This is a genomic window from Pseudomonas sp. NFPP02, from assembly GCF_900119355.1.
GTDB classification, from domain to species: Bacteria; Pseudomonadota; Gammaproteobacteria; order Pseudomonadales; family Pseudomonadaceae; genus Aquipseudomonas; species Aquipseudomonas paracarnis.
In genome coordinates, this window is record NZ_FPJI01000001.1 from 617,679 (window position 1) to 674,308 (window position 56,630).

Here is a 56,630-nt window from a genome sequence, read left to right on the forward strand (position 1 = left end):
CCAGAAATCTCAAACCCTGACAGACGTGTTGGGCTACGTACCGGGAATCTTCGCCCCACCGTTCGCGGCGGGCGATGGCTTGGCAGGCGATCTGTTTTTCATTCGCGGTTTCAACGCCACGGATTACGGCTACGGCCTGCTGCGAGATGGCCTGCGGGTGCAAGGCAATCGATACGACACCACCAGTGAACCCTACGGCCTGGAACGGGTCGAGATTTTCCGCGGCCCGTCTTCCCTGCTCTACGGTGAAAACGCACCCGGTGGTTTGGTTAATCTGGTAAGTAAACACCCGACTGCAACCCCGCAAGGCGAGGTGCAGGTGAGTTATGGTTCGAACAATCGACGCCAGTTGGGTGTGGATATCTCGGGCCCGCTCAACGACAGTGACAATATTCTGGGCCGGGTGGTGATACTGGGGCGTAAATCCGACACACAGACCGATCACGTCCCGGACGATCGTCTGTATATCGCGCCATCCCTGACCCTGAACTTCGACGACTACAACACCCTGACGCTGCTGGCCAACTACCAGAAAGACCATACCAACCTGGAACTTGGCCTACCCGCCGCCGGTACGCTGCTTACAAATCCCAACGGGAAGCTGTCCAAACACACCCTGCTGGGCAATCCGGACTGGAACACATTTGAACGCGAAGCGTGGAGCACCGGCTATGAGTTCAGCCACAGCTTCAATGATGACTGGCAGTTCCGTCAGAACTCGCGCTATATGCAGTCACGCATCAACCGGCACGAAACCTGGCCTGGATCATTGAATAACGGTGGCTTCGGCACCCGGCTGAACATGAACGCCTATGACCGCTACAACAAATCGATGGTCTATTCCCTGGATAACCAGCTCGAAGGCAAGTTCCAGTTGGGCAGTGTGGAAAACACAGTGCTATTGGGCGCCAGCTATGACCGAACCTCGTTCAATCAAGACTGGGATGCGGGTTTCGCCGGCACCATCGATGTGTATAACCCGGTGTACCTGCGCGACCCGCTCACTCCCCTGGCAGTGCAAAACACTTTGCTTGAACAGCAGATGAAAGGGGTTTATGCCCAGATCCAAAGCAAATACGACCATTGGCTCTTTCTGCTCGGAGGCCGCCAGGATTGGGTCGACAGCAATTACCGAGACAAGGTCAAGCCATCGAGCAATATCAACTCACAGGATCGTAAATTCACTTACCAGGGCGGGGTGATGTACCAGTTCGACAACGGCCTTACGCCGTATGTCAGCTATTCCACCGCGTTTGTCCCCGTGCAGCAGATCTCCAACGCCGGCTCGCCGTTGAAACCGATCACCAGCAGCCAATATGAAGTGGGCGTTAAGTACGAACCGATCGGCTGGGATACGGCGATGACCGTGTCGGTGTATGACCTGCGCAAGCAGGACGATACCTACCTCGATGCCACCACCAACAGCTATCGCCAAGTCGGTGAAAGTCGCGCCAAGGGCGTGGAAGTCGAGGTCAACAGCAACATCAGCTCCAACTTCAACGTGACGGCGGCCTATACCTACACTGACGCCCGGATAACCAAGGATTCGGCCACTTCGCTGGTAGAAGGCCGTCAGATGACAGGCGTGCCGCGTAACCAGGCTTCGGTGTGGGGCAAATATCGCTTTCTCGACGGCCAACTCAAGGGTTTCTCCCTGGGCGGCGGGGTGCGCTATTTCGACAGTACCTTTTCCTACACCCCGCCTACGCTCTACGGGAAGCTGGACGCAGGAAGCGTCACCTTGGTGGATGCGGCACTGGGTTATCAGATCAACCCACACTGGTCGGTGGACCTGAACGCCAAGAACCTGTTCGACAAGGAATATGTATCCGGTTGCAACGATGCGGGGCGTTGCTATTGGGGTGACAGCCGTACCTTGCTCGGTACGGTGTCTTACAACTGGTAGACGAGGTGGATAACTCGGCTATTTGCCAATGCAAAAGCTGGAGAAAATCCGCCCCAGCAAATCATCCGAGCTGAAAGCGCCGGTGATTTCACCCAGCAGCTGCTGCGCCTGACGCAAATCTTCAGCCAGCAGCTCCCCAGCCCCCGCCAAGGTCAGCTGGGCCCGCCCGTGCTCCAGGGCCGCGCTGGCATGACGCAGCGCTTCCAGGTGCCTGCGCCGCGCACTGAAGCTGCTTTCCGAGGTCTGTTCGTAGCCCATGCATGCTTTAAGGTGCTCGCGCAGCAATTCCAGACCCTCGCCGGCCGATTTCGCGCTCAAGCTGATAGTGACGTGGCCATCTTCACTGGTTTCCAGGGCGATGGCTTCACCCGTAAGGTCGGCCTTGTTACGAATCAAGGTGACTTTGGCCGGGTCTGGCCGTTGTTCAAGAAATTCCGGCCACAAGGCAAAAGGATCCACAGCTTCAGGTGCAGTGGCATCCACCACCAGCAACACACGATCGGCTTCGCTGATCGCCTTGAGCGCACGTTCCACGCCGATCTTTTCCACCTGGTCGTCGGTATCGCGCAGACCTGCGGTGTCGACCACGTGCAGCGGCATACCGTCGATGTGGATATGTTCACGCAAGATATCCCGGGTAGTGCCGGCGATCTCGGTGACGATGGCCGCCTCGCGCCCTGCCAGAGCATTGAGTAGGCTGGATTTGCCGGCATTGGGCCGGCCGGCAATCACCACCGTCATACCATCGCGCAGCAAGGCGCCCTGCCCGGCTTCGCGCAGCACTGTGGATAACTCATCGCGGACTTTATCCAGCATCGCCAATACATGGCCATCCGCCAGGAAGTCTATTTCTTCTTCCGGAAAATCAATCGCGGCTTCGACGTAGATGCGCAGGCTGATCAGTTGCTCGGTCAAGTTATGCACACGCAGGGAAAAAGCCCCCTGCAATGAACGCAATGCGTTACGTGCAGCCTGTGCAGAACTGGCTTCGATCAAATCGGCGATGGCTTCGGCCTGGGCCAGGTCGAGCTTATCGTTCAAGAATGCGCGTTCGCTGAATTCCCCTGGTCTGGCCAGGCGGCAACCCAATTGCAAGCAGCGCTGCAGCAGCATGTCCAACACCACAGGACCACCGTGCCCTTGTAGTTCGAGGACATCTTCACCAGTGAACGAGTTTGGCCCTGGAAAATAGATGGCCAGCCCCTCGTCCAATACGCTGTGGTCGGCATCCAGGAACTGACCGTAATGGGCATAACGGGGTTTCAGCTCCCGGCCGCTGATAGCCTTGGCTGCCACGCCCGCCAATGGCCCGGAAATTCGAACGATGCCGACACCGCCCCGACCTTGAGCGGTAGCGACAGCAGCAATGGTTTCACGAGGAGCGCTCATCAGCGGGTTCCAGAACAAAAGTGACGGAAAGCAAAACGCCCCACTAGGGGGCGTCTTGAGTGGTTATCCACAGAGTAAATTACGCCTCGGCTTTTTTGGTAGCCGCTTCGATTTTACGTGTGATGTACCACTGTTGAGAGATCGACAACACGTTGTTGACCACCCAGTACAGTACCAAGCCAGCAGGGAACCACAGGAAGAAGAAGGTGAAGATGATTGGCATCATTTTCATTACCTTGGCCTGCATCGGATCCGGCGGGGTTGGGTTCAGACGCTGCTGGATAAACATGGTCGCGCCCATGATGATCGGCAGGATAAAGAACGGGTCTTTGATCGACAGGTCAGTTATCCACAGCATGAACGGCGCCTGGCGCATTTCAACGCTTTCCAGCAATACCCAGTAAAGCGACAGGAACACCGGCATCTGTACCAGAATCGGCAAGCATCCACCCAGCGGGTTGATCTTCTCTTTCTTGTACAACTCCATCATAGCCTGCGACATTTTCTGCCGGTCATCACCATGTTGTTCTTTCAGCGCGGCCAGTTTCGGGGCCACGGCACGCATACGCGCCATCGACTTGTAGCTGGCTGCCGACAGAGGGAAGAAAAGCCCTTTGATCAGCATGGTCAGGAAGATGATCGACCAGCCCCAGTTACCCACGATGCTGTGGATATGTTGCAACAGCCAGAAGATCGGCTGGGCAATGAACCACAGGAAGCCGTAGTCCACAGTCAATTCCAGGCCTGGGGACAACTCTTTCAGTACCGCCTGGCTTTTAGGACCGGCGTACAGGGTAGCGCTGGTTTCAGCCTTGGCACCTGGAGCAACGGTCAACGCCGGGCCAGTGAAGCCAATGATGTAATTGCCCTGGCTGTCCTTGCGGGTTTGAACCAGGTTCGCGTCACCCTTGTTCGGAATCCAGGCGGTCACGAAATAGTGCTGCAGCCACGCTACCCAGCCACCTTGGACGGTTTCTTTCAGCGTGCCCTTGTCGATATCTTTCATCGACACTTTTTTGTACGGCTCGTTACTTGTCCACAGGGCGGCGCCCAGGTAAGTGGCGGTGCCGGTGGCGGTGCTGGAAGACGGATCGGAGCTGGCGTCACGCTTGAGCTGGGCAAACAGGTTGCCACTCCAGGCTTTGTCGCTGGTGTTGTCGATCAGGTAAGTGACCTTCAAATCGTACAAACCGCGGGTAAAGCTGAAACGCTTGATGTAGTTGACACCGTCGAGGCTGAATTTCAGGTCGACGTTCAACTGGTTCTGGCCGTCTGCCAGTTGATAAGTCTTTTGTTCGGTCGAATAAACCGGACGACCGGTAGCACGTGCATCCGGACCATTGGTACCAGTCAGGCCGCTTTGTGCCAGATAAGTACGTTCACCGCCGTTATCGAACAGTTGGAACGGCACATCCGGATGGTCTTGGCGACGTGGATACAGCGGCAGCTTCAGCTGTGCGATATCACCACCCTGTGGGTCGATAGCCAACTCGAGCACATCCGTTTTCACGTGGATGAGGTCTTTGTTGGTGACCACTGGCGTTTCTAACGGGGCACTTGTCTCGCCATTCGCGCTGGGTACATCGGCACTCGCGGACGCATTGTTACCCAGCGGGGTGTCCGGAATAGCCGGCGCAGCCTGATTGGTAGCAACATTCTGAGTCGGCAGGGCAGCCTGACCGTAGTCCTGGTTCCATTTAAGGACCATGACATAGGACACGATTGCCAGGGCGACGATCAGGATTGTGCGTTTAATATCCATGATTACTCGGCCATCGAAGAAGAACGGGAGGTAGGGATAGGTGGAACCGGGTCATAACCACCGGGATTCCACGGATGACAGCGACCTAAACGACGAAAGGTCAGCCAGCCACCGCGCAGAAGACCATGATTTTCTATGGCCTCTAACGCGTAGCAGGAACAACTGGGGTAGAAACGACAGTGACTGGCCATCAGAGGACTAATGGCATAGCGATAAAACTGGATCGGAACGATTGCCAGTTTACGCATCAAGGCTGTCTACCCCTACAGTTTCGGTGCTGACTGCTGGTGCTGGCTTGTGGGTACGCGCCAAACGTTTCCAGAGCTTGCCGAAATGCTGAATCAATTCGGGGTTTTCTACATCACCCAAGCCTTTGCGCGCGACGATAACAATATCCCAACCAACCAGAGTGTCCTGGTGGAGGCGAAACGATTCGCGCATCAGACGCTTGAGGCGATTGCGCTCAACGGAGAGCTTTACGCTCTTCTTGCCGATCACCAACCCGAGACGGGGGTGATCAAGATCGTTGTTACGCGCAAGGAGCAGGAGATTTTTCCCCGGAACCTTGCCGGTGGGGGAGTCAAAGACTGCCTTGAAATGCCGGGGGGTTAGCAGACGCTTTTCCCGACTGAAGTCCTGACTCACCACCAGTACCGGATTATCAAACTGCCAGACGCGCACGACCTTTGGCGCGGCGACGCGACAGGACAGCACGGCCGTTCTTGGTAGCCATGCGAGCACGGAAGCCGTGAGTACGGGCGCGTTTGATGGTGCTTGGTTGGAAAGTACGTTTCATGGCGTTGTTACCTGGTTCGTCCACAACGGGCCGGAATGGCCCCCGTTTTAAGAGACCGGCGATTCTAGAGAAAGCAAGCCTCTAGGTCAATTTCCAACCAGCTTTTCCTTTAATTAGATGTCGACGGGGTCCTGGCGCCCTTCTGCCCGTTTGGCTTCCATCCGGCAGGCGATAGATATAAAAATAAAGAAGGAAGTTATTTAAAGCTTTTCTGTAAAGCTTATAAAAGCTAGGAGCGCGATCATCTGTGGATAACTGCTTTTAGCCCTTGTTCCACGTGGTGTACAGAGAATGACAACACGGGGGAGAAGCGGTGCTCTGCCTGTGCTGCGCTATCGGATAAGCTGTGTGTGGAACGGGTAGTTATCCACAGGCCAGTTACCCACAGACTTTTGACCCCACTTGTGCAACGAGCTCAGGTGGGTTTATCCACAGAGCTTATGCACAGACCACTGGTCGCCTTTTTAGCGGTTAAAGCATTGATTTTGGGTGGCCTGTGAGCAACCTACATGTGGATAAGTGGACGGCTGGCCGCTACAATGGCGGCTGTTTTTGCCTCACCGGCTTTCAACTTAGGGGATATCCGTGTCAGTGGAACTTTGGCAGCAGTGCGTGGAGCTTTTGCGCGATGAGCTGCCTGCCCAGCAATTCAACACCTGGATCCGTCCGCTACAGGTCGAAGCCGAAGGCGACGAGTTGCGTGTCTATGCGCCCAATCGTTTTGTCCTCGACTGGGTCAACGAGAAGTACCTGGGCCGCGTTCTCGAATTGCTCGATGAACATGGCAACGGTCTGGCGCCTGCTCTCTCCTTATTAATAGGCAGCAAGCGCAGCTCGGCTCCCCGCGCCGCGCCGAATGCGCCATTGGCCGCCGCTGCGTCGCAAGCCCAGGCCGCAGTGGCGCCTGTCGCCGCAGCACCTGCACCGACATCTGCGCCGTCCAAGCCGTCTTCGCGCAAAAATGCGCCAGAGAATGAGGAGCCGTCCCGCGACAGCTTCGACCCGATGGCTGGTGCCAGCTCCCAACAGGCGCCTGTGCGCTCCGAGCAACGTACTGTGCAGGTAGAAGGCGCGCTCAAGCACACCAGTTACCTGAACCGCACCTTTACCTTCGAGAACTTTGTCGAAGGCAAGTCCAACCAACTGGCCCGAGCGGCCGCCTGGCAGGTCGCCGATAATCCCAAGCATGGTTACAACCCGCTCTTCCTTTATGGCGGCGTGGGCTTGGGTAAGACGCACTTGATGCACGCCGTCGGTAACCACCTATTAAAGAAGAACCCGAATGCCAAGGTGGTTTACCTGCATTCGGAGCGCTTCGTGGCCGACATGGTCAAGGCCTTGCAGCTCAACGCAATCAACGAGTTCAAACGTTTCTACCGCTCCGTTGATGCCCTGTTGATCGATGACATTCAGTTCTTCGCCCGCAAGGAACGTTCCCAAGAGGAGTTCTTCCACACCTTCAACGCCCTGCTCGAAGGTGGCCAGCAGGTCATCTTGACCAGTGACCGTTATCCGAAGGAAATCGAAGGCCTGGAAGAACGTCTGAAGTCGCGTTTCGGCTGGGGCCTGACGGTTGCAGTCGAGCCACCGGAGCTGGAAACCCGTGTTGCCATCCTGATGAAGAAGGCCGACCAGGCTAAAGTCGATCTGCCGCACGATGCTGCGTTCTTCATCGCCCAACGCATCCGTTCCAACGTGCGTGAGCTGGAAGGCGCGCTCAAGCGGGTCATCGCTCACTCGCACTTCATGGGCCGCGATATCACCATCGAGCTGATTCGCGAGTCCTTGAAAGACTTGTTGGCCTTGCAGGACAAGCTGGTGAGTGTGGATAACATCCAGCGCACCGTGGCCGAGTACTACAAGATCAAGATTTCCGACCTGCTGTCCAAGCGCCGTTCGCGCTCGGTCGCACGTCCACGCCAGGTTGCCATGGCCCTCTCCAAGGAGTTGACCAACCACAGCCTGCCGGAAATCGGTGATGTGTTCGGCGGACGCGACCACACCACGGTCTTGCACGCATGCCGCAAGATCAATGAACTTAAGGAATCCGACGCGGATATTCGCGAGGACTACAAGAACCTGCTGCGTACACTGACTACGTGATGACACCAGCGCAGCTTATTAAGGCAAGGGACTAGACCATGCATTTCACCATTCAACGCGAAGCCCTGTTGAAACCCCTGCAACTGGTCGCAGGCGTCGTCGAGCGCCGACAGACCTTGCCGGTGCTTTCCAACGTATTACTGGTGGTCGAGGGGCAGCAGTTGTCCTTGACCGGTACCGACCTGGAAGTCGAACTGGTGGGTCGCGTCCAGCTCGAAGAGCCCGCCGAACCGGGCGAGATCACCGTGCCGGCGCGCAAGCTGATGGATATCTGCAAAAGCCTGCCCAACGATGCGCTGATCGACATCAAGGTGGATGAGCAGAAGTTGGTGGTCAAGGCAGGCCGTAGCCGTTTCACCCTGTCGACCTTGCCGGCCAATGACTTTCCAACCGTAGAAGAAGGCCCGGGCTCGCTGACGTGCAGCCTGGAGCAAAGCAAGCTGCGTCGTTTGATCGAGCGCACCAGCTTCGCTATGGCTCAGCAGGACGTGCGTTACTACCTCAACGGTATGCTGCTGGAAGTATCGGAAGGCATCATCCGCGCCGTGGCCACCGACGGCCACCGTCTGGCAATGTGCTCGATGCGTGCCGATATCGGTCAGCCGGATCGTCACCAGGTGATTGTTCCACGCAAAGGTATCCTTGAACTGGCGCGTTTGCTCACCGAGCCGGACGGCAACGTCAGCATCGTGTTGGGCCAGCACCACATTCGTGCCACCACCGGCGAGTTCACCTTCACCTCCAAGCTGGTCGACGGCAAGTTCCCGGACTACGAGCGTGTGTTGCCTAAAGGTGGCGACAAGCTGGTGGTCGGTGATCGTCAGGCCCTGCGTGAAGCCTTCAGCCGTACTGCGATTCTTTCCAACGAAAAGTACCGTGGTATTCGCCTGCAACTGGCCAACGGCCAACTGAAAATCCAGGCCAACAACCCGGAACAGGAAGAGGCGGAAGAAGAAGTGGGTGTCGACTACAACGGCGCATCGCTGGAAATCGGCTTTAACGTGAGCTACCTGTTGGACGTGCTGGGTGTCATGACCACCGAACAGGTTCGTCTGATCCTGTCGGACTCCAACAGCAGCGCCCTGGTGCAAGAATCTGACAACGACGACTCGGCTTACGTTGTCATGCCGATGCGCCTGTAATCATGCTCAGCAGAAGCTAGATGTCCCTTAGTCGCGTCTCGGTCACCGCGGTGCGCAATCTGCACCCGGTGACCTTCTCCCCTTCCCCCCGCATCAACATCCTCCATGGCGCCAACGGCAGTGGTAAAACCAGCGTGCTGGAAGCCATCCACCTGCTGGGGCTTGCGCGTTCCTTCCGCAGTGCCCGTTTGTTACCCGTGATTCAGTACGAACAATTGGCCTGTACCGTATTTGGCCAAGTGGAACTGGCTGAGGGCGGACATAGCAGCCTGGGGATATCGCGTGATCGCGGTGGCGAATTTCAGATCCGAATCGACGGGCAAAATGCGCGCAGCGCAGCGCAACTGGCCGAGATCCTGCCGTTGCAACTGATCAACCCCGACAGCTTTCGATTGTTGGAGGGGGCCCCGAAAATCCGTCGGCAGTTTCTCGACTGGGGCGTGTTCCACGTGGAACCACGCTTCATGGCCACTTGGCAGCGCCTGCAGAAGGCCCTGCGGCAGCGGAACTCATGGCTGCGGCATGGTACACTTGACGCCGCTTCGCAAGCAGCCTGGGACCGTGAACTGTGCCTGGCCAGCGACGAAATAGATGAATACCGCCGCGCCTATATCAAAGCCTTGAAACCAGTCTTTGAGCAGACCTTGAGCGAGTTATTGGATCTCGAGGGGCTGACGCTGAGTTATTACCGGGGTTGGGACAAAGAGCGTGAGCTGAATGCAGTGCTCGCAACGTCCTTGCAACGGGATCAGCAAATCGGACACACCCAGGCCGGCCCCCAGCGCGCTGATTTGCGCCTTAGATTAGGTGCACACAATGCTGCGGATATATTGTCCCGCGGCCAGCAGAAGTTGGTGGTCTGTGCGTTGCGTATCGCGCAAGGCCATTTGGTTAGCCAAGCTCGACGCGGTCAGTGTATTTATTTGGTGGATGACTTGCCGTCTGAGCTCGACGAGCAGCACCGCCGCTCGCTATGCCGCTTGTTGGAAGACTTACGCTGCCAGGTGTTTATCACCTGTGTAGACCACGAATTATTGAGGGAAGGCTGGCAGACGGAAACGCCAGTCGCTTTGTTCCACGTGGAACAAGGCCGTATCACCCAGACCCACGACCATCGGGAGTGAAGGCATGAGCGAAGAAAACACGTACGACTCGACCAGCATTAAAGTGCTGAAAGGTTTGGATGCCGTACGCAAACGTCCCGGTATGTACATTGGCGACACCGATGATGGTAGCGGTCTGCACCACATGGTGTTCGAGGTGGTCGATAACTCCATCGACGAAGCTCTGGCCGGTCACTGCGACGACATCAGCATTATCATCCACCCGGATGAATCCATCACCGTGCGTGACAACGGTCGTGGCATCCCGGTAGACGTGCACAAAGAAGAAGGCGTTTCGGCGGCAGAGGTCATCATGACCGTGCTCCACGCTGGCGGTAAGTTCGACGACAACTCCTATAAAGTATCCGGTGGTTTGCACGGTGTAGGTGTGTCGGTAGTGAACGCCCTGTCCGAAGAACTGATCCTCACTGTCCGCCGTAGCGGCAAGATTTGGGAGCAGACCTACGTCCACGGCGTACCACAGGAACCGATGAAAATTGTCGGCGACAGTGAAACCACCGGTACCCAGATCCACTTCAAGCCATCGGAAGAAACCTTCAAGAACATCCACTTTAGCTGGGACATCCTGGCCAAGCGGATTCGTGAACTGTCTTTCCTTAACTCCGGTGTCGGCATCGTCCTCAAGGATGAGCGCAGCGGCAAGGAAGAGCTGTTCAAGTACGAGGGCGGCCTGCGTGCGTTCGTTGAATACCTGAACACCAACAAGACCGCGGTCAACCAAGTGTTCCACTTCAACATTCAGCGCGAAGACGGCATCGGCGTGGAAATCGCCCTGCAGTGGAACGACAGCTTCAACGAGAACCTGTTGTGCTTCACCAACAACATTCCACAACGCGATGGCGGTACTCACTTGGTGGGTTTCCGTTCCGCGCTGACGCGTAACCTGAACACCTACATCGAAGCGGAAGGCTTGGCGAAGAAACATAAAGTCGCCACCACCGGTGACGATGCCCGTGAAGGCCTGACGGCGATTATCTCGGTCAAGGTACCGGATCCGAAGTTCAGCTCCCAGACCAAAGACAAGCTGGTGTCTTCCGAAGTGAAGACCGCGGTTGAACAGGAAATGGGCAAGTACTTCTCCGACTTCCTGTTGGAAAACCCGAACGAAGCCAAGCTGGTCGTCGGCAAGATGATCGATGCTGCCCGCGCTCGTGAAGCCGCGCGTAAGGCCCGTGAGATGACCCGCCGTAAAGGTGCGCTGGATATCGCCGGCCTGCCAGGCAAACTGGCTGACTGCCAAGAGAAAGACCCTGCCCTCTCCGAACTGTATCTGGTGGAAGGTGACTCTGCTGGCGGTTCCGCCAAGCAGGGGCGTAACCGTCGCACCCAGGCCATCCTGCCGTTGAAGGGCAAGATCCTCAACGTTGAGAAGGCCCGCTTCGACAAGATGATTTCTTCCCAGGAAGTCGGCACCTTGATCACGGCATTGGGCTGCGGTATTGGCCGCGATGAGTACAACATCGACAAGCTGCGTTACCACAACATCATCATCATGACCGATGCTGACGTCGACGGTTCGCACATCCGTACCCTGCTGCTGACCTTCTTCTTCCGTCAGTTGCCGGAGCTGATCGAGCGTGGCTATATCTACATCGCCCAGCCGCCGTTGTACAAAGTGAAAAAGGGCAAGCAAGAGCAATACATCAAAGACGACGACGCCATGGAAGAGTACATGACGCAATCGGCCCTTGAAGATGCGAGCCTGCACCTGAATGACGAAGCGCCGGGCATCTCGGGTGAGTCGCTGGAGCGCCTGGTCAACGACTTCCGTATGGTCATGAAGACGCTCAAGCGTTTGTCGCGCCTGTACCCTCAGGAGCTGACCGAGCACTTCATCTACCTGCCAGCCGTGAGCCTGGAGCAGTTGGGCGATCACGCCGCCATGCAAGATTGGCTGGCCCAGTACGAAGTGCGCCTGCGTACGGTGGAGAAGTCCGGCCTGGTATACAAAGCCAGCCTGCGTGAAGACCGTGAACGTAACGTATGGCTGCCAGAGGTCGAACTGATCTCCCACGGCCTGTCCAACTACGTCACCTTCAACCGCGACTTCTTCGGCAGCAACGACTACAAGACCGTAGTCACCCTCGGCGCTCAACTGAGCACCCTGCTGGACGACGGTGCTTACATTCAGCGTGGCGAACGCAAGAAGCAGGTCAAGGAGTTCAAGGAAGCCTTGGACTGGTTGATGGCGGAAAGCACCAAGCGTCATACCATCCAGCGCTATAAAGGTCTGGGCGAGATGAACCCTGATCAGCTGTGGGAAACCACCATGGACCCTGCTCAGCGTCGCATGCTGCGTGTGACCATCGAAGACGCCATTGGCGCAGACCAGATCTTCAACACCCTGATGGGTGATGCGGTCGAGCCTCGTCGTGACTTCATTGAGAGCAATGCCTTGGCGGTGTCTAACCTGGACTTCTGATCAGGCACATCAGCTAAAAACAAAAGGCCAACGCTTAGCGTTGGCCTTTTTTATTGGTCTGTAGACTCGAATTCTTAAATGCTCCACGTGGAACATCGGCGTACTCAATTTTGCGCGGCGGGTGTCACACTCTCCAACCGATACCCGTACCCATAGATCGTCAACAGCTGCCAACCGCGATCAGCTGTCAGCCCTAGCTTGTTACGCAGGCGGTAGATATGCGTGTCCAACGGCCGCGACGACACCATTTCTTCGTGGCTCCAGAACCGCTCATACAGGTACTCGCGAGACAACGGTCGGGCCAGGTTGGCAAATAGACAACTTGCCAAACGGTATTCTCGTTCTGTGAGGTTGATGGGTTTGCCCGCTCGGGTGACGGTCAGTTCGGCATCGTCGAACGTCAGATCGTTAAAGCTCTGCACTTCCTGGGTAGCCGACTTTTGCAAACCGTGGCGCCGCAGCACGGCGCTGACTCGGGCTTTGAGTTCGTTGGGCCGAAACGGCTTGCTGACATAATCATCCGCCCCGCTATTCAACGCCGTTACGATGTCACTCTCGGCATCGCGACTGGTGAGCATGATCACGGCAGGGGGCGATTCCATGTGCTCGCGAGTCCAGCGCAATAACGCGATCCCGGAGATGTCCGGCAGTTGCCAGTCAAGAATCAGCAGGTCAAAGGTTTCCCGGCGTAGCTGGCGCAGCAGGTCTTCACCACGTTCGAAAAAATGCAGCGACCAAGGCTGTTCAGTCGGGCCGGGAATCTGTCGCAGTGTCTGTTCCACCCGTCGCAACTCCGCGGGTTCGTCATCCAGTATTGCGACACGCATGGGTGGGGTCCTTCCTACAAAAAACGAGAGCTTGGATAGGGGCACATGCTGTACAAATGCCGGCCTCTGAATCTGAATAATTATGGGCGGATTTTACGGTGCTCGTATCTCTCGATACGCTGAAAGCGCCGTAAACGCCACCCACTACGTCCTCAAAGAAAGATACCGGCTCCAGTCGGTCAGGAAAAGGGTCGGTGCCGATCGCCTCGCTGGTGCGTAATGCCTGCTTGAATGTGCGGTATCGTTCATTGCGCGGCCGCGGGAACTCCTCCAATGAGACCCAAATAAGCTTCACTGGTTTCAGAACACCGTATGCACTTCATCGCAACCCCATGGAGAGGGATCCTGGGCTTATGAAATCTTTACTCAATGACCATCGACTCCTTGGCACCCTTTTGGCGGTAGCCCTGTGAACCTATGGCGCAAAGCCGAGAAACGCCAACCTACCCAGGCGCAGCTTTTGTTTCATGGGTTGGTTCGTGAATGGCTGTTGATCGGTTTGGTGCTCCTGCCCTTCACCGCGTACTTATCCTTGAGTGCGGGGCTGGCACTCAACAATCCGCTCTATGACAGCCTGCGCCGCCTGACGCCGTTACCGGCAGATCCACGGATCGTTCTGGTGACCATTGATACGCCCAGCCTGGAAGCACTAGGCCCGTGGCCCTGGCCGCGCAGCGTGCATGCCGAGCTGATTGAACGCCTGAACGCCGCACAGCCAGCGGGCATTTTGTTTGACGTGATCTTCAGTGAGCCCGGCGACAATAATGACGACCAACAACTGGCCGATGCCGTCTGCAAAGCCGGCAATGTATTGCTGCCCATCGCCGGGGACAGCAGCGTCAGCCCCAGGGCCCAGGTAACGCCGTTGTCGCCACTGCTCAAGTGCGCCAAGGGCGTCGGGCACATCAACGTCGAAGCGGATAACGACGGAGTGGTGCGCAGCGTGTATCTACGTGAAGGCCCTCCGGGAAGCACACTTCCTCAGTTGGCGTGGCTGGCATTCGCCATGAGCGAGCACGCCGAGACGATGCCGGGCCTGCCGCAAGAGCCTACTGGAGGTCACTGGCACCAGGAACATGAAATCCGTGTGCCGTTCACTTCGGAACCAGACCATTTTCCCAGTGTGTCCTACGTCAGCGTATTGCGCGGCGAGGTACCTCCCGAGTCGCTGCGTGGTCGCCTGGTTCTGATCGGCGCCTCAGCCTATGGCATGGCCGATCGTTTCGTGACGCCCCTCTCTTCCACCGTAGGTACTACAGCGGGCGTTGAGATCCAGGCGCACGTACTGAATGGTTTATTGCAGGGCCGCAGCATCGTCGATTTGCCCGGCTGGCTGGCGGCGTTGCTGGCAACGTCCCTGGTGGCCCTGCTGTTGGGCCTTCTGCTTGTGCGCCCACGCTACGCCCTGTGGATGACCTTGGCAGGCATGGCCGTGGCTTTGCTGGGCTCATGGGCGTTATTGCGCCTGGGCCACTGGTGGAGCCCCGCAGCGTGTCTGATCGGTTTGTTGCTGAGTTACCTGATCTGGAATTGGCGACGTCTGAGCGTGATCCTCGCCTACTTTGGCTGGGAACTGGCACGCCTGGATAACGAGCCCAAGGTGCTTCCGGAACGTCGTCGCGCGCCCGCCAGTAAGGGCGATGTGCTGCAAGGGCGGATCTTTGCCCTTGAACAAGCCGTCAGCCGTACCCGCGATACGCGGCGCTTTATGGCTGATGGCTTGGAGTGCCTGCCGGTAGCGACCCTGATTACCGATCCCCAGGGCAGTATCCTGTTGGCCAACCGCGTGGCCCGTGAAGTATTCGGCAATGACCTGGTCGGCGAAAACCTCGTCGAACAGCTCGCCGATCTGGGTTATCCCCCGCTGCATAATGGTGTACGCCCTGCCCTCTCGGCGCTGGAGCTGGTCGAGTTTCGCGATATCCACCAACGCAGTTTGCGCATGGAACTGGCCCCTTTGCTGCCTGCCGAAGGGGATTTCGCCCTCGGCTGGTTGTTGAGCCTGACGGACCTGAGCAAGGAGCGTGAAGCCCAGCAGCATCGCGAGACCATGCTGCGTTTCCTTTCCCACGACCTGCGTGCGCCGCATTCAGCGATCCTCGCCCTGCTGGACGTGCACAACGGGGAGTCCCCGGTGTTTACTCAGATCGAACAGCAGGTACGGCGAGCCTTGAGTCTGACCGAATCCTTTGTGCAATTGGCCAAGGCTGAAGCGGACGGTTACCAGTTCCAGCCCACCCTGTTTGCCATGCTGGTGATGGACGCCTTTGATCAAGTGGCGGTGATTGCTCAGTTGAAGGGCATCCATTTGCTCCATGACCTGGATGAGGCGGATGAAGCCATGGTCTATGCCGACCAATCGCTGCTCACCCGGGCATTGTTCAATGTGCTGGAGAATGCGATCAAATACTCCCCATCTGGCACCACCGTCAGGTTAAGGCATGGCAGTGCGCAAGGCTGGTTGGAATGCGGGATAAGTGATCAGGGGCCGGGGATTGCGCCGAAGGATCTACCGGAGTTGTTCAACCAATACCGACGTTTCGATTCGGCCCAGGGCAGTGAAGGTCTTGGGTTGGGCCTGACTATGGTCAAGGCGGTAGTAGAACGGCATGGAGGGCGGATCGTGTGCGAAAGTGAGCTAGGCAAGGGCTCGACGTTTATCCTGCTGCTGCCGCTATTGGAGGACTGAAAAAGCGGCTTTTTTGCTGTGCATAAAAAACCGGTCACAAGGACCGGTTTTTTATGAAGAAAAAACTTATGCACGTTTTTCTGAATTTTATGAGCTTCAGAAATATGTAAGAAAATCAGCTTGTTATGAAGCAAAAAAGCCAATTCGCCAACAAAGCGTACACAGGTTATCCACAGATGCTCAAACGGCCGGCGTCTCCACCACCACCGGTTCCGGAGGCAGGGAGCCAATGGCCCGTTGCTGCGCCTCATTCCACGCCGCAGCGCGGTCGTTCAGGGCGGCGATGGCACGTGGTCCTTCGCCTTCTGCATACATCGGTTCGCCGATCACTACGGTGATAGTGCCTGGGCGTTTAGCCCAGCCAGTCTTGGGCCAGAACTTGCCAGCGTTATGCGCAATCGGCAGCACAGGCAGGTTGGCGTTGACCGCCAGGGCGGTACCACCGCGTGAGAACTTGCCCACTGTACCGTAGGGGACCCGCGTGCCCTCAGGGAAGATCAGCACCCAGACGCCGTCCTTGAGCAACTCATCGCCCTTCTTGGCGACATGCTTGAGCGCAGCCTTGGGGTTGTCCCGGTCGATGGCGATCGGACGCAACATGGCCATGGCCCAGCCGAAGAATGGCACATACAGCAACTCGCGCTTGAGCACCTGGCTCAACGGCGAGAAATACGCAGAGAGGAAGAACGTCTCCCAAGTGCTCTGGTGGTTCGAGAGAATCACGCACGGCTGATCAGGAACGTTTTCAGCGCCCTTGACCTCGAAACGAATATTCAGGAACACCTTGCTCAGCCACAAAGCGCAGCGGCACCAGTAGACATTGATAAAGCGATAGCGCGCCTTGAAGGGCAGGAAGGGTGCAATAAAAAAGCTCAGGGTGCACCAGAGAAACGAACTGGTGCCCAGCAGCAGGTAAAAGAAAAAGGTTCTGATGGCCTGCAAGATCGACATGGCGGCATTTACCGTTGCGGGACACGGCCCGCCTGTTAAAAGCGCACTCCCGAACAGTCCTTGGTCAGGAAGTCGAGGGCGGCTAGTTGTTGATAAGTTCTGCGGCAACGGCCGCCAGATCGTCAAAAATCAAGGTGCCTACCGGCAGGTTTTTAGCCTGGGTCTTTTCGCCTTTTCCGGTTTTAACCAAAACTGGCTGAGAGTCGACGGCTTTGGCCGCCTCCAGGTCACCGAGGCTGTCCCCGACGAACCATATCCCAGCCAAGGGCACCTTGTAATGTTCTGCAATAATTTTCAACATGCCAGGCTTGGGCTTGCGGCAATCGCAGCCTTCGTCCGGCCCGTGGGGGCAGTAGACCACCAGCCCTACCTCACCGCCCTGTTCGGCCACTAGCGTGCGCAACCGCGCGTGCATGGCGTCCAGGGTGGCGATGTCGTAGTAACCGCGGGCGATGCCGGACTGGTTGGTGGCGATGGCCACTGTCCAGCCGGCTTTGCTCAACTGCGCGATGGCCTCGATCGAACCGGGCAGCGGGATCCACTCCTCCACCGACTTGATGTAAGCGTCGGAGTCGTAGTTGATCACCCCGTCCCGATCGAGAATCAGCAGTTTCAACATGGTCAGCCCAGTACGGAGATGTCGGCGATATTGATGAACAAACCACGCAGGCGCGCGAGCATCGCGTAGCGGTTTTTGCGCACGCCGGCATCGTCGGCATTGATCATCACCGCTTCGAAGAACGCGTCTACCGGTTCACGCAGAGACGCCAGGCGCGCCAACGCTTGCGCGTAGTCACGCTCGGCGATCAGCGGCTTCACGGCGTTCTCTGCCTTGGCGATGGCCGAGTTCAGCGAGAACTCCTTGGCGTCGGCAAACAGGCCAGGGTCGACTTCGGCATTGCCGAGGTTATCGGCCTTGCTCAGCAGGTTCGACACGCGCTTGTTCACGGCGGCCAGGGCATCGGCTTCCGGCAGCTTGCGGAACGCTTGCACGGCTTGTACACGCTGGTCGAAGTCCAGTGCCGAACCCGGTTGCAGGGCACGTACCGACAGGTAGACGGAAACGTCCACGCCTTCGTCTTCGTAACGCGCACGCAGGCGGTCGAACACGAACTCCAGCACTTGCTCGGCCAGGCCGGCTTGCTTGACCTTGGTGCCGAACTGGCCGACGGCGAATACCACGGCCTGGGTCAGGTCGAGGTCCAGCTTCTTGTCGATCAGGATACGCAGCACGCCCAATGCCGCACGGCGCAGGGCATACGGGTCTTTGCTGCCGGTGGGCAGCATGCCGATACCGAAGATACCCACCAGCGTATCGAGCTTGTCGGCAATCGCCACAGCCGCACCCGTCAGGGTGGTCGGCAGTTCTGCACCGGCACCGCGTGGCATGTACTGCTCGTTCAGGGCCAGGGCGACATCATCCGGCTCGCCGTCATTGAGGGCGTAGTAGTAACCGGCAACACCTTGCATCTCAGGGAACTCGCCGACCATTTCGGTGGCCAGATCGCACTTGGACAGCAAGCCGGCACGCGCAGCCCATGCGGCATCACCGCCAATACGTGGGGCAATGTAGGCCGCCAGCTTGGACACACGCACGGCCTTGTCGTAGACGCTGCCGAGTTTTTCCTGGAACACCACGTTTTGCAGGCGCAGGTTGAAGTCTTCCAGCTTCTGCTTCTTGTCTTGCTTGAAGAAGAACTCGGCGTCGGTCAGGCGCGGGCGCACGACTTTTTCGTTACCGGCGATGATCTGCTGCGGGTCTTTGCTTTCGATGTTGGCGACGGTGATAAAACGCGGCAACAACTTACCGTCCACATCCAGCAGGCAGAAGTATTTCTGGTTGTCCTGCATGGTGGTGATCAAGGCTTCTTGCGGCACATCGAGGAAACGCTCTTCGAACGAGCACACCAGCGGCACCGGCCATTCCACCAGGGCGGTCACTTCGTCCAGCAGGCTTGGCGGCACGATGGCGGTGCCTTCCTGCAGGCGGGCCAATTCTTCGGTGCGCTTGCTGATCAGCTCGCGACGCTCATTGGCGTCGGCCAGCACATAAGCAGCGCGCAGGTCGTTGAGGTAGTTGGCCGGCGAAGTGATACGCACGCTTTCTGGATGATGGAAGCGGTGACCACGGGACTCACGACCGGCCTTCTGGGCGAGGATGGTGCAATCGATGACCTGGTCACCGAGCAGCATCACCAGCCATTGGGTCGGACGCACGAACTCTTCCTTGCGCGCACCCCAGCGCATGCGCTTGGGGATAGGCAGGTCGTTCAGGGAGTCTTCAACGATGGTCGGCAACAGGCTGGCGGTCGGCTTGCCGGTGATGACCTGGCTGAAACGCAGTTTCGGGCCACTTTGGTCGATCTCGCTCAGCTCTACGCCACACTTCTTGGCAAAGCCAAGGGCGGCCTGGGTCGGGTTGCCGTCGGCATCGAAAGCTGCCTGACGCGGTGGGCCGTCCAGGTTGATGTTGCGGTCCGGCTGCTGGGTTTCCAGCGCGGTCAGCAGCACAGCCAGACGGCGCGGCGCGGCGTAGACTTTTTTGGCTTCAAACTTCAGGCCGGCAGTCTGCAGGCCTTTTTCGATACCGGCCAGGAACGCATCGGCCAGGGTATTGAGTGCCTTGGGTGGCAGCTCTTCGGTGCCCAGTTCAACCAGGAAATCTTGAGCACTCATTGTGCAGCCTCCAGCTTAGCCAACACTTCATCACGCAAATCCGGGGTTGCCATCGGGAAGCCCAGCTTGGCGCGAGCCAGCAGGTAGGCTTGGGCGACGGAACGCGCCAGGGTGCGCACACGCAGGATGTATTGCTGGCGCGCAGTAACCGAAATAGCACGGCGGGCATCCAGCAGGTTGAAGGTATGGGACGCCTTCAACACCATTTCATAGCTTGGCAACGGCAGCGGCTGGTCGAGTTCGATCAGGCGCTTGGCTTCGCTTTCATAGAAGTCGAACAGTTCGAACAGCTTGTCGACGTTGGCGTGTTCGAAGTTGTAGGTGGACTGCTCCACCTCGTTCTGATGGAACACATCGCCGTAGGTCACCTTGCCGAACGGGCCGTCAGCCCATACCAGGTCGTAGACCGAGTCCACGCCTTGCAGGTACATGGCCAGGCGCTCAAGGCCATAGGTGATCTCGCCAGTGACCGGGTAGCACTCGATGCCGCCGGCTTGCTGGAAATAGGTGAACTGCGTCACTTCCATGCCATTGAGCCAGACTTCCCAGCCCAGGCCCCAGGCGCCCAGGGTTGGCGATTCCCAGTTGTCTTCGACGAAACGAATGTCGTGCACCAGTGGGTCCAGGCCCACATGCTTGAGCGAGCCCAGGTACAGCTCCTGGAAGTTGTCCGGGTTGGGCTTCAATACCACCTGGAACTGGTAGTAGTGCTGCAGACGGTTCGGGTTTTCGCCGTAGCGGCCGTCAGTCGGGCGGCGACTGGGCTGCACATAAGCGGCGTTCCAGGTTTCCGGGCCGATGGCCCGCAGGAATGTAGCGGTGTGGAAAGTGCCGGCGCCTACTTCCATATCGTAGGGCTGAAGTACCACACAACCTTGCTCGGCCCAGTATTGCTGGAGGGCGAGGATCAAGTCTTGGAAGGTACGCACGGCTGGCGTAGGCTGGCTCACGAAATTCACCTGTTACTTGGGCTGCGATTTAAAGAGCGGGAGTATACCCGATTCGGCCCCGCCACCACTCCCTGGAGCCTTATGCCACGCTGCTTTTGGTGTTCTGAAGATCCGCTGTACATGGCTTATCACGATCAAGAGTGGGGAACGCCGCTGCGCGATGCGCAGGGTTTGTTCGAGTTGCTTTTGCTCGAAGGGTTCCAGGCAGGCCTGTCCTGGATCACCGTTTTACGCAAACGCGAGCATTATCGAAAGGTGTTGTTCGGCTTTGACGCGCAGCGTCTGGCGCAATTGAGCGATGAAGAAATCGAGGTGCTGATGCAGGACCCGGGCATCGTGCGCAATCGCTTGAAGCTCAACGCTACCCGGCGCAACGCCGCGGCCTGGCTGGCGCTGGAAGACCCGGTGGGGTTGCTGTGGTCGTTTGTCGGCGGCAAACCCAAGGTCAATCACTTCAAGGATCGCAGCGACGTCCCGGCGATCACGCCCGAAGCCGAAGCCATGAGCAAAGCCTTGAAAAAGGCCGGCTTCACTTTCGTCGGGCCGACCATCTGCTACGCCTTCATGCAGGCCTCGGGCATGGTCATGGACCACACCCAGGACTGCGACCGTTACGCGGACTTGGTCAACGCCGGTTAGAATGCCGGCTTTGCGCACCACACACGATCAGGAGTGACCTGTGGAAAAGTTTAAAGGCGCCTTGCTGGTAGGCGCTCTTCGGTTGTTTGCCCTGCTGCCCTGGCGCGCTGTACAAGCCGTCGGCACAGGGATCGGCTGGATCATGTGGAAAACCCCCAACCGTTCCCGCGATACGGTGCGGATCAACCTCTCCAAATGCTTCCCGGACATGGACCCGGCAGAGCGCGAGCGCCTGGTGGGCCGCAGCCTGATGGACATCGGCAAGTCCCTCACCGAAAGCGCCTGCGCGTGGATCTGGCCGGCGCAGCGCTCCATCGACCTGGTCCGCGAAGTCGAGGGCCTGGAAGTGCTGCACGAGGCCCTGGCTTCTGGCAAAGGCGTGGTGGGCATCACCAGCCACCTGGGCAACTGGGAAGTGTTGAACCACTTCTACTGCAGCCAGTGCAAACCGATCATTTTCTATCGCCCGCCCAAGCTCAAGGCCGTGGACGAGTTGCTGCGCAAGCAGCGCGTGCAGTTGGGCAACCGCGTGGCGGCTTCCACCAAGGAAGGCATTCTCAGTGTGATCAAGGAAGTGCGCAAAGGCGGCCAGGTGGGTATTCCTGCCGACCCGGAGCCGGCTGAGTCCGCCGGGATCTTCGTACCGTTTTTTGCCACCCAGGCGCTCACCAGTAAATTCGTGCCGAACATGCTCGCGGGCCACAAGGCCGTTGGCGTATTCCTGCACGCCCTGCGCCTGCCGGACGGCTCGGGCTACAAGGTGATCCTGGAAGCGGCGCCGGAGGACATGTACAGCACCGATACCGCGACGTCCTGTGCGGCGATGAGCAAGGTAGTTGAGCGCTATGTAGGTGCTTACCCAAGCCAGTACATGTGGAGCATGAAGCGCTTCAAGAAACGCCCGCCGGGTGAGGCGCGGTGGTATTGATTCACTACTGACTTAAATTCGCTGCGAAACCAATGTGGGAGCGGGCAAGCCCTAATGCCTGTAGGAGCGAGCTTGCTCGCGAAAAACTTCAGCGATAACGCGTGTTTCCTGAATAAACGCGGCGCCTATTGGTTTTTCGCGAGCACGCTCGCTCCTACAGGTAGTAGGCAAGCCCCCTTCCAATCAAGCCTGGCGGTCGAGTTTCTTCAGGAACACTGCCATCTCTTTTTCGGCCTGCTTGTCGCCGTGGGCCTGGGCCGCTTCAATGCCTTTTTCCCACGCCTGTCGTGCTGAGGCACTGTCACCCTGAGCCTGGTGCGCCTTGCCCAACAACTTCCACGCCGCCGAATACTTCGGATCGAACTCGACGCATCGCTGCAAATGCTCGGCCGCCTTTGCGTTGTCCTTCAGGTCCAGATAACCCTTGCCCAGGCCAAAGCGCAGCAATGAATTATCCACACCCTTGGCGAGCATTTTTTCCAGGGATTCGAGCATGGCTGTGCATCCTTTAGCTACATAGCGGTTTCGATATCGTCATCGCGGGCAAGCCCGCTCCCACACTTGGAGCGCGATCACATGTGGGAGCGGGCTTGCCCGCGATGGCGGCGGCAGGCTCACACAATTTTTTAATCAGAAAAAACTCAGCCCCACGTGGAACAGCTTCTCAACATCGCGAATATATTTTTTATCCACAAGGAACAAAATCACGTGGTCTCCGGTGGCGATCACCGTATCGTCATGGGCAATGATCACTTCTTCATCGCGAATGATCGCGCCAATGGTGGTACCGGGCGGCAGGCCGATATCGCGGATCGCCTTGCCAATCACTTTGCTGGACTTGGAGTCACCGTGGGCAATCGCCTCGATGGCTTCCGCTGCGCCACGGCGCAACGAGTGCACGCTGACAATGTCGCCACGGCGCACGTGGGCGAGCAAGGTACCGATGGTCGCCAACTGCGGGCTGATGGCAATGTCGATATCGCCGCCCTGGATCAGGTCCACATAGGCCGGGTTGTTGATGATGGTCATCACCTTCTTCGCCCCCAGCCGCTTGGCCAGCAAGGACGACATGATATTGGCTTCGTCATCGTTGGTCAGGGCCAGGAAGATATCCGCGTCGGCGATGTTCTCTTCCATCAGGAGATCACGGTCCGAGGCGCTGCCTTGCAGTACGACAGTGCTGTCGAGGGTGTCGGACAAATGCCGACACCGCGTCGGGCTCATCTCGATGATCTTCACCTGATAGCGGCTTTCGATGGCTTCGGCCAAACGCTCGCCAATCTGCCCACCGCCGGCGATGACGATGCGTTTGTAGCTCTCGTCGAGCCTGCGCATTTCGCTCATGACCGCACGAATGTTCGCCTTGGCGGCGATGAAAAACACTTCGTCGTCAGCCTCGATCACCGTGTCGCCCTGGGGCAGGATCGGCCGGTCACGGCGGAAAATCGCGGCGACGCGGGTTTCCACGTTTGGCATGTGCTCACGCAGCTGGCGCAGTTGCTGGCCCACCAACGGCCCGCCGTAATAGGCCTTCACTGCCACCAGTTGCGCTTTGCTTTCGGCGAAGTCGATGACTTGCAACGCACCTGGAATTTCGATCAGGCGCTTGATGTAGTGGGTCACCACCTGTTCCGGGCTGATCAGTACGTCCACCGGAATGGCGTCGTTGTCGAACAACCCGGCGCGGGTCAGGTAAGCCGCTTCCCGCACCCGAGCGATCTTGGTCGGGGTATGGAACAGGGTGTGGGCGACCTGGCAGGCGACCATGTTGGTCTCGTCGCTGTTGGTCACAGCCACCAGCATGTCGGCATCGTCGGCACCGGCCTGACGCAGCACCGTCGGAAACGACGCGCGACCTTGCACCGTACGAATGTCCAGGCGGTCGCCCAGGTTGCGCAGGCGCTCGGCATCGGTGTCGACCACGGTGATGTCGTTGGCTTCACCGGCCAAATGTTCGGCCAGCGTGCCACCAACCTGCCCTGCTCCAAGGATGATGATTTTCATCCGGTCACTCCCTTAAAACCATTCAGCCGCGCGCGGCAGCGATCTTGATCAGTTTGGCGTAGTAGAAGCCATCGTGCCCGCCTTCCTGCGCGAGCAGTTGGCGACCGTGGGGCTGCTTGATACCGGCGCTAGTGGCGAGGTCCAGTTCGCGCGCGCCGCTGGTGCGGGCGAGGAAAGCTTGGATGACCTCGGTATTTTCGGTGGGCAGCGTGGAGCAGGTGGCGTAAAGCAGGATGCCGCCGACTTCCAGGGTTGGCCACAGCGCGTCGAGCAGTTCGCCTTGCAACACCGCCAGGGCGGCGATGTCGTCGGGCTGGCGGGTCAGCTTGATGTCCGGATGACGTCGGATCACGCCGGTGGCGGAGCAAGGAGCGTCCAGCAGGATGCGCTGGAATGGCTTGCCGTCCCACCAGGTGGCGGTGTCGCGGCCGTCGGCGGCGATCAGGTCGGCGTTGAGGCCCAGGCGTGCAAGGTTTTCCCGCACGCGCACCAGGCGCTTGGCCTCAAGGTCCACAGCCACCACACCGGCCAGGTCTTTTTCAACCTCAAGGATGTGACACGTCTTACCGCCTGGCGCGCAGCAGGCGTCGAGTACGCGCTGGCCTGGGGCCAAATCGAGCAGATCGGCAGCCAATTGCGCGGCCTCGTCCTGCACGCTGATCCAGCCTTCGGCAAAGCCCGGCAGGCTGCGTACATCGGCGGCGACTTCCAGCACGATACCGTCCGTGCTGTACACGCACGGGGTGGCGTTGATGGCCGCGTCGGCTAGTAATTGCAGGTATGCATCCCGGCTGTGGTGGCGACGGTTGACCCGCAGGATCATCGGCGGGTGCGCGTTGTTGGCCGCGCAGATAGCCTCCCATTGCTCGGGCCAAAAGGCCTTCAGGGATTTTTGCAGCCAGCGCGGGTGGGCGGTGCGCACCACCGGATCATGTTCCAGCTCGGCCAACAGCGTTTCGCTTTCACGCTGGGCGCGGCGCAGCACGGCATTGAGCAGGGCCTTGGCCCAGGGCTTTTTCAGCTTGTCGGCGCAACCGACGGTTTCACCGATAGCGGCGTGGGCCGGCACGCGGGTGTAGAGCAACTGGTAGAGGCCCACCAGCAACAGCGCCTCGACATCCGCGTCCGCCGCTTTGAACGGTTTTTGCAGCAGCTTGGCGGCCAACGCAGACAACCGTGGCTGCCAACGGGCGGTGCCAAAGGCCAGGTCCTGGGTAAACCCGCGGTCGCGGTCTTCAACCTTATCCAACTGCGTCGGCAGAGAACTGTTCAGCGAAGCCTTGCCATTGAGCACAGCGGCGAGAGCCTTGGCGGCGGCCAGACGTGGGTTCATTGATTGACCACTCCAAGCGTGGTGCCCAGGGCGAATTTCTCACGACGACTGTTGAACAGATCGCTGAAGTTCAGCGCCTTGCCGCCGGGCAATTGCAGACGCGTCAGGCACAGCGCCTGTTCACCGCAAGCCACCAACAGGCCGTCTTTGCTGGCGCCGATGATCTCACCGGGAGCGCCTACGCCATCGGCCAGGGTCGCGGCCAACACTTTCAAGGCTTCGCCGTTCAGGGTGCTGTGGCAGATCGGCCATGGGTTGAAGGCACGTACCAGGCGCTCCAGTTCCACGGCTGGGCGGCTCCAGTCGATGCGCGCTTCGTCCTTGTTCAGCTTGTGGGCGTAGGTGGCCAGGCTGTCGTCTTGGATTTCACCTTGCAGGGTGCCGGCAGCCAGGCCAGCGATGGCCTGGATCACGGCGGGCGGCCCCAGCTCAGCCAGGCGGTCGTGCAGGCTGCCGCCGGTGTCTTGGGCGGAGATCGGGGTGGTGACTTTGAGCAGCATCGGCCCGGTATCCAGGCCGGCTTCCATGCGCATCACGGTCACGCCGCTCTCCTGATCGCCCGCTTCAACGGCGCGCTGAATCGGCGCCGCACCGCGCCAGCGTGGCAGCAGTGAAGCATGACTGTTGATGCAACCCAGGCGCGGTATATCCAGCACAGCCTGAGGCAGGATCAAACCGTAAGCCACCACCACCAGCAGGTCCGGCTTCAGCGCGGCCAGTTCGGCCTGGGCGTCGGCGTTACGCAGGGTCGGCGGCTGCAGCACGGGAATGTTGTGCTCCAGTGCTAATTGCTTGACTGGGCTCGGCATCAGTTTTTGCCCCCGACCGGCCGGGCGATCCGGTTGGGTGTACACCGCGACGATGTCATAAGGGCTGGCAAGCAGCGCCTTGAGGTGTTCGGCGGCAAATTCAGGAGTGCCGGCAAAAACAATGCGCAATGGCTCGGTCATGGGAGTTCTCGGTTAAAAACAGTCACAAAAGAAAAAGGCTTGCCGCAGCAAGCCTTTGGAAGAAGGGCATCAGGCTTGCTGGCGATGCTTTTTTTCCAGCTTCTTCTTGATGCGGTCACGCTTGAGCGTGGACAGGTAATCGACAAACAGCTTGCCGTTGAGGTGGTCGCATTCATGCTGGATACACACCGCCAGCAGGCCTTCGGCAACCAGTTCGAAAGGCTTGCCGTCACGGTCCAGCGCCTTGATCTTCACACGCAGCGGGCGTTCCACATTCTCGTAGAACTCCGGCACCGACAGGCAGCCTTCCTGGTATTCGCCCATCTCTTCGGTCAGCGGTTCGAACTCAGGGTTGATGTACACCCGAGGTTCGCTGCGATCTTCCGACAGGTCCATGACCACGACACGCAGATGCACGTTGACCTGGGTAGCGGCGAGGCCGATGCCCGGGGCTTCATACATTGTTTCAAACATGTCATCGACCAACTGACGAACCTTGTCGTCCACTACGGCCACCGGCTTGGCGATCGTGCGCAGGCGCGAGTCGGGAAATTCGAGGATGTTCAAAATAGCCATAAGCGTAATTGCTGCACATGTGAGGAAGAGACAAATCGGCGGTGGGATGGACCCATACGGCCGGTGTGAAACGCTCGGAAGCCGCGAAGGCCATGGCATTTCACGCGAACGCACATAATAAAGGAGATTCACCCCATGAGGAAATCGCTACTCGTCTTGCTGCTGTGGGCCCCGTTCGCCACGGCGTTGATTGCGCAACCCACTGAGCGCCTGGATCAGGCAGCGCAACAGGCCATCCAGCATTTTTTACTGCACAACCGTATTTTTGACTCGCCCGAGGACCTGGATAACGCGCCTTATATTATTGCGGCGCAAGGCGGGCGCGTGCTGGGTGCCAACGACGAGCGTGTGCATGCGCGCGGGCGTCTGGACCCGGCCCAGCCGAGCTACGGGATCTTTCGCCGAGGCAAGGCCTACACCGACCCCGTTACCCAGGAGTTACTCGGCATCAATGCCGACGACATCGGCACTGCGCGCTTTGTGCTTGCCGACAGCCTCACCACCCTCGCAGTGCAACGGGTGACCCAGGAAATCCGCCCAGGCGACCGCTTGTTGCGCGCCGAGCCTCCCGTTGCTTTGGCGAACCTGGAGCCGTGCAAACCTGCACCCTTGATTACAGGGCATATCATCGACATCCCCAAGGGCGTCACGCAGATTGGCGTGCTCGACGCTGTGACCCTGAACAAGGGCCGCCGCGATGGCCTGGTGGAGGGCCAACTGCTGACGGTGATCAAGGCTGGCGCCACCGTGCGAGACGCCCTCACCGGCACGCCCACGCCACTCCCGGATGAGCGAGCCGGCACCCTTCTGGTGTTTCGTACCTATGAAAAGCTCAGCTATGCCCTGGTGCTCAGTGCTTCACGGTCGCTAGCCGTGCAAGACCGTTTCGAGACGGCTGATCAAGCGCAATAAATAGCCTGCTAAATAAGTTACCAACAGAGTTATCCACAGCTTGTTCCGGTCAAGGATGATCATATGAATCCGATAAACAGTAGCGATATTTCCCCGGCAGAGCTGGAAGCCCGGCTACGCTTGCACAGGCTGCCAGAACTGGGGCCCAAGCGTTTTCACGTATTGATCGAAGCCTTTGGTTGCGCTTCCAAGGCCCTGAGTGCTCCCGCCAGCGCCTGGCATTCCCTCGGTTTGCCCGCCGTCAGTGCCGAGGCCCGACGTAGCCCCAAAGTCCGTGACGGTGCCAGTGAAGCGTTGGCCTGGCTGGGGCGCCCGGCCCAGCATTTGCTGATGTGGGACCAACCTGATTACCCGGCGTTGCTCGCGCAGATCGACGGTGCGCCGCCGTTGTTATTCGTGGCGGGCGACCCCGGTATTCTGGAAAAACCACAGTTGGCCATGGTGGGAAGTCGGCGTGCCTCTCGCCCGGGCATGGACACGGCAGCGGCCTTTTCCCGTAGCCTGGCGAGCGCCGGTTTTGTCATCACCAGTGGGCTGGCGGTGGGCATTGACGGCGCGGCGCACCAGGCGGCATTGGACGTAGGCGGCCATACCATCGGCGTGCTCGGCACTGGCCTGGAAAATTTTTATCCACAGCGCCATCGCAGGCTCGCCGCGGCGATGATTGCCCAAGGCAGCGCCGTGGTTTCCGAATTTCCGCTGGATGCAGCGCCCCAGGCCGGCAATTTCCCACGGCGCAACCGGATTATCAGCGGGCTGTCGTTAGGCGTGCTGGTGGTGGAGGCCAGTATGGCCAGCGGCTCGCTGATCACCGCACGCCTGGCGGCGGAGCAAGGGCGCGAGGTGTACGCGATTCCGGGTTCCATCCACCACCCCGCCGCCAAGGGCTGTCATCAGCTGATCCGTGATGGCGCGGTGCTTGTGGAAACCATCGAGCACATTCTTGAAAGCCTGCGCGGTTGGCAGCGGTTGTCCCATGCTGCGCCGGTGCCCGTGATCCATCCGTTGGTGGCGCTGCTGCACGCGGCACCGCATAGCAGCGAAGCCTTGGCGATTGCCAGCGGTCGGCCGTTGTCCCAAGTACTGGCCACCCTGACGGAACTGGAGTTGGAGGGCCAAGTGATTTGCGAAAGCGGGCGCTGGCTGGCGCGGTGCCCGCTTTTGTAGTGGCCCGTTTTTGGCGCTAGGTTTTGTAACGAAGATCGGTAAACTGCCCAGAGCTTTAGTCCGGAGAGTAAACAATGGTCAACAGGTGGCGTGTGCTGGAAGCCGCACGGGAAATTCGCGCAGGCGCAGTGATCGCCTATCCGACCGAAGCGGTTTGGGGCCTGGGCTGCGACCCGTGGAACGAAGAAGCAGTGGATCGACTGTTGGCGATCAAGAACCGCTCGGTCGACAAAGGCCTGATCCTGGTGGCGGATAATATTCGTCAGTTCGACTTTCTGTTTGAAGATTTCCCGCAAACGTGGATCGAACGCATGGCCAGCACTTGGCCAGGGCCGAATACCTGGCTGGTGCCCCATCAAGACTTGCTGCCTGAATGGGTCACGGGTGTGCATGACACCGTAGCGCTGCGGGTCAGTGATCATCCGTTGGTGAGAGATTTGTGCGCCCAGGTCGGCCCGTTGATTTCCACCTCGGCCAACCCTCAGGGCCGCCCGGCGGCCCGCACGCGGCTTCGCGTAGAGCAGTATTTTCGCGGGCAAGTGGACTTGGTGTTGGGCGGCGCCCTGGGTGGGCGCAAGAACCCGAGCCTGATTCGGGACCTGGTGACGGGTGATGTGGTGCGCCCCTCGTAAGGTGCAGCTCGTTCCCACGCTCTGCGTGGGAACGCCGCATTGGACGCTCTGCGTCCGCTTGTGACGCAGAGCGTCACGGTATGCATTCCCACGCAGAGCGTGGGAACGATCTTAAGGCAGCAGAATGGTTGAGCCAGTCGTGCGCCGCGCCGACAACTCCGTCTGCGCTTTGGCCGCCTCCGCCAGCGGGTAGCGCTGGTTGATATCAATGCGCACCTTGCCGCTCTTGATCATCGAAAACAGATCGTCCGCCATCGCCTGCAAGTTTGCCGCACTGTTGGCGTAGGTCGCCAACGTTGGCCGGGTTACGTACAGCGAACCCTTCGCCGACAGAATCCCCAGGTTCACCCCATCCACCGCACCCGACGCATTGCCGAAGCTCACCACCAAACCCCGTGGCGCCACGCTGTCCAGTGAGGTCAGCCAGGTGTCCTTGCCGACGCCGTCGTACACCACCGGGCACTTCTTGCCGTCAGTCAATTCCAGTACGCGTTGTGCGACATCTTCCTTGCTGTAGTCGATGGTTTCCCAGGCGCCGAGGGATTTGGCCAGGGCGGCCTTTTCCGGCGAGCTGACCGTGCCGATCAACTTCACCCCCAGGGCCTTGGCCCATTGGCAGGCCAGGGAACCCACGCCACCCGCAGCGGCGTGGAACAAAATGGTTTCACCGCCTTTGAGCTCATAGGTCTGGCGCAACAGGTATTGCACGGTCAGGCCTTTGAGCATGGCGCCGGCGGCCTGTTCAAAGCTGATCTCATCCGGCAAGTGCACCAGGTTGGCCGCAGGCAACACATGCAGCTCGCTGTAGGCACCCAGCGGGCCGCTGCCGTAGGCCACGCGGTCGCCAACTTTGAATTGGCTGACTTCACTGCCCACCGCGTCCACCACGCCAGCGCCTTCCGCACCCAGGCCCGATGGCAGCGCTGGCGGCGCGTAGAGGCCACTGCGGAAGTAGGTGTCGATGAAGTTCAGGCCGATGGCCTCGTTGCGCACCCGAACCTGCTGTGGGCCAGGCTCCGCTGGCGTGTAGTCCACATATTCAAGTACTTCGGGGCCGCCATGGGCGCTGAACTGGATACGTTTGGCCATCTGCACTTCTCCTTGGGTTCGAATCTGCGTAGCCCCCTATCGGACTCCTAAGCTTGATCCTCGTCAACTGCTGCGCACCTAAGTGCAGTGGCATGTAGGCGCAGTGGTATCCTGTGCGCCCATTTGCCGCCGACGCCCCATGGGCCTCGCGTAGCTTTGCCCGATTCAAGGTGATGCCATGACTACCCGCACCGAGGCCGTTAAAGCCTACCTGCTTGACCTGCAAGACCGCATTTGCAGCGCCCTGGAAACCTTCGAGACGGACACTCGCTTTATCGAAGACGCCTGGACCCGGCCAGCCGGCGGTGGCGGTCGTACCCGTGTGATGGAAAACGGTTCGGTGATCGAAAAAGGCGGTGTCAACTTTTCCCACGTGTTTGGCAGCGGTCTGCCACCGTCTGCCAGTGCCCATCGCCCTGAACTGGCGGGCCGTGGGTTTGAGGCCCTGGGTGTGTCGCTGGTGATCCATCCGCATAACCCGCATGTACCGACTTCCCACGCCAATGTGCGGTTTTTCATCGCTGAAAAAGAAGGCGAAGAACCGGTGTGGTGGTTCGGTGGTGGCTTCGATCTCACCCCGTATTACGGCAATGAAGAAGACTGCATTCATTGGCACCGCGTGGCCGAGAAGGCCTGTGCACCGTTTGGCCCGGACGTGTACTCACGCTACAAGGCCTGGTGTGACACCTACTTCCACATCAAGCACCGCAACGAGCCCCGTGGCATCGGTGGCCTGTTCTTCGATGACTTGAACGAGTGGGGCTTTGACACCTGCTTCGCCTTCATCCGCGCCATCGGCGATGCCTACATCGATGCCTACCTGCCGATTGTGCAGCGTCGCAAGGCCATGGCGTACACCGAGCAACAACGCCAGTTCCAGGAGTTCCGCCGGGGCCGCTACGTTGAGTTCAACCTGGTCTATGACCGTGGCACCCTGTTCGGCCTGCAATCGGGCGGGCGTACGGAGTCGATCCTGATGTCGCTGCCACCTCAGGTACGCTGGAGCTACGACTGGAAGGCCGAAGCCGGCAGCGAAGAGGCGCGCCTCACCGACTACTTCCTGCAAGACCGTGACTGGCTCGGCGTTGCCGCGCCCAAGGCGGCGGTGTGATGGACCGTTATGTTGTGTTCGGCAATCCCATCGGCCATAGCAAATCGCCGCTGATTCATCGTCTGTTCGCTGCCCAGACCGGCGAACAACTGCACTACAGCACGATGCTCGCGCCGTTGGAGGACTTCACCGCCTGTGCCCGTGAGTTCTTCCAACACGGCCGTGGCGCCAACGTGACCGTGCCGTTCAAGGAAGAGGCCTATCGCTTGGCCAATACCCTGACCGAACGGGCGCAGCGCGCCGGCGCCGTAAACACTTTGAGCAAATTGGCTGACGGCACGTTGTTGGGCGACAACACCGACGGCGCGGGCCTGGTGCGCGACTTGACGGTCAATGCCGGGCTGAGCCTGCAAGGCAAACGCATCCTGTTGTTGGGCGCCGGTGGCGCGGTACGCGGTGCGCTGGAGCCGTTGCTGGCGCAGCAACCCTCGTCGTTGATCATCGCCAACCGCACCGTGGAAAAGGCCGAGCGACTGGCTGAGCTGTTCGATGACCTGGGCCCGGTGTCTGCCAGTGGTTTCGACTGGTTGCGGGAGCCGGTGGATGTGATCATCAATGCCACGTCGGCCAGCCTGTCAGGCGATGTACCGCCGATTGCCGGCAGCCTGATCGAGCCGGGCAAGACCTTCTGCTACGACATGATGTACGCCAAGGAACCCACCGCATTCTGCCGCTGGGCGAGCGAGCAAGGCGCGGCGGTGGCGATGGATGGCTTGGGCATGCTGGTGGAACAAGCGGCGGAAGCCTTCTTGCTGTGGCGCGGTGTGCGTCCGGATTCAGCGCCCGTACTGGCCGAACTGCGCCGGCAATTGGCCTGATCCCACACGCTGATGTGGGCACACTTAATGTGGGAGCTGGCTTGCCTGCGATAGTAATAGGTCAGTTACCCATGTGCTGGCTGATCCACCGCTATCGCAGGCAAGCCAGCTCCCACAGTTGATCGGGTTTAAGCTTCGAAATGGAGGGGGCAGTTATCCGGCCCCTCCAGCTTCATCAATTCCTCGACCACCTGCGGCCTGGCCCCACGCAACGTCAAGCTACGGCCCAACCCCGCCAACCGCCGCGCCTCCTGGTGCAGCATCTCCACCCCGGAATAGTCGATAAAGTTGATCTGCTGCGCCTCGATCACCACCCGCTCACCCTGCAGACGTTGCAGGCGCACTTGCAGGTAATGGCTGGCGCCAAAGAAGATCGAGCCGCCCACCCGCAACACATCCGCTTCACCGTCGCGCCAGTGTTGCACCCGTGGCTGCGAGGTGCGCTTGAGGTAGAAAAACAGCGACGCCAGTACCCCGGCATAGATCGCCGTTTGCAGCTCCAACAACAAGGTGGCGACACAGGTCAGGCTCATCACCACAAATTCGGCGCGGCTGACCCGGAACAGCGCACGAATGCCGCGGTGGTCCACCAGGCCCCAGCAGATCAGCAGGATACTCGCCGCCATGCTCGGGATCGGAATATGCGCAATCAACGCTGCGCCAAATAACGCGAATAACGCCACCCACAGGGCCGAAAACACCCCCGCCAATGGCGAACAGGCACCCGCCTCATAACTGAGGCCCGAGCGGGTGAACGATCCGGCTGACAGGTAGCCGGAAAAAAATCCGCCCACGATGTTGGATAAACCCTGGGCGCGTACTTCCTGGTTGGCGTCGAGCAGTTGTTGCGAGCGGGCGGACAGCGAACGGGCAATCGACAGGCTGGTCACCAACCCCAACATCCCCACCGCCACGGCACTGGGCAGCAGGCGCAGCACCAGATCCAGATCCATCGGCAACGGGCTGAACGGCGGCAGTTTGCCAATAAACGAACTGACCCGTGCCACATGCCCGAACATCGCCGGCCACAGCCATGCCGCCACGCTGCCCAACACCAAGGCGATCAACAGTGTCGGCCAGCGTGGCACCAGGTACTTGAGCAGCATACCTGTCAGCAACGTACCCAGCCCCAGGGCCAGGGACGCGTGGTCCCACTCGCCACGATGGTCGATCAGCGCCAGCAGGCCATTGATAGCCGTGGCCTGGCTCGGTAAATCCAAGCCGAGCAGGTTGGGCAGTTGCCCCAAGGCGATCACTACGGCGGCGCCCAGGGTGAAACCCAGCACCACCGAATGGGAGACGAAGTTCACCAACGCGCCGAAGCGCAGCAGGCCGAGCAACCACTGGAACACCCCGGCGAGGAAGGTCAGCAACAGGATGAGGGTAATGTAGTCCTGGGAGCCTGGCACGGCCAATGGGCTGATGCTGGCGTAAAGCACAATGGAGATGGCGGCCGTGGGCCCGCAGATCAGGTGCCAGGACGAGCCCCACAGGCAGGCGATCAATACCGGGATGATGGCGGCGTAGAGCCCGTATTCGGGAGGGAGACCGGCGATCAGTGCGTAGGCAATCGACTGCGGCAGCGCAAGCACAGCGCCGCTGAGGCCGACGATGGCATCCCGGCCGACGCTGGCGCGGGTTTGGCGCGGCAGCCAGCGCAGGAAGGGCAAAAGTGTATGGCGGTTGGGCCGGGGCATCGCAGGCTCGGGTAAAGGGTTTTGGCAAGAGTATCAATGCATGGGTACTTGTGGGAGCTGGCTTGCCTGCGATGCTGGCGCCTCGGTGTGACAGGCATACCGGGGTGATGCTATCGCAGGCAAGCCAGCTCCCACAGGGTCGCCGGCAAGCGTCAGAGGGATCGTTCCCACGCTCTGCGTGGGAATGCTGCTCGGGACGCTCTGCGTCCGATTTTAACGTCAGAGTTTGGCTTTTACCGCTGGCAACGCCTCCTGGCCATCCAGGGTTTTCACGCCCTCCAACCACTGGTCCAACACTGCCGGGTTGGCCTTGATCCACGCCTTCGCCGCCTGCGCATTGCTGACCTTGTTGTTGGCCACGTCAGCCATGATGCTGTTCTCCATGGGCTGGGTAAAACTCAGGTTGGTCAGCAGTTTTCCGATATTGGGGCACGCTTGTGCGTAACCCTTGCGGGTCAAGGTATAGACGCTGCCGGAGGCACCAAAGTACTGCTCGCCGCCCTTGAGGTAGCGCATTTTCAGTTGCACGTTCATCGGGTGCGGGGTCCAGCCGAGAAAGGTGATAAAACGCTGTTTTTTCACCGCTCGCGAGACCTCTGCGAGCATCGCCTGTTCGCTTGACTCGATCAGCTTCCACTGCCCAAGGTCGAAATCATTCTTCTTGATGATCTCCTGCAGCGAGATATTGGCTGGCGCGCCGGAGCCAATGCCGTAGATCTTCTTGTCGAACTTGTCGGCAAATTTATTCAGGTCGGCAAAGTCATGCACCCCGGCGTCCCACACATAGTCCGGCACGGCGAGGGTGAACTCGGTGCCATCCAGGTTCTTCGCCAGTTGCACCACATCGCCATTGGCCACGAACTTGTCGTAGAAGCCTTGCTGCGCCGGCATCCAGTTGCCGAGGAAGACATCCACCTGGCCGTCCTTGAGCCCGCCGAAGGTAATCGGCACCGCCAAGGTGTCGACCTTGGGTTGATAGCCCATGCCCGTCAGCAGGAAACTGGTGATAGCGTTGGTGGCGGCAATATCGCTCCAGCCTGGGTCGGCCATCTTTACCGTTTCGCAGCGGGTGTCTGCGTACACCTGGGCGCTGCTGAGCATCACCAAACTCAGTACCACGGTCAACTTTTGCATGGCCTTCCCTCTGTCTACTTATTGGTTTTGGCAGGGTTGTGGAAAACGTGCTTTGCGCTCCAGGTCATCAAGGTCGATATGGTTGCGCATGTACTGCTGACTGGCGTCTACCAGTGGCTGGTGATCCCAGCTCTTGAGCTTGCCATGGGTCAGCGCTTCAAACACCAGTCGGCGACGGCGTTGGCTGGCGAGCACCTGTTGATGGATCGCCGGGATATCCCATTTAGCCCGCGCTTCACGCAAGAACGCCTCGAACAATGGCCGATGTTCAGCTGACTGGCTGAGGTTTTCCTGCTCGCTCGGGTCGTTGTGCACATCGAACAATAGGCAAGGATCGTCCTCGCTGTAGATGAATTTGTAGGCGCCCCGGCGAATCATCATCAATGGGCTGACGGTGCCTTCGGCCATGTATTCGCCAAACACTTCGTCATGCCCGCCCTGCCCCTGCAAGTGCGGGACCAGTGAGCGGCCGTCCAGCGGCAAGTCCGGGTCCAGCTTGCCGCCGGCCAATTCCACCAGGGTCGGCAACAAGTCGGCGGTCGACACGGCCTGGGTGACGCGGCCAGCGGCGAACTGCCCCGGCGCACTGATCAGCAGCGGCACGCGGGCGGCCATTTCAAACCAGTGCATTTTGTACCAGAGGCCGCGCTCGCCAAGCATGTCGCCGTGGTCGCCAGAGAAAATGATCAGGGTGTCGTCGGCCAGGCCGGTCTCTTCCAGGGTCTGCAGCAGCTTGCCGACGTTGCTGTCGATGTAGCTGCACGCACCGAAGTAGGCGCGGCGGGCGTCGCGGATCTTATCCACAGGCAGCGGTTTGTCCCACAAGTCATAAACCTTGAGCAGCCGCTGGGAATGCGGGTCGAGGTCGGCCTGGGGCGGCGTCGCGGGCATTGGGATGTCGGTGTCTGCGTACAAGTCCCAGAACGGCTTGGGAATGGTGTAAGGGTCGTGGGGATGGGTCATCGACACCGTCAGGCAAAACGGCTGGTCACCTTCCTCACGGATATGGTCGAACAGATATTGCTGGGCCTTGAACACCACCTCTTCGTCGAAATCCAGCTGGTTGGTGCGCACGCACGGGCCGGCTTGCAGCACCGAGGACATGTTGTGATACCAGGTAGGGCGTACGTCTGGCTCATCCCAGTTCACTGCCCAGCCGTAGTCGGCGGGATAGATGTCGCTGGTCAGGCGCTCCTCATAGCCGTGTAACTGGTCGGGGCCGCAGAAGTGCATCTTGCCCGACAGTGCGGTGCGGTAGCCCAGGCGGCGCAAGTAGTGGGCATAGGTCGGCACATCGGCGGGGAAATCGGCGGCGTTGTCGTAGGCGCCGATCTTGCTCGGCAACTGGCCGCTGACCAAGGTGAAGCGCGACGGTGCGCACAGCGGGCTGTTGCAATAGGCGGCGTCGAACACCACGCCTTGTGCCGCCAGGCGGCTGAGGTTGGGCAGCTTGATCGGGGAAGGCCCGTAGAACGGCAGCATCGGCGCGGCCATCTGATCGGCCATGATGAAAAGAATGTTCTTGCGCTTCATGGTTTCTCGGCATTCCATAGGCAGTGTTTATGCCAATGAGCATGCGGCCCATGAATTATGGGGTAAAGCCCATGAGCAGCAATGACTAGGATAAGTTGAGCTTATGTATGAAGCGCTGGGTGACCTCTCTCTCGATTTGCTGCGCGCCTTTGAGGCAGCGGCGCGTCATCGCAGTTTCACCGCGGCCGCGATGGAGCTGGGCACCACCCAACCGGCGGTCAGCCAGCAAATCAAACGCCTTGAAGAGCAACTGGCGATCCGCCTGTTTGATCGCATTTACCGCGGCATCGAACTGACTGACGCCGGTGCCCTGCTGTTCGAGCATGTGCAAGGCGGCCTGCAGAACATCAACCAGGGGCTCGGCGCCATCACTCAACAAAGCCAGCATGAAGTGCTGCAAGTCGCCACCGACTTTGCCTTCGCCGCCTATTGGCTGATGCCACGCCTGCATCGTTTTCACCAGGCCAACCCGCAGGTGGATGTCAGCCTGGTCACCAGTGAGCGCAACCCGGCCACCCTGCGCAGCGATATTGATGTGGCGGTGCTGTTCGGCGATGGCCGTTTCAAGCAGGGCGAGAGCCTGTGGTTGTTCAATGAGGAAGTGTTCCCGGTGTGCAGCCCACAGTGGCTCAAGGAGCAGGTCGCGCCCCTGACGGTGCCGACCTTGCAAGACTGCCCGTTGCTGCACCTGCGCCAGGAAAACAACAGCCAATGGTTTGACTGGAACGGCGTGTTCCGCGAACTGGGTATCACGGCTGCGCCGACCCCGGGGCAATTGCGCTTCGACAACTACACCTTGCTGATCCAGGCCGCGATTGCCGGCCAGGGCGTCGCCATCGGCTGGCGCCACCTGGTGGATAACCTGCTGGAGCAGAATTGGCTGTGCCGGCCGATCAGCTCCACGGTGATCTCGCGCTTGGGCTATTACGTGGTGCAACCCCAGCGCAAACGCCGCGGACAGTTGGTGGACCGCTTTGTCGAGTGGCTTGTGGCGGAACAGGCCAACAGTGCGCACTCGTTGACCGGGCTGGCCCTGCCGTCGATTGCGGTCTAGGATCGGCCCACAGTGGAACCGGAGTCAGTCATGCAACGTATCAAGGGCTACCACGCCCATATCTACTTCGACGCCAGCACGATTGAGCAGGCGCGCACGCTCTGTGAGGACGCCGCCAAGTTGTTCCCGCTGCGCATGGGCCGTGTGCACGAGCGGCCCGTGGGCCCGCACCCGGATTGGAGTTGCCAGCTGGCGTTCGAGCCGGAATATATCGGTGTGGTGTTGCCGTGGCTGGCGCTGCATCGCAATGGTCTGGTGGTGTTCCTGCACCCTGAAACCGGTGACGACCTCAAGGACCACACCGATTACGCCATCTGGATGGGCGCGATGCGCGAGCTGGACTTGTCGATTTTTTAACCTTCCTTACCCGATAAATCCGCGGCCTTCCCTAAGTAAAAACAAGAATGGTTGTAGGATTTATCTTGTCTTGTCTCATTATATGGGATTGATATTTATATATTGAGATATTTCGCTCCCTAGGTTTATATTCGCCCATCTGCTTTTTTCAGCACCCACTCATTTCAGGTGAAGCGATGCAGGCGCAATTGATCGCGCTCGATTGGGGGACCAGCTCCCTTCGTGCTTACAAACTCGGCCCCGCGGGCGTTGTGCTGGAACAGCGCTCGCAAGCCTGGGGCATCATGCATTTGCCCACAGAGCCCCGGGAAATAGCCGGTGTGCTATGCACTGACGGCTTTGAACTGGCGTTCGATAGCGCCTGCGGCGATTGGCTTGATGCCCAGCCCGGGCTGCCGGTAATCGCTTGCGGCATGGTCGGCAGCGCACAGGGTTGGAGCGAGGCGGCCTATCGCAGCACGCCGGTGGATGTCGCCAGTCTCGGCCAGGCGTTGCATGGCATACGCAGCCTGCGTGGGGTGCAGGTGCATATCGTGCCGGGGGTGATCGAGCAAGTGGGTCTGCCCAATGTCATGCGTGGCGAAGAAACCCAAGTGCTCGGCGTACTGCAAGGGCTTGGGCCCCAGGTGTTGATCGGCCTGCCCGGCAGCCATTCCAAGTGGGTCGAGGTGGTGGAAGGCCGCATTACCCATTTCGATACCTTCATGACCGGCGAAGTGTTTGCGGTGTTGAGCAAGCACAGCATCCTGGGGCGCACCCAACAAGCGAGCGAGCAGTTCCAGGCCGAGGCGTTTGATCAAGGCGTGCGCGTAGCGCTGTCCAACGATGGCCAGCGTGGCGTGCTTTCGACCCTGTTCAGTGCCCGTACCCTTGGGCTCACCGCGCAGCTGGCGCCCGACCAGCAACCCGATTACCTGTCTGGCCTGCTCATCGGACATGAGCTCGCCGGCTTGCCAGATTCGGCCAAACATCAGCCGATCATCCTGGTCGGCGCTGCTGCACTTTGCGCCCGCTATCAACGCGCCCTCGCCCTTTGCGGATTTGCCCACGTCAGCCTGGCGCAAGAAGCCACCGAGCGTGGCCTGTGGCAACTGGCGCAAGCCGCCGGGCTCATTCGACCTGTACTGGAGGCCTGACATGCTCAAGCAAGCACTCGCACAAAACGGTTTGATCGCCATCCTGCGCGGCCTACGCCCCGACGAAGCCCAGGCGGTCGGCCAGGTGCTGTACGACGCGGGTTTTCGCGTGATCGAAGTGCCGCTCAACTCGCCAGACCCCTACACCAGTATCCGTACCCTGCGCGACAGCTTGCCCGCCGATTGCCTGATCGGTGCCGGCACGGTGTTGACGCCTGAGCAGGTCGAACAGGTCAAGGCGGCCGGAGGCCAGGTGATCGTCATGCCCCACAGCGATGCCAAGGTGCTGCGTGCCGCCAAAGCGGCGGGCCTGTACTTGTCGCCTGGGGTAGCCACGCCTACCGAAGCCTTTGCCGCACTGGCCGAAGGCGCCGATGTGTTGAAGCTGTTCCCGGCCGAGCAGATGGGCCCTTCAGTGATCAAGGCATGGCTGGCGGTATTGCCGGCGGGCACGTTGCTGCTGCCGGTGGGCGGCATTACCCCGGACAACATGCAGGTGTTTACCGACGCCGGCGCCAAGGGCTTCGGATTGGGTTCCGGGCTGTTCAAGCCGGGCATGACAGTGGATCAGGTTGCGAGCCGTGCCCAGGCTTATGTCGCCGCCTGGAAAGCCCTGAGCTGAGAGCATATTCCGCTCCCACAGGCGCTGCATCTATAAGAGAGACAAGAGATGAAAATCACCAAACTGACGACCTTTATCGTTCCGCCGCGCTGGTGCTTCCTCAAGGTCGAAACCGACCAGGGTGTGACCGGCTGGGGTGAGCCTGTGGTCGAGGGCCGTGCTCATACGGTGGCCGCCGCCGTCGAAGAACTGTCCGACTACCTGATCGGCAAAGACCCTCGCAATATCGAAGATATCTGGACCGTGCTCTATCGCGGCGGCTTCTACCGAGGCGGCGCGGTGCACATGAGCGCCCTCGCCGGCATCGACCAGGCGTTGTGGGACATCAAGGGCAAGGCCCTCGGTGTGTCGGTCAGCGATCTGCTGGGCGGACAGGTGCGTGACAAGATCCGTGTGTACTCATGGATCGGCGGTGACCGCCCCGCCGATACTGCCCGTGCCGCCAAAGAGGCGGTGGCCCGTGGCTTCACAGCCGTGAAAATGAATGGCACCGAAGAATTGCAGTTTGTCGACAGCTTCGAAAAAGTCGACCTGGCCCTGGCCAACGTCGCTGCTGTGCGCGATGCGGTCGGCCCTAACGTGGGTATTGGCGTCGACTTCCATGGCCGCGTGCACAAGCCGATGGCCAAGGTGCTGATGAAAGAGCTCGACCCGTACAAACTGATGTTCATTGAAGAGCCGGTGCTCAGCGAAAACTACGAAGCGCTGAAAGAACTGGCCCCGCTGACCAGTACGCCGATCGCCTTGGGTGAGCGCCTGTTCTCGCGCTGGGATTTCAAGCGGGTGCTCAGCGAAGGCTACGTCGACATTATCCAGCCGGACGCCTCCCACGCAGGTGGTATCACCGAAACCCGCAAGATCGCCAACATGGCAGAAGCCTACGACGTGGCCCTGGCCCTGCACTGTCCGCTGGGCCCGATTGCCTTGGCGGCATGCCTGCAGCTGGATGCGGTTTGCTACAACGCGTTTATCCAGGAGCAGAGCCTGGGTATTCACTACAACGAAAGCAACGATCTGCTCGACTATGTGCGTGATCCAGGCGTATTCGACTATGACCAGGGCTTTGTGAAGATCCCCAACGGCCCAGGTCTGGGCATTGAGATCAACGAGGAGTATGTGGTTGAGCGCGCGGCCATCGGCCATCGCTGGCGCAATCCGATCTGGCGCCATGCCGATGGCAGTTTTGCCGAGTGGTGATTTCCACCTGATTGAAACGCGCTAAAAAATGTGGGAGCAGGCAAGCCAGTTCCCACATTGAGCGCGTTCCTTCCTCAACAAATATAAAAAGAGGCACCCCCATGCACCCTGAATCCCTCACCGGGCAGGCTTCTTTAGTCACGCCTAGCAGAAAGCGCTTTTTCATCATGGTGCTGCTGTTCATCACCGTGGTCATCAACTACCTCGACCGTAGCAACCTGTCGATTGCTGCGCCCGCGCTGACCAGCGAGCTGGGGATCGATCCGGTGCAAGTCGGGCTGATTTTTTCTGCCTTCGGCTGGACCTACGCCGCCATGCAAATCCCGGGTGGCTGGCTGGTAGACCGGGTGCCGCCGCGCATTCTCTACACGGCCGCCCTGCTGCTGTGGTCGATTGCCACCGTGATGCTCGGTTTCGCCGCCAGCTTTATCGCGCTGTTCGTGCTGCGCATGGCCGTGGGCGCGTTGGAGGCGCCGGCCTATCCCATCAACAGCCGTGTGGTCACCACCTGGTTTCCCGAGCGCGAGCGCGCCACGGCTATCGGCGTCTATACCTCCGGGCAATTCGTCGGCCTGGCGTTCCTCACCCCGGTGCTGGCGTGGCTGCAGCACCAGTACGGCTGGCACATGGTGTTTGTGGTGACCGGGGGCGTCGGCATCCTGTGGGCCGCGATCTGGTACGCGGTGTACCGCGAGCCCAAAGATTTCAAAGGCGCCAACGAAGCCGAAATCCAACTGATCCGCGACGGTGGCGGGCTGGTGGACATGCAGGCTAAAACCGTCAAGGCACCCTTCAGCTGGACCGACCTCGGCATCGTGCTGAGCAAACGCAAGCTGTGGGGCATCTACCTGGGCCAGTTTTGCCTGAACTCCACGCTGTGGTTCTTCCTGACCTGGTTCCCGACGTACCTGGTGAAATATCGCGGCATGGACTTTATCCAGTCTGGCTTGCTGGCCTCCTTGCCGTTCCTGGCCGCGTTTGTGGGCGTGCTGTGTTCTGGGGTGTTTTCCGATTGGCTGATTCGCCGTGGGGCATCGGTGGGCTTTGCGCGCAAGTTGCCGATCATCAGTGGGCTGCTGATTTCCACGGCGATCATCGGGGCCAACTATGTGGACTCGACGGGGTGGGTCATCGCGTTTCTGGCGGTGGCGTTTTTCGGCAATGGCCTGGCGTCGATCACCTGGTCGCTGGTGTCGACCCTGGCGCCTGCCCGTCTGTTGGGGCTGACCGGCGGGGTGTTCAACTTCATCGGCAACCTGGCGGCAATTGCCACGCCTATCGTGATTGGCTTTCTGGCCAGTGGCTCGTCATTTGCGCCGGCCATTACCTACATTGCGGTCCTGGCGCTGCTCGGCGCGCTTTCCTACATATTGCTGGTCGGCAAAGTCGAGCGGATCGAGTTGTAAAAAGGGCGACCTTCGGGTCGCCCTTTTTTCGTTCTACGGCACCGACATCTCGTTGCGAAATATATTGTGCGGGTCCCAGCGCTGCTTGGTACGGCGCAAGCGGCTTTCGATCATCAGATCGGGAAAGAAGATTTTGTACCACTGGGGGTTTTTGCCGTTGGCCGGATTACCGCCTGTGTAGGTCATATCGAGGTCGGGGTAATTGATGTAGCAGCCTTCGAACGCATTGTTGAGCGGTACGCCTTGCGCATCGGCAAACGCATTGACGTACAGCCCTCGGATCCAGTCGGCATGGGCTTGATCCGCGGCCGCGCTGTCGTCGTGCCAGTAACACTGCGGTTGCCACTTGAGGAAGGACGAACGCTGGGCGGCAGACGACTCCTTGCGCACGGGCGCGCTGGCGGCGTTGATCTGGCCGCCGAAGGACTGAATCTGGATCAGGCTTTGTGTCAGGTGGTTGTCAGGGTCCGGCCAGGTCAGGGTAGTCCAGATGGCCTGTAGCACTTGGGGGCTGAACTCACCTTTCTGATAGGCCGATTTATAGCGCCCACGCTGATTGTCTCCCGAACCATTCAATGTTTGCTGGCACACCAGCCATTCCAGGCGCCGCGCCGCAGCCTGGGCGGATGAGACTGAGTCGATGGGGCGCCCGCCGGCTGTGCCGGGCGGCAAATGGACCACATGAAATGGCACCAGCGACTCGGTGGCAGGTAAGCCGATGGCCGTGAGCATCTTGTCGACAAAATCATCGAAGGGCGCACGGTCGTTCAGCTCACCCTCCTTGTCCACATAATGGATACCCAAGGTGATATTGCCTGTGTGCTCGTGGCGCATTTCCAGTTTGGTCGCCAGGCCCCAGGTGTCCGGGTTGCTCTGATGACTGGCGAACCATCGCTGGTAAGCCACCAGCAGATTGTTAAGTGCATCCTGGGTCAGTACTGACCAATCCCATTCCAACACCAGCCACAGTACTTCTTTGGGGGCCGGTGGCAGGTCCTTGAAGTAATAGCTGGTGATAATGCCGAATTGACCACCCCCCGCACCGCAGCACGCGGCGAACAGGTCCAACTCGTCCTGTTGGGTGCTGTCCCTGCTGACATGGCGCGGTTCTAGCCCTTTGCCTTGGCTGTCAGGCACCAGGATATCGACCCCGCTGAGCCAGTCACACACCAGTCCATACTTGCGCGACAGCAGCCCATAGCCGCCACCGCAAATGTGCCCGCCCAGGCCCACGCTATAGCATGAGCCGCCGGGCAAGGTTTTGTTGGCCAGCTTGTACAACGCGCCATAGGCGTCCCAGTTCTGGCCGCCGGCCTCCAGGCGAAAGCGGTAGCGAAAGGGCTGCGTGGGGTTCAGCTCGGAACCGATCTGGCCGTTGGCATCGTAGATCACTCGGTTCAGCGCGCTGATATCCAGGATCGACAGCACCTCATTCGGGCTGTCGGGCATCTTGTTGGCGACAAACCCTTCGTAGCAATGACCGCCGCTGCGTACGGTGATGCGTCCATTGGGCAGGGCCAATGCCTGGGCGGCGGCGTCCATGATGTCTTGCGGGCTGCGGCAAAGGTAAATCAGGTTGGCGCCATTGGGCGAAGACTGGCCCTGCACATTGCCCAAGGGCCAGCGCAGATTGAAACCCTTTTGCAGGGTTGAGTGACGACGGTCTGAAACGGTGACGAGATCAAATGCCATGATGTACTCCTGAGAGCCAAGAATGACTTCTGATGCGGCTAACTTAACGACCGAGGGGCAAGGACTGCGGGGCTTGCGAAGGTGGTTAGACGGCAAAGGGCACGAAGTGCATTAAAAAAGGAGGTGGGCGACATGCCCACCTCTTTTGAAGCCTAGCGTATAAGCTGCGGTCGTTGCGCCGTGCAACTTACTTGCGTGCGTTGCGCACACCTTCTGACAGCGCTGCGCACAGGGTCAGCACGCCATCAATGGCTTGCTGGTCGTTCTTGGCCGTGGCGATGTGATCGATCAGCGCCGAACCCACTACCACCCCGTCCGCCAAGCGTGCGATGGCCGCTGCCTGGTCGGGTGTGCGGATACCAAAGCCGATGCTGATCGGCAGGTCGGTATGGCGGCGCAGGCGGGCCACGGCTTCTTCGACGTGTTCCAGGGTGGCGGCACCCGCCCCGGTGACACCGGCGACCGACACGTAATACACAAACCCGGAGCTGCCATTGAGCACAGTAGGCAGGCGCACGTCATCGGTAGTCGGCGTGGTCAGGCGGATAAAGTCGATACCTGCGGCCTGGGCCGGGTCGCATAGCTCGCCGTTGTGCTCGGGGGGCATGTCCACCACGATCAGGCCGTCGACGCCAGCTGCCTTGGCATCGGCAATGAACTGCGACACGCCGTATTTGTGGATCGGGTTGAAATAGCCCATCAACACCAGCGGCGTGTCGTCGTTGTCCTGGCGGAACTCGCGAACCATCTGCAGGGTTTTCAACAGGTTCTGCTTGGCGGCCAGTGCGCGGATATTGGCCAGCTGGATGGCCGGGCCATCGGCCATCGGGTCGGTGAAGGGCATGCCCAGCTCGATCACATCGGCGCCGACGGCCGGCAAGCCCTTGAGGATCGCCAGCGAGGTGTCATAGCCGGGGTCGCCAGCGGTGACGAAGGTCACCAGGGCGGCGCGATTTTGTTCTTTAAGTTGCGCAAAGCGGGTTTGCAGGCGGCTCATCAGTGTTTCTCCTGCTTGGACTGTTCCATATGGTGCATCACGGTCTGCATGTCTTTGTCGCCACGGCCCGAGAGGTTGACCACCATCAGGTGATCTTTGGGCAAGTTTGGCGCGCGCTTGAATACTTCAGCCAGGGCGTGGGCGCTTTCCAGTGCCGGAATGATCCCTTCCAGGCGGCAGCATTTGTGGAAGGCTTGCAGGGCTTCGTCGTCCGTTACCGAGGTGTACTGGACGCGGCCGATGTCATGCAACCAGGCGTGTTCCGGGCCGATGCCGGGGTAGTCCAGGCCTGCGGAAATCGAGTGGGCGTCGATGATCTGGCCGTCGTCGTCCTGCAGCAGGAAGGTGCGGTTGCCGTGCAGCACGCCCGGTACGCCGCCGTTGAGGCTGGCAGCGTGCTTGCCGGTTTCGATGCCATGGCCTGCGGCTTCAACACCGATGATCTCGACGCTGGTGTCATCCAGGAATGGGTGGAACAGGCCCATGGCGTTGGAACCGCCGCCGATGCACGCCACCAGGCTGTCCGGCAGGCGGCCTTCCTGGGCTTGCAGCTGGCTGCGGGTTTCCTTGCCGATCACGGCCTGGAAGTCGCGCACCATCGCCGGGTATGGGTGTGGCCCGGCCACGGTACCGATCAGGTAGAAGGTGCTGTCGACATTGGTTACCCAGTCGCGCAGGGCTTCGTTCATGGCGTCTTTGAGGGTGCCGGTGCCGGCGACCACGGGGATGACCTCGGCGCCCAGCAGCTTCATGCGGAACACGTTGGCCTGCTGGCGCTCGATGTCGGTGGTGCCCATATAGATCACGCATTGCAGGCCAAAGCGCGCCGCCACGGTTGCGGTGGCCACGCCGTGCATGCCGGCGCCGGTCTCGGCGATGATGCGTTTCTTGCCCATGCGCCGGGCCAGCAGGATCTGGCCGATGCAGTTGTTGATCTTGTGCGCGCCGGTGTGGTTGAGCTCTTCGCGCTTGAGGTAGATCTTGGCGCCGCCGCAGAACTCGGTCAGGCGTTCGGCAAAATACAGCGGGCTTGGGCGCCCGACATAATCGCGCTGAAAGTAGGCCAATTCTTCGTTAAACGCCGGATCTACCTTCGCCGCTTCGTATTCACGGGCCAGGTCGAGAATCAACGGCATCAGGGTTTCAGCGACGTAGCGGCCGCCGAACGCACCAAACAGGCCGTTGGCGTCAGGGCCGTTGCGTAGATCGGTCTGGGACTGAGTCATGGGACGCTCCAGGAAAAATGTGTTTAAAGGCAATGACGGTCACTCTACTCGTGACGCCTTGGCCTGAAAACCGATAAGATCGCCGCAACCTGTCAGGAAAACTCACAGATGAGCCGCGACCTTCCTCCCCTCAACGCCCTGCGCGCTTTTGAAGCCACCGCTCGCCTTAACAGCGTCAGCCAGGCTGCGGAGCTATTGCACGTGACCCATGGTGCGGTCAGCCGCCAGTTGAAAGTGCTGGAGGAGCACTTGGGCGTGAGCCTATTCATCAAGGATGGGCGCGGCCTTAAACTCACAGATGCCGGCGTCAGGCTACGAGATGCCAGCAGCGAGGCTTTCGAGCGGTTGCGCGACGTGTGCGCCGAGCTCACCCAACGCGGCGCTGACGCGCCCTTCGTTCTTGGTTGTTCAGGCAGCTTGCTGGCGCGTTGGTTTATCCCTCGGCTGGGGCGGTTGAATGCTGACTTGCCGGATTTACGCTTGCACCTGTCGGCAGGCGAAGGCGATCTGGACCCGCGCCGCCCGGGGCTGGATGCCTTGCTGGTATTCGCTGAGCCGCCGTGGCCGGCGGATATGCAGGTGTATGAGCTGGCCAGCGAGCGCATCGGCCCGGTCTTGAGCCCCCGCTTCGCCGGTTTTGAACAACTGCGTCAGGCCCCAGCGTCGGATCTGCTGGAGCAACCCTTGCTTCACACCACCTCACGTCCGCAAGCCTGGCCCAGTTGGGCACGGCAACACGGCCTAGAGCCCGGCGCGCTGAAACTCGGCCAGGGGTTTGAGCATTTGTATTATCTGCTGGAAGCGGCGGTTGCCGGGTTGGGCGTGGCAATTGCGCCAGAACCGCTGGTGGCAGAGGACCTGCGAGCGGGTCGCTTGGTGGCGCCTTGGGGGTTCAGTGAAACCCCGGCGCACCTGGCGTTGTGGCTACCCAAGCGCGCCGCAGACGGGCGCGCCCGGCAGTTGGCGCAATGGCTCAAGGCTGAGCTGTTGCGTCAACCGATGTAACCGGTCAATCAGTCACCGCGTTTGCACAGCAGATAAGCCGCCAGCAGGCCCAGCGCGCCAACGGCGACACCGGCGGTCGTCCAGGGGTGCTCTTGTGCGTAGTCACGGGTGGCAGCGCTGGTTTCGCGGATTTTGACTTTGCTTTCTTCGTAGGCGTCGCTGATCAGGTGGCGAGAGTGCTTGAGGGCGTTCTCGGCATTGCTTTTCAAGGCCTTCAGCGTTTTGCGCGACTCATCGGACGCGTCGTCCTTGAGGCTCTCCAGCGATTTGAGCAGGCTCGAAATCTCGGCTTCCATGCTTTCCAGCGACGCTTTGCGTAAAGAAGTGTTGGCCATGTGGACATCTCCTGAAGTGATTGAGTGGCGTGTGTAGATACCGACTGCGCCGGTTTCAGAAAGTGCAGTAATTCTGAACTTTCGCCTCCCAACGGTCGCCTGAAGCAGTACGCACATTCGCTGCTAGTCTTGATTGACGACCTAAAGGAGAAACGCCATGAGTGATCATCACACGTACAAGAAAGTCGAACTGGTAGGCTCTTCCACCACCAGCATCGAAGACGCGATCAACAATGCCCTGGCTGAAGCCAACAAAAGCATCAAGCATCTGGAGTGGTTTGAGGTGACCGAAACCCGTGGTCACATCAAAGATGGCAAGGCTGCGCACTTCCAGGTCACGCTCAAAGTGGGATTCCGCATTGCCAGTAGTTGATCGGCAGAGTTGAACTTTGCCCGCTGGCCGATTGCCATAACCTGCGCTACAAACAACGGGTGCCGACGCGATGAGCGTCGGCACGCTCTTTTTGATCAGCGCAAGGAAAGTAACGGATGAAGAAGTTTCTGTTAGCGGTAGGGTTGTTGAGCATTGCGGGTACCGCTATGGCGGCGGGCAAGCCTTGTGAAGAGCTGAAAAGCGAAATCGCAGCGAAAATCGACGCCAAGGGTGCTTCGGGGTATTCGCTGGAAGTGGTGGACAAAGGTGCTACGCCAAGTGACCAGAAAGTAGTTGGCACCTGCGAAGGTGGCACCAAGGAAATTGCCTACAAGCGCGGCTAACCTCGTGCTGTATAAGCGACGCACCTGTGGCGAGGGAGCTTGCTCCCGCTGGGCTGCGTAGCGGCCCCAAAAAAATGGGAGCGCTGCGCACTCCAGCGGGAGCAAGCTCCCTCGCCACAGGTATATCGTTTGACCATTCAGCCCTTCATTACTTGTGCAAGCAGCTCGTAGGAATGAATCCGGTCGGCGTGCTCATACAGGTCACTGGTAAAAATCAGCTCATCGGCACCGGTCTGTTCGATCAACACCTCCAACTTGCCGCGAATCTTCGCCGGGCTGCCCACCATGGCCAAGCCGAGGAAGCTACCGACCGCATCTTTTTCATGGGGCAACCACAGGCCGTCCATGGTTTTTACTGGAGGGCGCTGCACCAGGCTCTGGCCGCGCATCAAAGCGAGGATGCGCTGGTACACCGATGTGGCCAGGTAATCGGCCTGCTCATCGGTGTCGGCCGCCACCAGCGGAATGCCGAGCATCACGTAGGGCTTGTCCAGTACGGCTGAAGGCTTGAAGTGATTGCGATACACGCGAATTGCCTCATGCATCAAGCGCGGTGCGAAATGGGAGGCGAAGGCGTAAGGCAAGCCACGCTCACCGGCCAATTGTGCGCTGAACAGGCTTGAACCCAGCAGCCACACCGGCACATTGGTGCCGGTGCCCGGTACCGCGATAACCCGTTGGTCGGGCGTACGCGGGCCGAGGTAGGCCATCAGCTCGGCCACATCTTCGGGGAAGTCATCGGCACTGCCGGAGCGTTCACGGCGCAGGGCGCGGGCGGTCATCTGGTCGGAACCGGGCGCGCGCCCCAGGCCCAGGTCAATACGACCGGGGTAGAGGCTTTCCAGCGTACCGAACTGCTCGGCGATCACCAGTGGCGCGTGGTTTGGCAACATCACCCCGCCAGACCCCACGCGAATGGTCGAGGTGCCGCCTGCCAGGTAACCGAGCAGTACCGAGGTGGCCGAACTGGCGATGCCGTCCATATTGTGGTGCTCAGCTACCCAGAAACGGTGGTAGCCGAACTTCTCCACATGCTGGGCCAGGTCCAGGGAATTGCGCAGCGACTGCGCCGGGCTGCCGTTGGCGCGTACGGGCACCAGGTCGAGGGTCGAGAACTTTACGTCGGACAGCGATTTCATAAGCCTGCTTCTCCAATGGGGGCGCAGGCTTTCTAGACGAACCAAAACCTGCCGCTTCATGTGCATGCTCTATGCAATGAGGGCATATACCCGAGATTCAATAGGTAGCTCTGAAATTTCCTACTGAATTGCTAGGTTTCTCTTACGAATGAACTTTGTTTTGACGTCTATCCTCAGAACCCTTACCGACGCAAAACCACCGTTCGAGGAGAAAGCTATGAGTATCGTTAAAAAGGCATCCGCGCATTGGGAAGGCGACCTGAAGACTGGCCTGGGCTCCATTTCCACCGAAACCGGCGTGCTGCGCGAAGCGCCTTACGGCTTCAAGGCCCGTTTCGAGGGCGGCAAGGGTACCAACCCTGAAGAATTGATCGGCGCGGCTCATGCCGGCTGTTTCTCCATGGCGTTTTCCATGATTCTCGGCGACGCCGGGCTCAAGGCTGACAGCATCGACACCCAGGCCGAAGTGACTCTGGACCAGGTCGAGGGCGGCTTTGCGATTACAGCAGTGCATCTGATCCTGAAAGCCAAAATCCCAGGCGCGAGCCAGGCGCAGTTCGATGAACTGAGCAAAAAGGCCAAGGAAGGGTGCCCGGTGTCCAAGGTGCTGAATGCGACCATCACCTTGGATGCCACGCTGGTCAACTGACACAGCAGTCATCTTATGTGGGAGCGGGCTTGCTCGTGAATGCGGTGGATCAGCCGATATCTTCAGTGGCTGACACTTCGTATTGGCGAGCGAGCCCGCTCCCACATGTTTAGTTCTGCGTTAAATCAGAACTCGTGTTCGCAAAATGTGGTCGAATAGCCCATGCAGCCTAGGCGCACACTCGTGCGCAGCGCATTCAGGGAGCTCCACACATGAAACGTTTTGCCTTGGCAATCATCTGCGGTGTATTGGCCACTTCGGCCGTGGCCGCGCCAAAAGATTGTGAAGAGCTCAGGAAAGAAATCGAAGTGAAGATCCAGGCCAAGGCGATTCCGTCCTACACCCTGGAAATCATCACCGCCGAAGAAGCCAAGAACCATGACGAAGCCATGATTGTCGGCTCATGCGAAAACGGCACCAAGCGCATCATCTATCAAAAGAACAACGACTGACTCAGATGCAGTTCACGCTGCGCTCTTCGGCCAATAGTTGGCGGGTTGAGTCGTACAGCCGGATGTTGGGCGTGAACGCCAGTGAGCGCCCTTCCAGCACATAGCGCTGGCCGGCCTGAAAGTGGTCGTACTGCAGCGTCATGAAGCAGGTGCGATACATCATCTGGCTGAGGCCACCCAGGCCGCCGCCAGCGGGCACTTCAAAGTCAAAGCGCACCATCAGCTCGTGAGGGCCGGGAGGCATTTGAAAAAAGCGCCCGTCGTCGAGGTTTTTCCCGTCCAGGCGCTGAGCCATTACCAACTTGGAACCCGGTGTCGGCGTGGTGAAATCGACCCAGGCCTGCTGCGGGTCCACGGGGGGGATGGGGGTCGAGGCGCAAGCGCTGAGGAATACAGCGGCGACGGGAAGCAAGAGCGGGCGCATGGCAAGTACTCAACACGAGAAGAGGCTTGAGTATAAACACGCCACGCCGTGGAAAAATCCCCTGCAAGCGCGATAGTCTGGCGAACCCATCACCCAGGAGCAGTCAGTGCATGATCAGGCGTTTTCTTCCAGGACTGATGGTTTTGCTGCTCAGCGGCTGCTCCAGTGTCAGTTATTACAGCCAGTTGGCGAGTGGCCAGTGGCACCTGTTGCGGGCACGGGAGCCGGTTGCCGAGGTCATCGCCGACCCTGCTCGCCCGCCACTGCTGCGCGAGCATCTGGCTCAATCGCAGAAAGCTCGAACCTTTGCCAGTGAACATCTGCACCTGCCGGACAATCAAAGTTACCGACTCTATGCCGATATCGGCCGACCCTATGTGGTCTGGAATGTCTTCGCCACGCAGGAATTTTCTCTGTCACCCCAGAACCATTGCTTTCCCATCGCCGGTTGCGTCGCCTATCGCGGCTACTACAACCAAGGTGCGGCCCGGGGCGAGGCGGCGCTGTTGCGGCAACAGGGCATGGATGTGTCGATCGGCGGCGTGGAGGCCTACTCCACCCTGGGCTGGTTCAACGACCCGATCATGAGCTCGATGATGAGCTGGGGCGATGAGCGCCTTGCCACGCTGATTTTCCATGAGCTGGCCCACCAGCGCTTCTACGTGAAGGATGACACCGAGTTCAACGAGTCCTATGCCAGTTTTGTCGAGCAGGAGGGCACGCGCCAATGGCGTGCGGCGCGGGGCCTGGCGCCTGTCGGCGATGCGGCGTTGAAGCAACGCGATCAATTTATCCGGCTGATTCTCGATACCCGTAGACGCCTGGAGGCGTTGTACGCGCAGCCGTTGGCAGCGGACGCGATGCGCCGGGCCAAAGCGGCGCAATTCGAGCAGTTGCGTAGTGAATACCGGCACCTGCGTGATAGCCAATGGGGTGGTGACAAGCGTTATGACGCCTGGATTAACCAGCCGATGAATAACGCGCGGCTTTTGCCGTTTGGGTTGTATGACCAATGGGTGCCGGCGTTTGCGGCGTTGTTTGCGCGGGAAGGCGGGGATTGGGTGAGGTTTTATGCGGCGGTGGAGAAGTTGGGTGGGCTGCCGGTGGAGCAGCGTAAAGCGGCGTTGAGGCAGTTGGAGACGGTTGGTCGTTAGGGCATCTTCGCAGGCAAGCCAGCTCCCACAGTTGACCGATTTTCAACATGAGGATGCGGTCAACTGTGGGAGCTGGCTTGCCTGCGAAATCGCTCTTAAGACCTCTGCAAAAACGCCTGATGCATCTGGTCCAGCGTCTCGAAATGCCAGGTCGGTGCCTCGGCACTCAGCTCTTCAAAACTACCAAACCCATACCCCACGGCGGCCGAATCCAGCCCATTACTGCGTGCGCCGATCAGGTCATGCTTGCGATCACCGATCATCAAGGTGGTGGCCGGGTCCAGCCGTTCCTCACGCATCAAATGCGCGATCAACTCGACCTTGTTGGTACGCGTGCCGTCCAGTTCGCTGCCGTAGATCACCTTGAAGTACTTGGCAAAGTCGAAATGCCGCGCAATCTCGCGGGCAAATTCCCACGGTTTGGAGGTGGCTACGTACAGCTGACGCCCTTGGCTGTTCAACTCTTCCAATAACGGCATGACGCCGTCGAACACGCGGTTTTCGTACAGGCCGGTGACCTTGAAGCGCTCACGGTAGAAATTCACCGCCTCCCATGCCTTGGCCTCGTCGAAGGCGTAAAACTGCATGAACGCCTGCAGCAAGGGCGGGCCGATGAAGTGTTCGAGTTTGGTCAGGTCGGGCTCATCAATGCCCAGTTTGGCCAGGGCGTGCTGGATCGAACGGGTAATGCCCTCGCGTGGGTCGGTGAGGGTGCCGTCCAGGTCGAACAGGACGGTGGGGTGATGCAGGGTCATTGATCGAATCCTTCAGCCAGGTGCAGGTCCTTGAGCTTCACGTAGTTCGCAGCGCTGTAGGTGAAAAAGGCGCGTTCTTTGTCAGTCAATGCGCGAACCTGTTTGACCGGGCTGCCCACATACAAAAAACCACTGTCGAGTTTCTTGCCTGGCGGCACCAGGCTGCCGGCGCCGATGATCACGTCGTCTTCGACCACGGCGCCATCCATCACGATACTGCCCATGCCGATCAGGACGCGGTTACCCACGGTGCAGCCATGCAGCATGACCTTATGGGCGATGGTTACATCGTCGCCGATCAGCAACGGGAAACCCTCAGGATTGAACGGCCCCGCGTGGGTAATGTGCAGCACGCAGCCGTCTTGCACGCTGGTGCGCGCACCGATGCGGATGCGGTGCATATCGCCGCGAATCACCGTCAGCGGCCAAACCGAGCTGTCAGTGCCGATTTCGACATCGCCGATCACCACCGCCGAAATATCGACAAACGCCCCGGCGCCGAGGGTTGGCGTGTGGTTCTGATAGGTGCGAAGGGTCACGATAGCCTCTCTCTCTTCTGCTGATAGCTGCGGTGGGTGTTGATTGTAATTAAGATGGCCCCATCTTTGTTCTACATGTTTCTTCAGCCAAGGTACCCACCGTGAGCGCGAACAACCCTCTTTTGCAGTCCTACGACCTGCCGCCGTTCTCGGCGATCCGTGCCGAGCACGTGCAGCCGGCCATCGAACAGATCCTCGCCGACAACCGCGTGGCAATCGCAGAGATCCTGCAAAGCCAGGGTAAAAATCCGACGTGGGCAGGCCTGGTCCTGGCCATGGATGAACTCAATGATCGCCTTGGCGCGGCCTGGAGCCCGGTCAGCCACCTCAATGCCGTGTGCAACAGCGCCGAACTGCGCGAAGCCTACGAGGCGTGCCTGCCGGCATTGAGCGCCTACTCCACCGAAATGGGCCAGAACCGTGAGCTGTTCCAGGCCTTCGAAGCCCTGGCCAACAGCCCGGAAGCTGCCGGTTTCGATGTGGCGCAAAAAACCATTCTGGAACACTCCCTGCGTGACTTCCGCCTGTCGGGTATTGATTTGCCGCCGGAGCAGCAAAAACGCTACGCCGAGGTGCAGAGCAAGCTGTCCGAGTTGGGCAGCAAATTCTCCAACCAGTTGCTGGACGCCACCCAGGCCTGGACCAAGCACGTCACTGATGAGGCGACACTTGCCGGCCTGACCGATTCGGCCAAGGCGCAAATGGCTGCCGCCGCCCAGGCCAAGGGCCTCGACGGCTGGCTGATCACGTTGGAATTCCCCAGCTACTACGCCGTCATGACCTACGCCCAGGACCGTGCCCTGCGTGAAGAGGTGTACGCCGCCTACTGCACCCGTGCGTCGGACCAGGGCCCTAATGCCGGTCAGAACGATAACGGCCCGGTGATGGAGCAGATCCTCGACCTGCGTCAGGAACTGGCCCAATTGTTGGGTTATGCGTCGTTCTCCGAGCTGAGCCTGGCCACCAAGATGGCCGAATCCAGCGACCAGGTGCTGAGCTTCCTGCGCGACCTGGCCAAGCGCAGCAAGCCGTTCGCCGCCCAGGACCTGCAGCAACTCAAGGCCTACGCCGCCGAGCAAGGCTGCGCTGATCTGCAGAGCTGGGACAGCGGTTTCTACGGCGAAAAACTGCGTGAGCAGCGCTACAGCGTGTCCCAGGAAGCGCTGCGCGCCTACTTCCCCATCGACAAAGTGCTGGGCGGCCTGTTTGCCATTGTGCAGCGCCTGTACGGCATCGAGATCGCTGAGCTTAAAGGCTTCGACACCTGGCACCCGGATGTGCGCTTGTTCGAGATCAAGGAGAACGGCGAGCACGTCGGACGCTTCTTCTTCGACCTGTATGCCCGCGCCAACAAGCGTGGCGGAGCCTGGATGGACGGTGCCCGTGACCGCCGCCGTACCCTTGATGGCGTGCTGCAAAGCCCCGTCGCCAACCTGGTGTGCAACTTCACCCCGGCCGACAGTGGCAAGCCTGCCCTGCTGACCCACGATGAAGTCACCACTCTGTTCCACGAATTCGGCCACGGCCTGCATCACCTGCTCACCCGCGTGGAGCACGCCGGCGTATCCGGTATCAACGGTGTGGCGTGGGACGCGGTGGAACTGCCGAGCCAATTCATGGAGAACTGGTGCTGGGAGCCTGAAGGCCTGGCGCTGATCTCCGGCCACTACGAAACCGGCGAGCCCCTGCCCCAGGACCTGCTGGAAAAAATGCTCGCGGCGAAAAACTTCCAGTCCGGCCTGATGATGGTGCGTCAGCTGGAGTTCTCGCTGTTCGACTTTGAACTGCACGCCACCCATGGCGATGGTCGCAGCGTGGCCCAGGTACTTGAAGGCGTGCGCGATGAAGTCTCGGTCATGCGCCCACCGGCCTACAACCGCTTCCCCAACAGCTTCGCTCACATCTTCGCCGGCGGTTATGCGGCGGGTTACTACAGCTACAAATGGGCGGAAGTGCTGTCGGCGGACGCGTTCTCCAAGTTTGAGGAAGACGGCGTGCTCAACGCCCAGACCGGCCGTGCCTTCCGTGAAGCCATCCTGGCCCGTGGCGGCTCCCAGGCGCCGATGGTGCTGTTCGTCGATTTCCGCGGACGCGCGCCATCGATTAACGCACTCTTGCGCCACAGCGGCTTGAGTGAGGACGCGGCAGCATGAGTGAAGGGCCTGTGATTACCAAAAAGCAATTTATCGCCGGGGCGGTCTGCCCGGCGTGCAGCGAGCCGGACAAGTTGAAGATGTGGACCGAAGACAGCGTGCCGCACCGCGAATGCGTGGCCTGCGGGTATACCGATACGCTGAATGATCAAGGCCTGTCGGTGCCCAAGGAATTGGGCACTAGGGTCAATACCACCGCGTTGAAAGCGCCGGCCGATCCTAAGGTGCAGGCAGTGCAGTTCTTCCCGAACCCGAAGCTGAAAAAAGACTAAGCCGGCACTCACTGTAGGAGCGAGCTTGCTCGCGAAGAACTCAACAGCGCGGCGTTTATCCAGGAAAACGCGCGTTATCGTTAACGTTC

The 56,630-nt window shown here is 59.7% G+C and carries 54 protein-coding genes (1 of these 54 only partly in view); 27 read left to right on the forward strand and 27 right to left on the reverse strand.

Translation table 11 applies throughout. The annotated features are described in order from the left end of the window. A protein-coding gene (locus BT204_RS02845; protein ID WP_175550953.1) for a TonB-dependent siderophore receptor crosses the window boundary here: on the forward strand, positions 1–1,906 show its 3' portion. It extends 485 nt beyond the left edge of the window; only the last 1,906 of its 2,391 coding nucleotides appear in the window; its start codon lies off the left edge, out of view; its stop codon occupies positions 1,904–1,906. Between the two features lie 18 nt (positions 1,907–1,924). Here the strand turns inward: BT204_RS02845 and mnmE are convergent, their stop codons facing one another. The 5 genes from mnmE to rpmH form a co-directional block, all read right to left on the reverse strand. Beyond that, complete coding sequence (gene mnmE, locus BT204_RS02850; RefSeq protein WP_014720595.1) at positions 1,925–3,295, reverse strand: tRNA uridine-5-carboxymethylaminomethyl(34) synthesis GTPase MnmE; 1,371 nt, start codon at positions 3,293–3,295, stop codon at positions 1,925–1,927. A 79-nt stretch (positions 3,296–3,374) separates the two neighbouring features. Further along, entirely contained in the window at positions 3,375–5,057 is a 1,683-nt protein-coding gene (gene yidC, locus BT204_RS02855) for a membrane protein insertase YidC (RefSeq protein WP_054898311.1), read from the reverse strand. A 2-nt stretch (positions 5,058–5,059) separates the two neighbouring features. Then, positions 5,060–5,305, reverse strand: coding sequence for a membrane protein insertion efficiency factor YidD (gene yidD / locus BT204_RS02860; RefSeq protein ID WP_019816912.1), 246 nt, complete (start codon positions 5,303–5,305; stop codon positions 5,060–5,062). Next, entirely contained in the window at positions 5,298–5,702 is a 405-nt protein-coding gene (gene rnpA / locus BT204_RS02865; protein WP_003177079.1) for a ribonuclease P protein component, read from the reverse strand. Before rnpA ends, yidD begins: the two co-directional genes overlap by 8 nt. A gap of 16 nt (positions 5,703–5,718) precedes the next feature. Next, a complete protein-coding gene (rpmH, locus tag BT204_RS02870) occupies positions 5,719–5,853 on the reverse strand; it encodes a 50S ribosomal protein L34 (RefSeq protein WP_003213577.1) in 135 nt (44 codons plus the stop codon). Positions 5,854–6,438: 585 nt separating this feature from the next. On the opposite strand from rpmH, the gene dnaA reads away from it, so the two are divergent. Genes dnaA through gyrB form a run of 4 tightly spaced genes read left to right on the forward strand, consistent with a single transcriptional unit; the run spans position 6,439 to position 12,644 of the window. After that, a complete protein-coding gene (dnaA, locus tag BT204_RS02875; RefSeq protein WP_003187249.1) occupies positions 6,439–7,956 on the forward strand; it encodes a chromosomal replication initiator protein DnaA in 1,518 nt (505 codons plus the stop codon). A gap of 38 nt (positions 7,957–7,994) precedes the next feature. Beyond that, on the forward strand, positions 7,995–9,098 hold the full coding sequence (gene dnaN / locus BT204_RS02880) for a DNA polymerase III subunit beta (RefSeq protein ID WP_003187250.1): 1,104 nt from the start codon (positions 7,995–7,997) through the stop codon (positions 9,096–9,098). A gap of 20 nt (positions 9,099–9,118) precedes the next feature. After that, complete coding sequence (recF, locus tag BT204_RS02885) at positions 9,119–10,222, forward strand: DNA replication/repair protein RecF (protein WP_020302573.1); 1,104 nt, start codon at positions 9,119–9,121, stop codon at positions 10,220–10,222. A gap of 4 nt (positions 10,223–10,226) precedes the next feature. After that, a complete protein-coding gene (gene gyrB / locus BT204_RS02890) occupies positions 10,227–12,644 on the forward strand; it encodes a DNA topoisomerase (ATP-hydrolyzing) subunit B (RefSeq protein WP_003187253.1) in 2,418 nt (805 codons plus the stop codon). A 104-nt stretch (positions 12,645–12,748) separates the two neighbouring features. Here gyrB and BT204_RS02895 read toward each other — a convergent pair whose 3' ends face one another. Further along, positions 12,749–13,471, reverse strand: a complete 723-nt coding sequence (locus tag BT204_RS02895; protein ID WP_054917009.1) for a response regulator transcription factor — start codon at positions 13,469–13,471, stop codon at positions 12,749–12,751. 409 nt (positions 13,472–13,880) lie between these two features. On the opposite strand from BT204_RS02895, the gene BT204_RS02900 reads away from it, so the two are divergent. Beyond that, a complete protein-coding gene (locus BT204_RS02900) occupies positions 13,881–16,160 on the forward strand; it encodes a CHASE2 domain-containing protein (protein ID WP_072445684.1) in 2,280 nt (759 codons plus the stop codon). Between the two features lie 180 nt (positions 16,161–16,340). Here BT204_RS02900 and BT204_RS02905 read toward each other — a convergent pair whose 3' ends face one another. The 4 genes from BT204_RS02905 to glyQ form a co-directional block, all read right to left on the reverse strand. Next, a complete protein-coding gene (locus BT204_RS02905; protein ID WP_072445685.1) occupies positions 16,341–17,111 on the reverse strand; it encodes a lysophospholipid acyltransferase family protein in 771 nt (256 codons plus the stop codon). A gap of 82 nt (positions 17,112–17,193) precedes the next feature. Further along, positions 17,194–17,730 (reverse strand): D-glycero-beta-D-manno-heptose 1,7-bisphosphate 7-phosphatase, encoded by a 537-nt coding sequence (gene gmhB, locus BT204_RS02910; protein ID WP_161793233.1) that lies wholly within the window; start codon positions 17,728–17,730, stop codon positions 17,194–17,196. 2 nt (positions 17,731–17,732) lie between these two features. Beyond that, positions 17,733–19,787: a glycine--tRNA ligase subunit beta gene (gene glyS / locus BT204_RS02915; RefSeq protein ID WP_034129190.1), complete on the reverse strand. Its 2,055-nt coding sequence runs from the start codon at positions 19,785–19,787 to the stop codon at positions 17,733–17,735. After that, positions 19,784–20,737, reverse strand: a complete 954-nt coding sequence (glyQ, locus tag BT204_RS02920) for a glycine--tRNA ligase subunit alpha (protein ID WP_003187265.1) — start codon at positions 20,735–20,737, stop codon at positions 19,784–19,786. Before glyQ ends, glyS begins: the two co-directional genes overlap by 4 nt. Positions 20,738–20,818: 81 nt before the next feature. Here glyQ and tag point away from each other — a divergent pair, with 81 nt between their 5' ends. Then, the gene (gene tag / locus BT204_RS02925) at positions 20,819–21,376 is read left to right on the forward strand and encodes a DNA-3-methyladenine glycosylase I (RefSeq protein ID WP_003187266.1); all 558 of its coding nucleotides are present in this window, start codon (positions 20,819–20,821) and stop codon (positions 21,374–21,376) included. Positions 21,377–21,416: 40 nt separating this feature from the next. Continuing rightward, entirely contained in the window at positions 21,417–22,304 is an 888-nt protein-coding gene (locus BT204_RS02930; RefSeq protein WP_014716285.1) for a lysophospholipid acyltransferase, read from the forward strand. A gap of 183 nt (positions 22,305–22,487) precedes the next feature. Here BT204_RS02930 and BT204_RS02935 read toward each other — a convergent pair whose 3' ends face one another. The 5 genes from BT204_RS02935 to def form a co-directional block, all read right to left on the reverse strand. After that, on the reverse strand, positions 22,488–22,799 hold the full coding sequence (locus BT204_RS02935; protein ID WP_034129192.1) for a tetratricopeptide repeat protein: 312 nt from the start codon (positions 22,797–22,799) through the stop codon (positions 22,488–22,490). Positions 22,800–22,934: 135 nt separating this feature from the next. After that, a complete protein-coding gene (gene trkA / locus BT204_RS02940) occupies positions 22,935–24,308 on the reverse strand; it encodes a Trk system potassium transporter TrkA (protein WP_072445686.1) in 1,374 nt (457 codons plus the stop codon). Between the two features lie 22 nt (positions 24,309–24,330). Then, complete coding sequence (gene rsmB / locus BT204_RS02945; RefSeq protein WP_072445687.1) at positions 24,331–25,641, reverse strand: 16S rRNA (cytosine(967)-C(5))-methyltransferase RsmB; 1,311 nt, start codon at positions 25,639–25,641, stop codon at positions 24,331–24,333. Continuing rightward, on the reverse strand, positions 25,638–26,591 hold the full coding sequence (gene fmt, locus BT204_RS02950; protein WP_072445688.1) for a methionyl-tRNA formyltransferase: 954 nt from the start codon (positions 26,589–26,591) through the stop codon (positions 25,638–25,640). Before fmt ends, rsmB begins: the two co-directional genes overlap by 4 nt. A gap of 69 nt (positions 26,592–26,660) precedes the next feature. Then, the gene (gene def, locus BT204_RS02955; RefSeq protein ID WP_020301426.1) at positions 26,661–27,167 is read right to left on the reverse strand and encodes a peptide deformylase; all 507 of its coding nucleotides are present in this window, start codon (positions 27,165–27,167) and stop codon (positions 26,661–26,663) included. 135 nt (positions 27,168–27,302) lie between these two features. Here def and BT204_RS02960 point away from each other — a divergent pair, with 135 nt between their 5' ends. From BT204_RS02960 to BT204_RS02970, 3 genes are all read left to right on the forward strand, one after another. Next, positions 27,303–28,079 carry a hypothetical protein gene (locus tag BT204_RS02960; RefSeq protein WP_034129195.1) on the forward strand — a complete coding sequence of 259 codons (777 nt, stop codon included), beginning with the start codon at positions 27,303–27,305 and terminating at the stop codon, positions 28,077–28,079. 63 nt (positions 28,080–28,142) lie between these two features. Next, on the forward strand, positions 28,143–29,246 hold the full coding sequence (gene dprA / locus BT204_RS02965) for a DNA-processing protein DprA (RefSeq protein WP_072445689.1): 1,104 nt from the start codon (positions 28,143–28,145) through the stop codon (positions 29,244–29,246). A gap of 74 nt (positions 29,247–29,320) precedes the next feature. After that, positions 29,321–29,878 (forward strand): L-threonylcarbamoyladenylate synthase type 1 TsaC, encoded by a 558-nt coding sequence (locus BT204_RS02970; RefSeq protein WP_034129197.1) that lies wholly within the window; start codon positions 29,321–29,323, stop codon positions 29,876–29,878. A 111-nt stretch (positions 29,879–29,989) separates the two neighbouring features. Here the strand turns inward: BT204_RS02970 and BT204_RS02975 are convergent, their stop codons facing one another. Then, entirely contained in the window at positions 29,990–30,967 is a 978-nt protein-coding gene (locus BT204_RS02975; RefSeq protein WP_034129198.1) for a quinone oxidoreductase family protein, read from the reverse strand. Between the two features lie 178 nt (positions 30,968–31,145). Between BT204_RS02975 and hemF the strand changes: the two genes are divergently transcribed. Further along, a complete protein-coding gene (gene hemF / locus BT204_RS02980) occupies positions 31,146–32,078 on the forward strand; it encodes an oxygen-dependent coproporphyrinogen oxidase (protein ID WP_054898863.1) in 933 nt (310 codons plus the stop codon). Further along, positions 32,078–32,896, forward strand: a complete 819-nt coding sequence (gene aroE, locus BT204_RS02985; RefSeq protein WP_057975195.1) for a shikimate dehydrogenase — start codon at positions 32,078–32,080, stop codon at positions 32,894–32,896. The genes hemF and aroE overlap by 1 nt, the downstream gene beginning before the upstream one ends. Before the next feature lie 128 nt (positions 32,897–33,024). Here the strand turns inward: aroE and BT204_RS02990 are convergent, their stop codons facing one another. The 3 genes from BT204_RS02990 to betC form a co-directional block, all read right to left on the reverse strand. Beyond that, positions 33,025–34,593 (reverse strand): SulP family inorganic anion transporter, encoded by a 1,569-nt coding sequence (locus BT204_RS02990; RefSeq protein ID WP_072445690.1) that lies wholly within the window; start codon positions 34,591–34,593, stop codon positions 33,025–33,027. A 219-nt stretch (positions 34,594–34,812) separates the two neighbouring features. Then, entirely contained in the window at positions 34,813–35,727 is a 915-nt protein-coding gene (gene choX, locus BT204_RS02995; RefSeq protein ID WP_072445691.1) for a choline ABC transporter substrate-binding protein, read from the reverse strand. Between the two features lie 18 nt (positions 35,728–35,745). Continuing rightward, on the reverse strand, positions 35,746–37,260 hold the full coding sequence (gene betC / locus BT204_RS03000; RefSeq protein ID WP_054920979.1) for a choline-sulfatase: 1,515 nt from the start codon (positions 37,258–37,260) through the stop codon (positions 35,746–35,748). A gap of 103 nt (positions 37,261–37,363) precedes the next feature. Here betC and BT204_RS03005 point away from each other — a divergent pair, with 103 nt between their 5' ends. The 6 genes from BT204_RS03005 to BT204_RS03030 all read left to right on the forward strand — a co-directional run bounded on the left by BT204_RS03005 (position 37,364) and on the right by BT204_RS03030 (position 43,032). Then, on the forward strand, positions 37,364–38,314 hold the full coding sequence (locus BT204_RS03005; RefSeq protein ID WP_072445692.1) for a choline sulfate utilization transcriptional regulator: 951 nt from the start codon (positions 37,364–37,366) through the stop codon (positions 38,312–38,314). A gap of 30 nt (positions 38,315–38,344) precedes the next feature. Continuing rightward, positions 38,345–38,671 (forward strand): DOPA 4,5-dioxygenase family protein, encoded by a 327-nt coding sequence (locus BT204_RS03010; RefSeq protein ID WP_014716300.1) that lies wholly within the window; start codon positions 38,345–38,347, stop codon positions 38,669–38,671. 176 nt (positions 38,672–38,847) lie between these two features. Further along, positions 38,848–39,807 (forward strand): 2-dehydro-3-deoxygalactonokinase, encoded by a 960-nt coding sequence (locus tag BT204_RS03015; protein WP_034129204.1) that lies wholly within the window; start codon positions 38,848–38,850, stop codon positions 39,805–39,807. Between the two features lies 1 nt (position 39,808). Further along, positions 39,809–40,429: a 2-dehydro-3-deoxy-6-phosphogalactonate aldolase gene (locus BT204_RS03020; RefSeq protein WP_057975191.1), complete on the forward strand. Its 621-nt coding sequence runs from the start codon at positions 39,809–39,811 to the stop codon at positions 40,427–40,429. Positions 40,430–40,477: 48 nt separating this feature from the next. Next, positions 40,478–41,626 carry a galactonate dehydratase gene (gene dgoD, locus BT204_RS03025; protein WP_003187297.1) on the forward strand — a complete coding sequence of 383 codons (1,149 nt, stop codon included), beginning with the start codon at positions 40,478–40,480 and terminating at the stop codon, positions 41,624–41,626. Between the two features lie 101 nt (positions 41,627–41,727). Next, positions 41,728–43,032 carry an MFS transporter gene (locus BT204_RS03030; protein ID WP_032894350.1) on the forward strand — a complete coding sequence of 435 codons (1,305 nt, stop codon included), beginning with the start codon at positions 41,728–41,730 and terminating at the stop codon, positions 43,030–43,032. A gap of 33 nt (positions 43,033–43,065) precedes the next feature. Here the strand turns inward: BT204_RS03030 and BT204_RS03035 are convergent, their stop codons facing one another. The 3 genes from BT204_RS03035 to trpB form a co-directional block, all read right to left on the reverse strand. Further along, complete coding sequence (locus tag BT204_RS03035) at positions 43,066–44,724, reverse strand: FAD-binding oxidoreductase (protein ID WP_072445693.1); 1,659 nt, start codon at positions 44,722–44,724, stop codon at positions 43,066–43,068. Between the two features lie 187 nt (positions 44,725–44,911). Further along, positions 44,912–45,721, reverse strand: coding sequence for a tryptophan synthase subunit alpha (gene trpA / locus BT204_RS03040; RefSeq protein WP_072445694.1), 810 nt, complete (start codon positions 45,719–45,721; stop codon positions 44,912–44,914). Then, positions 45,721–46,947 carry a tryptophan synthase subunit beta gene (gene trpB, locus BT204_RS03045; RefSeq protein ID WP_072445695.1) on the reverse strand — a complete coding sequence of 409 codons (1,227 nt, stop codon included), beginning with the start codon at positions 46,945–46,947 and terminating at the stop codon, positions 45,721–45,723. Before trpB ends, trpA begins: the two co-directional genes overlap by 1 nt. A 108-nt stretch (positions 46,948–47,055) precedes the next feature. Here trpB and BT204_RS03050 point away from each other — a divergent pair, with 108 nt between their 5' ends. Next, positions 47,056–47,952 carry a LysR family transcriptional regulator gene (locus BT204_RS03050; protein ID WP_057975189.1) on the forward strand — a complete coding sequence of 299 codons (897 nt, stop codon included), beginning with the start codon at positions 47,056–47,058 and terminating at the stop codon, positions 47,950–47,952. Between the two features lie 8 nt (positions 47,953–47,960). On the opposite strand, the gene BT204_RS03055 is transcribed toward BT204_RS03050, so the two are convergent. Then, complete coding sequence (locus tag BT204_RS03055) at positions 47,961–48,287, reverse strand: ElaB/YgaM/YqjD family protein (RefSeq protein ID WP_003187304.1); 327 nt, start codon at positions 48,285–48,287, stop codon at positions 47,961–47,963. Positions 48,288–48,444: 157 nt separating this feature from the next. Between BT204_RS03055 and BT204_RS03060 the strand changes: the two genes are divergently transcribed. Together BT204_RS03060 and BT204_RS03065 are read left to right on the forward strand one after the other, a co-directional pair. Further along, the gene (locus BT204_RS03060) at positions 48,445–48,660 is read left to right on the forward strand and encodes a dodecin (RefSeq protein WP_005783406.1); all 216 of its coding nucleotides are present in this window, start codon (positions 48,445–48,447) and stop codon (positions 48,658–48,660) included. A gap of 116 nt (positions 48,661–48,776) precedes the next feature. Beyond that, positions 48,777–49,004: a DUF1161 domain-containing protein gene (locus tag BT204_RS03065; protein WP_054897252.1), complete on the forward strand. Its 228-nt coding sequence runs from the start codon at positions 48,777–48,779 to the stop codon at positions 49,002–49,004. A 137-nt stretch (positions 49,005–49,141) separates the two neighbouring features. Here the strand turns inward: BT204_RS03065 and BT204_RS03070 are convergent, their stop codons facing one another. After that, positions 49,142–50,143, reverse strand: coding sequence for an LLM class flavin-dependent oxidoreductase (locus BT204_RS03070; protein WP_034129211.1), 1,002 nt, complete (start codon positions 50,141–50,143; stop codon positions 49,142–49,144). 217 nt (positions 50,144–50,360) lie between these two features. On the opposite strand from BT204_RS03070, the gene BT204_RS03075 reads away from it, so the two are divergent. Together BT204_RS03075 and BT204_RS03080 are read left to right on the forward strand one after the other, a co-directional pair. Further along, positions 50,361–50,792, forward strand: a complete 432-nt coding sequence (locus BT204_RS03075; RefSeq protein ID WP_003187311.1) for an OsmC family protein — start codon at positions 50,361–50,363, stop codon at positions 50,790–50,792. Between the two features lie 212 nt (positions 50,793–51,004). Beyond that, complete coding sequence (locus BT204_RS03080) at positions 51,005–51,244, forward strand: DUF1161 domain-containing protein (protein ID WP_003187312.1); 240 nt, start codon at positions 51,005–51,007, stop codon at positions 51,242–51,244. A gap of 1 nt (position 51,245) precedes the next feature. On the opposite strand, the gene BT204_RS03085 is transcribed toward BT204_RS03080, so the two are convergent. Beyond that, positions 51,246–51,668 (reverse strand): PA0061/PA0062 family lipoprotein, encoded by a 423-nt coding sequence (locus BT204_RS03085; protein WP_057975188.1) that lies wholly within the window; start codon positions 51,666–51,668, stop codon positions 51,246–51,248. Positions 51,669–51,778: 110 nt separating this feature from the next. Here BT204_RS03085 and BT204_RS03090 point away from each other — a divergent pair, with 110 nt between their 5' ends. Next, a complete protein-coding gene (locus BT204_RS03090) occupies positions 51,779–52,822 on the forward strand; it encodes an aminopeptidase (RefSeq protein ID WP_057975187.1) in 1,044 nt (347 codons plus the stop codon). A gap of 95 nt (positions 52,823–52,917) precedes the next feature. On the opposite strand, the gene BT204_RS03095 is transcribed toward BT204_RS03090, so the two are convergent. Together BT204_RS03095 and BT204_RS03100 are read right to left on the reverse strand one after the other, a co-directional pair. Beyond that, a complete protein-coding gene (locus BT204_RS03095) occupies positions 52,918–53,577 on the reverse strand; it encodes an HAD family hydrolase (protein ID WP_072445696.1) in 660 nt (219 codons plus the stop codon). Further along, positions 53,574–54,116: a gamma carbonic anhydrase family protein gene (locus BT204_RS03100; RefSeq protein WP_057975185.1), complete on the reverse strand. Its 543-nt coding sequence runs from the start codon at positions 54,114–54,116 to the stop codon at positions 53,574–53,576. The genes BT204_RS03095 and BT204_RS03100 overlap by 4 nt, the downstream gene beginning before the upstream one ends. 101 nt (positions 54,117–54,217) lie before the next feature. Here BT204_RS03100 and prlC point away from each other — a divergent pair, with 101 nt between their 5' ends. Beyond that, positions 54,218–56,269: an oligopeptidase A gene (gene prlC, locus BT204_RS03105; RefSeq protein WP_072445697.1), complete on the forward strand. Its 2,052-nt coding sequence runs from the start codon at positions 54,218–54,220 to the stop codon at positions 56,267–56,269. Continuing rightward, the gene (locus BT204_RS03110) at positions 56,266–56,541 is read left to right on the forward strand and encodes a YheV family putative zinc ribbon protein (RefSeq protein WP_020301415.1); all 276 of its coding nucleotides are present in this window, start codon (positions 56,266–56,268) and stop codon (positions 56,539–56,541) included. Before prlC ends, BT204_RS03110 begins: the two co-directional genes overlap by 4 nt. The last annotated feature ends 89 nt before the right edge of the window (positions 56,542–56,630 follow it).

Coding starts and splice junctions, on each gene's coding strand:
- BT204_RS03070 (WP_034129211.1), bottom strand. CDS start 50,143: ATGAAATCGCTGTCCGACGTAAAGTTCTCGACCCTCGACCTGGTGCCC.
- BT204_RS03080 (WP_003187312.1), top strand. CDS start 51,005: ATGAAACGTTTTGCCTTGGCAATCATCTGCGGTGTATTGGCCACTTCG.
- BT204_RS03090 (WP_057975187.1), top strand. CDS start 51,779: ATGATCAGGCGTTTTCTTCCAGGACTGATGGTTTTGCTGCTCAGCGGC.
- dgoD (WP_003187297.1), top strand. CDS start 40,478: ATGAAAATCACCAAACTGACGACCTTTATCGTTCCGCCGCGCTGGTGC.
- BT204_RS03065 (WP_054897252.1), top strand. CDS start 48,777: ATGAAGAAGTTTCTGTTAGCGGTAGGGTTGTTGAGCATTGCGGGTACC.
- yidD (WP_019816912.1), bottom strand. CDS start 5,305: ATGCGTAAACTGGCAATCGTTCCGATCCAGTTTTATCGCTATGCCATT.
- BT204_RS03055 (WP_003187304.1), bottom strand. CDS start 48,287: ATGGCCAACACTTCTTTACGCAAAGCGTCGCTGGAAAGCATGGAAGCC.
- BT204_RS03110 (WP_020301415.1), top strand. CDS start 56,266: ATGAGTGAAGGGCCTGTGATTACCAAAAAGCAATTTATCGCCGGGGCG.
- dnaN (WP_003187250.1), top strand. CDS start 7,995: ATGCATTTCACCATTCAACGCGAAGCCCTGTTGAAACCCCTGCAACTG.
- BT204_RS03030 (WP_032894350.1), top strand. CDS start 41,728: ATGCACCCTGAATCCCTCACCGGGCAGGCTTCTTTAGTCACGCCTAGC.
- yidC (WP_054898311.1), bottom strand. CDS start 5,057: ATGGATATTAAACGCACAATCCTGATCGTCGCCCTGGCAATCGTGTCC.
- hemF (WP_054898863.1), top strand. CDS start 31,146: ATGACTACCCGCACCGAGGCCGTTAAAGCCTACCTGCTTGACCTGCAA.
- trkA (WP_072445686.1), bottom strand. CDS start 24,308: ATGAAAATCATCATCCTTGGAGCAGGGCAGGTTGGTGGCACGCTGGCC.
- BT204_RS03015 (WP_034129204.1), top strand. CDS start 38,848: ATGCAGGCGCAATTGATCGCGCTCGATTGGGGGACCAGCTCCCTTCGT.
- BT204_RS02935 (WP_034129192.1), bottom strand. CDS start 22,799: ATGCTCGAATCCCTGGAAAAAATGCTCGCCAAGGGTGTGGATAATTCA.
- fmt (WP_072445688.1), bottom strand. CDS start 26,591: ATGACCGAGCCATTGCGCATTGTTTTTGCCGGCACTCCTGAATTTGCC.
- BT204_RS02970 (WP_034129197.1), top strand. CDS start 29,321: ATGGTCAACAGGTGGCGTGTGCTGGAAGCCGCACGGGAAATTCGCGCA.
- def (WP_020301426.1), bottom strand. CDS start 27,167: ATGGCTATTTTGAACATCCTCGAATTTCCCGACTCGCGCCTGCGCACG.
- BT204_RS03035 (WP_072445693.1), bottom strand. CDS start 44,724: ATGGCATTTGATCTCGTCACCGTTTCAGACCGTCGTCACTCAACCCTG.
- BT204_RS02960 (WP_034129195.1), top strand. CDS start 27,303: ATGAGGAAATCGCTACTCGTCTTGCTGCTGTGGGCCCCGTTCGCCACG.
- betC (WP_054920979.1), bottom strand. CDS start 37,260: ATGAAGCGCAAGAACATTCTTTTCATCATGGCCGATCAGATGGCCGCG.
- BT204_RS03075 (WP_003187311.1), top strand. CDS start 50,361: ATGAGTATCGTTAAAAAGGCATCCGCGCATTGGGAAGGCGACCTGAAG.
- BT204_RS03085 (WP_057975188.1), bottom strand. CDS start 51,668: ATGCGCCCGCTCTTGCTTCCCGTCGCCGCTGTATTCCTCAGCGCTTGC.
- BT204_RS02990 (WP_072445690.1), bottom strand. CDS start 34,593: ATGCCCCGGCCCAACCGCCATACACTTTTGCCCTTCCTGCGCTGGCTG.
- recF (WP_020302573.1), top strand. CDS start 9,119: ATGTCCCTTAGTCGCGTCTCGGTCACCGCGGTGCGCAATCTGCACCCG.
- rpmH (WP_003213577.1), bottom strand. CDS start 5,853: ATGAAACGTACTTTCCAACCAAGCACCATCAAACGCGCCCGTACTCAC.
- BT204_RS02905 (WP_072445685.1), bottom strand. CDS start 17,111: ATGTCGATCTTGCAGGCCATCAGAACCTTTTTCTTTTACCTGCTGCTG.
- BT204_RS03010 (WP_014716300.1), top strand. CDS start 38,345: ATGCAACGTATCAAGGGCTACCACGCCCATATCTACTTCGACGCCAGC.
- mnmE (WP_014720595.1), bottom strand. CDS start 3,295: ATGAGCGCTCCTCGTGAAACCATTGCTGCTGTCGCTACCGCTCAAGGT.
- gyrB (WP_003187253.1), top strand. CDS start 10,227: ATGAGCGAAGAAAACACGTACGACTCGACCAGCATTAAAGTGCTGAAA.
- choX (WP_072445691.1), bottom strand. CDS start 35,727: ATGCAAAAGTTGACCGTGGTACTGAGTTTGGTGATGCTCAGCAGCGCC.
- aroE (WP_057975195.1), top strand. CDS start 32,078: ATGGACCGTTATGTTGTGTTCGGCAATCCCATCGGCCATAGCAAATCG.
- tag (WP_003187266.1), top strand. CDS start 20,819: ATGCCACGCTGCTTTTGGTGTTCTGAAGATCCGCTGTACATGGCTTAT.
- trpA (WP_072445694.1), bottom strand. CDS start 45,721: ATGAGCCGCCTGCAAACCCGCTTTGCGCAACTTAAAGAACAAAATCGC.
- BT204_RS03005 (WP_072445692.1), top strand. CDS start 37,364: ATGTATGAAGCGCTGGGTGACCTCTCTCTCGATTTGCTGCGCGCCTTT.
- glyS (WP_034129190.1), bottom strand. CDS start 19,787: ATGAGTGCTCAAGATTTCCTGGTTGAACTGGGCACCGAAGAGCTGCCA.
- BT204_RS03060 (WP_005783406.1), top strand. CDS start 48,445: ATGAGTGATCATCACACGTACAAGAAAGTCGAACTGGTAGGCTCTTCC.
- BT204_RS03095 (WP_072445696.1), bottom strand. CDS start 53,577: ATGACCCTGCATCACCCCACCGTCCTGTTCGACCTGGACGGCACCCTC.
- BT204_RS03020 (WP_057975191.1), top strand. CDS start 39,809: ATGCTCAAGCAAGCACTCGCACAAAACGGTTTGATCGCCATCCTGCGC.
- rsmB (WP_072445687.1), bottom strand. CDS start 25,641: ATGAACCCACGTCTGGCCGCCGCCAAGGCTCTCGCCGCTGTGCTCAAT.
- trpB (WP_072445695.1), bottom strand. CDS start 46,947: ATGACTCAGTCCCAGACCGATCTACGCAACGGCCCTGACGCCAACGGC.
- BT204_RS02975 (WP_034129198.1), bottom strand. CDS start 30,967: ATGGCCAAACGTATCCAGTTCAGCGCCCATGGCGGCCCCGAAGTACTT.
- BT204_RS02895 (WP_054917009.1), bottom strand. CDS start 13,471: ATGCGTGTCGCAATACTGGATGACGAACCCGCGGAGTTGCGACGGGTG.
- dprA (WP_072445689.1), top strand. CDS start 28,143: ATGAATCCGATAAACAGTAGCGATATTTCCCCGGCAGAGCTGGAAGCC.
- BT204_RS03050 (WP_057975189.1), top strand. CDS start 47,056: ATGAGCCGCGACCTTCCTCCCCTCAACGCCCTGCGCGCTTTTGAAGCC.
- gmhB (WP_161793233.1), bottom strand. CDS start 17,730: ATGTTGAAACTGCTGATTCTCGATCGGGACGGGGTGATCAACTACGAC.